Genomic DNA, 57,514 nt, shown 5'->3' on the forward strand with positions numbered 1-57,514 from the left:
GCTGCAACCCGGCGACAAAAGCTATGGCGAGGCCGATCTGAAAGCCATCGCCGACAAGGTGACCGCCGCCGCCGCCAAGCTCGGCGCGACATTGCGGGGATAGGGCCATGGTGCAGCTCGTCACGATCACTTCGGGCGAGCTGACCGCCCGCATAAACCCGCTTGGCGCGGAGCTTTGGTCGCTGACCGATGCGGCGGGGCGCGAATACATGACCGACGCCGATCCGGCCTTTTGGACCGGTCACGCGCCGATCCTGTTCCCGGTCATCGGCATGCTGCGCGAAGGGCGCTACCGGCTGGACGGTGAGACGTATGCGCTGTCCAAGCATGGGTTCGCCCGCCAGTCTGTGTTCGACTTGGTGGACAGCGGCACAAACTTTGCCCGCTTCCGCCTGATCGACACGGCGGAAACGCGCGAGGTCTATCCATTTCGCTTCAACCTGGACATCACGTTTCGGCTGGACGCCTCGACATTGCAGGTCATGGCCGAGGTGACGAACGCAGGCGATGCGGCGATGCCGTTCAGCTTTGGCTATCACCCGGCTTTTGCCTGGCCGCTTCCCGGCGGCGCGGCGAAGGCGGACCATCGCGTGGTTTTCGAACACGCCGAGCCCCAGCCCATCCGCCGCATCGATCCGCCCAGCGGCCTGCTGCTGCCCGAGACGTTCGACACGCCGGTCACCGGTGATACGCTTGTTCCCGATGCGGCTTTGTTCGAGGCCGATGCGCTGATCTGGGATCACATCGCCAGTCGCGCGGTTCGCTATGGCGCGCCGGGTGGGGCTTGGCTGACCGTCCGCTTTCCGGACACGCCGATGCTGGGGATTTGGCAGAAGCCCGGCGCGGCGTATCTGTGCATCGAACCGTGGCAGGGCATCGCCGATCCGGTCGGCTTCGCGGGCGATTTCCGGGACAAACCCGGTGTGGTCTCGCTGGAGCCAAGCGAGGCAAAGCGCTTTCGCATGGACGTGCAGGTCGACCCCGCCCCATGAACAGGCCTCCGCTCGTATCTCGACTTCGCTCGATGCGAACGGGTATGGCGTGTGCCAGCACGTATAATCGCAGGAGCCAGCCATGAAGACCGTCCTTGTCACCGGTGCCACTTCGGGCATTGGCGAGGCCTGCGCGCGCGCCTTTGCCGGGGCAGGCTGGCGGGTGATCGGCACCGGGCGCCGGGTGGAGCGGCTTGAGGCGCTGAAGGGCGTGCTGGGCGATGCCTTCCATCCTTGCGCCTATGACGTTCGCGATGAAGAGGCCCGCGACGCCGCGCTGGCCGCTCTGCCGCAGGAGTTCCGCGCGATCGACTGCCTGGTGAACAATGCCGGACTGGCGCTCGGCACCCAGAAGGCGCAGGAGGCCGATCTCAATGCCTGGCGCACGATGATCGACACCAATGTCACCGCGCTGGCTTCGTTGACGCACAAGCTGTTGCCCGGCCTGATCGAGCGCAAGGGCGCGGTGATCATGATCTCATCCGTCGCCGCGACGTATCCCTATGCGGGCGGCAACGTCTATGGCGGCACCAAGGCGTTCGTCCGCCAGTTCGCGCTGGGCCTGCGCTCCGACCTGGCGGGCACCGGCGTTCGCGTCTGCTCGATCGAGCCGGGCATGGTCGAGACGGAGTTCACGCTTGTGCGGACCGGCAGCCAGGAAGCCTCGGACAAGATGTATGGCGGCGCCCATCCCATGACGGGGGAGGATATCGCGCAAACCGTGCTGTGGGTCGCCAGCCTTCCGCCCCATCTCAATATCAATTCGCTGGAATTGATGCCGGTCAGCCAGTCTTTCGCCGGATTCCACGTGGCGCGGGAAGGCTAAGGCCCATTCTCACGACCGGAGGCGCGCGGAGACAAGCCGCTCCGGTTGCAGCGGCCTTCAAGCGCCCCTAAAGGCGCAAGCCATGAGTTCCCATGCATCGCGGCGCACTTTCGCCATCATTTCCCACCCGGACGCGGGCAAGACCACGCTAACCGAGAAGCTGCTGCTGCAAGGCGGCGCTATCCACTTGGCCGGACAGGTCAAGGCGCGGGGCGCGGCGCGGCGGGCCCGGTCGGACTGGATGAAGATCGAGCAGCAGCGCGGCATCTCCGTGACCAGCTCTGTCATGACGTTCGAGCGGGAGGGCATCACCTTCAACCTGCTCGATACCCCGGGCCACGAGGACTTCTCGGAAGACACCTATCGCACGCTGACCGCGGTCGATTCCGCGATCATGGTGATCGATGCGGCCAAGGGCATTGAGCCACAGACGCGCAAGCTGTTCGAGGTGTGCCGCCTGCGCTCGGTGCCGATCATCACCTTCATCAACAAGGTGGACCGAGAGGGCCGCGCCTGCTTCGACCTGATGGACGAAGTGGCCGACATGCTGGCGCTGGACGTCTGCCCGATGTCCTGGCCGGTGGGCATGGGCGGCGTGTTCCAGGGCATCTACGATATCGAAACCGGCCGCGTCAGCCGTCCCGAAGGCCCCAGCAAGGAATTCCTGGGCCATGTGGACGAAAACGTCACGCTGCCTGAGGACGTCGCCGACGAGATGGAGCTGGCGCGCGGCGGCTATCCTGAATTCGATGTTGAAGCCTATCGCGGCGGTGACCTGACGCCGGTCTATTTCGGCTCCGCGCTCAAGAACTTCGGCGTTGCCGAGCTGATCGATGCGATTGCCCGCTATGCCCCGCCGCCGCGTCCGCAGCCCAGCGAACAGGGCACGATCCTTCCCGAAAAGGACGAGGTGACGGGCTTCATCTTCAAGGTGCAGGCCAACATGGACCCGATGCACCGTGACCGGATCGCCTTCATGCGGCTGGTCTCAGGCACGTTCAAGCGCGGCATGAAGCTGACGCCATCCGGCCTTGGCAAGCCGATCGCGGTCCACTCGCCCATCCTGTTTTTCGCGCAGGATCGTGAAATCGCCGACAGCGCCGAACCGGGCGATATCATCGGCATTCCCAACCACGGCACCTTGCGGGTGGGTGATACCCTGTCCGAGCGTAACGACGTGCGCTTCACCGGCTTGCCCAACTTCGCGCCGGAAATCCTGCGGCGCGTTCAGCTGAAGGACCCGACCAAGACCAAGCAGCTGCGCAAGGCGCTGGACGACTTGTCGGAAGAGGGCGTGATCCAGGTGTTCTACCCGGAAATCGGCTCGCAGTGGATCGTGGGCGTGGTGGGGCAGCTGCAGCTGGAGGTGCTGATCTCGCGCCTGGAAGCGGAATACAAGGTGGAGGCGATGCTGGAGCCTGCGCCGTTCGATACCGCTCGCTGGCTGAAAGGCACGGATGCCGCGCTCAAGAACTTCTCGGATTTCAACAAGATGAACCTCGCGCGCGATCGCGATGGCGATCCGGTGTTCATGGCCCGCTCGGCCTGGGACGTAAGCTATCAGCAGGAGCGCAATCCCGACCTGGCATTCAGCGCGACCAAGGAGCGATAGGGCTCACTACCTCAACGCCCTCCCGTTCGTGTTTCGACTTCGCTCGACACGAACGGGGTTAGGCTGGTGCATCCAGCGCGGGCGAAGTCTCCCACGGCTGCGGTTCCGCCGGTGCACCCCCCTGCATCTCACCCCCTTGCATCTCACCAAGGCATTGGGATCGCGCCGCATCCCGGTCCGACACCAGGCGATTGCTGATGGACAGCGGCAAGGCGCAGCCCCGCTCCGGCTCGACCGGGTAATTGCGCTCGCAACCGGCGCGGGTGCTGAAAAGGTTGTCGGCGCAATCTTCGAAGGCGGCGATCTGGCGCGCATGTTGTGCGCGGCAGGCGGCGGTCCAGCGGGCCTGGTATGTCGTTGCGGCGGTGGCGACACAGGTCTGGTAGCGCTGCCGGGCCGCTTCTCGTGCCTGCAATTCGGCACGGCGCGCCTGCTCGATCTGGAGCGACCGGTCGACCGCGCGTTCCTGTCGGTCGGCGCTGCTGCTGACGGTTTCGTGGATCGCCTGCGCCGGCAGGAAGATGCCGAAGTAATAGCCCACGCCCGCCCCGGCCAGCAGCGCTCCGGCCGCCAGGCTCAGCTTCAGGACGGTATCGGCGCGGGTCGCCATGCCGCTCAATCCTGCTCGCGCGCCACTTCGCGCCAGCCGATGTCGCGGCGGCAGAAGCCTGAAGGAAAGTCGATCGCGTCGACCGCCTCGTAAGCCCGCGCCTGCGCCTCGGCCACGGTTCGGCCGGTGCCGGTGACGTTCAGCACGCGCCCGCCGTTGGCCGTCAGCACGCCATCGATGCCCAGCGTGGTGCCCGCGTGGAACACTTTGGCGCCGTTGGCCTGCGCGGCGGGAATACCGTCGATCCGGCCCCCTTTCTCGGGTGTCTCGGGATAACCGTTGGCGGCCATCACCACGGTCAGGGCCACGTCCTTGGCGAAGCGCGGCGGCTGGATCGCGCCCAGCCGATTCTGCGCGCAGGCTAGCAGCAGTTCGACCAGATCGCTTTCCAGCCGCATCATCAGCACCTGGCATTCGGGATCGCCGAAGCGGCAGTTGTATTCGATCAGCTTGGGGCCCTCACGCGTCAGCATCAGCCCGGCGTAGAGCACGCCGGAATAGGCCGAACCCTCGTTCGCCATCGCCCTGACCGTGGGCGTGAGGATGCGGGCCATCGCCTCGCCCTGCAACGCCGGCGTGAGAACCGGGGCGGGGCTGTAGGCGCCCATGCCGCCCGTATTGGGGCCGGTGTCCCCTTCGCCCAAGCGCTTGTGGTCCTGCGCGGAGCCGAACGGGACGATGGTGCTGCCATCGGTCAGCGCGAAGAAGCTGGCTTCCTCACCCTCAAGGAACTCTTCGATCACCGCTTCCGCGCCGGCCTCGCCAAAGCGACCGGAGAAGATCTCCCGCACCGCCTCTTGTGCTTCGGCCATCGTCATGGCGACGGTGACGCCTTTTCCTGCCGCCAGGCCATCGGCCTTGATCACCACGGGCGCGCCGAAGCCGTCCAGTGCCGAAAGGCCGTCCGCCTGGTTGGTGACGCGCACATAGGCGGCGGTGGGGATGCCGGCCCGCTCGCACAGATCCTTGGTGAAGCCCTTGGAGCCCTCAAGACGTGCCGCCCCCCGGCTGGGCCCGAACACGGACAGCCCCGCCCCGCGCAGCGAATCGGCCAGGCCATCCACCAGCGGCGCCTCGGGGCCGATCACGACAAGCCCGATTGCCTGCGCCTCGCAAAAGGCGATGACGGCGGCGTGATCGGTCACGTCGAGGGCGACGCAATCGGCGTGTTCGGCTATGCCCGGATTGCCCGGCGCGGCATGGAGCGCGCCACACAGCGGGGATTGCGCCAGCTTCCAGGCCAGCGCATGTTCACGGCCCCCCGAGCCTAGCAGAAGGATGTTCATGGCGCTGCCTTTCGATGACGAGGACGATGCGATCGACCGGAAAGCGCCGCTCCTAGCCAAGGCCACGCCGGGGGACAACGCCGAGCCACTGTCGATCAGCGAACTTTCCGCACGGTTGAAGCGGACGGTGGAGGATCGCTTCGGTTTCGTGCGCCTGCGCGGCGAGCTTTCGGGCGTGAAGCGCGCGGCGTCGGGCCACCTCTACTGCTGCCTCAAGGATGACAAGGCGGTGATCGACGGGGTGATGTGGAAAGGCGGTGCCCAGCGGCTCGCCTTCCGGCCCGAGGACGGGGTGGAGGTGATCGCCACCGGCAAGCTGACGACGTACCCCGGTCGCTCCAAGTACCAGATCGTCGTCGAATCGATGGAGATCGCAGGCGAGGGCGCGTTGCTGGCGTTGCTGGAGAAACTGCGCGCGCGGCTTGCCGCCGAAGGACTGTTCTCGGTCGAGCGCAAGAAGCCGCTGCCGTTCCTGCCTCGGACCATCGGCGTGGTGACATCGCCCACCGGCGCGGTGATTCGCGATATCCTGCATCGGCTGGCGGATCGTTTTCCCAGCCGCGTGCTGGTCTGGCCGGTGCTGGTGCAAGGGCAGGGCGCGGCGGAGCAAGTGGCGGCGGCAGTGCGCGGTTTCTCCGCCATGCCCGCAGTCGGCGCGGTGCCGCGTCCAGACCTTGTGATCGTGGCGCGCGGGGGCGGCTCGATCGAGGATTTGTGGTCTTTCAACGAAGAGATCGTCGTGCGCGCAGTGGCGGAATGCACGATCCCTATCATCTCGGCGGTGGGGCACGAGACGGACACCACCTTGTGCGATCACGCCGCCGACCGCCGCGCACCCACGCCCACCGCTGCGGCCGAGATGGCGGTGCCGGTGCGCGCCGAACTGGCGGCGACGCTGGCGGACCTCGCCTCGCGCAAGCGGCACTGCGCTTTGCGTCCCGTCAGCCTTGGCCGCGAGCGGCTGGAGGCGCGAGTGCGTCATCTGCCCAAGCCCGAGGCGCTGCTGGCTGCCAAGGCGCAGCGGTTGGACGAGGCCGGCGAGCGACTGCGTCGCGCGCTGCGCGAGCGAGCAGGCCAGGCCGGGGCGCGGTTGGAGGCCCAGGGCGCGCGCCTGTCGCTCCCGCTGCTGCGCCACCGGGTGGAGCGGGCGGAGGAGCGGTTGGTCCGCACGGGCCTGACGCCCCTGCTGCTGCAGCGCCGATTCGAGGCAGCGGCACGCCATTTCGCCCCGGTGGCGCGGGTGTTGCCGCAACTCGACCCCGACAAGCCGCTGCAGCGCGGTTTTGCGCGCGTCACGGATGTCTCCGGCCAAACCCTCACCAGCAAGGCCTTGGCCGAGCGCGAGACCTCGCTCGTCCTCAAGTTCCGCGACGGTGCGCTTACCGTCACGCCGGGCGACGCGCCGATCGATCCACCGCGACCGTCATCGCCGGCCCCGCCTTCCCGCCGCACCGTGCGGTCAAAGGAGGCGCAGCAGCAGCAAGGCGATTTGTTCTGAGGAAGGGCTTCTGCTAGTCGCTTGTCCATGCTGATGTCTGCCGCCGATCGCCCCGCCACCCTGCGTTATGGTCCCAACGGTTTTCGCGTGCTGAGCCCGGGCAATCATGTCCTGTGCGCGGTCACCGCCGAGAAGATCCCGCTGGACGTGTTGCGCTATTGGAGCGTGGAACGGCAGGAGGCCTACGCTTCGCCCGAAATCGCGACACGCCGGATGCTCGGGCAGGGATGAACGCCTTGCGCTTGCGTGCTGCTGCGGCCCTGACCGTGATGATGCTGGCCGCCTGCAGCAGCGGTCCGCCCGTCGCGCCATCGCCAAACAGCCCTGGCGGCGCCGAGCCGGCCACTTTGCCCGGAGACGGCGGGCCGACTTTCGTGCCGGGCCGTCCTTCCACCTTCGCCTTTGCCGGTGAGCTGACGCAGGGCGGCTGGGCCAAGGGCACGGTGCCCGCCGGAACTTACAGCCTGTCGCTGGATGGCAAGCCGGTGCCGTTCGCGGCGGACGGAACGTTCTTCGTCGCCTTCGATCGCGATGCCGCCCCGACCGCCACGTTGACCGCCGGGCTGCGCTCTGGCGAGCAGGTGGTGCGCAAGCTGGCGATCGCCCCGCGCGCCTGGCGGATTGAGCGTATCAACGTCGCCCGGCGTGAGGCGGGCCCGACCGAGGCCTACCTGGCTTTGCGCAAGCCCGAACTCGCCCAGATCGACGCCGCTCGCGCTCGCCAGACCGATGCCATGGGCTGGCGGCAGGACTTCATCCTGCCGGTCCGGGCGCGCATTTCCGGGCAGTTCGGCTCTCAGAGGATCTATCGCGGTGAACCGGCCGCCTATCATTCCGGCCTAGATCTGGCGGGCGGCGCGGGTACGGCCTTTGTCGCCCCGGCGGACGGCGTGGTGATCCTAGCCGCGACCAAGCCCTTCACGCTGGAGGGCAATTTGCTGATGATCGACCATGGCATGGGGCTGAACAGCGCCTTCCTGCATTGCTCTCAGATTCTGGTGCGCCAGGGGGAGCATGTGAAGCAGGGGCAGGTGATCGGTCGCATCGGCGCCACGGGTCGCGCGACGGGTCCGCACCTGCATTGGTCGCTCAAATGGAACGACGCGCGCATCGATCCGATTCTGCTGACCGGGCCGGCGAGGTAGGCGATTTGCTACCTCGATAGGGTTTATCCCTCCGCCACGGCTGCGGACGGGCTTGCACCCGGTGGCGACGGCCTTATCAGACCCTTTGTGCGGCGCACCATCGCTCTACTGATCCTGCTGCTTGGCGTGGCTTTGACGACGTGGGCCCGCTCCGAGCGCGTTCTGGTCGTGCCCAACGATACGCTGCATTTCACCGCCCTGAAATTGCCCCCGCCCGACAAGTTGCAAGCTCACCTCGGCCCCTTCCGCCTGGCGGGGGCGTGGGAGATGAAACTGGGGGACTATCGCTTCGGCGGGTATTCGGCCTTGCTCGCGTTGCCCGACGGGCGGTTGCTGGCGATCTCGGATTTCGGCCGCTTCCTCACTTTCATGCCGCCCGGCGGTGACCAGCGCTACACGCCCAAGCACGGCGATCTGCTGAAGGATCCGCGCAACGACAAGCGCGGCGTCGATAGCGAATCGGCAACCCGAGACCCGCGCACGGGGCAGATCTGGCTGGGGCTGGAATACCGCAACGCCTTCGTCCGCCTGGGTCCGAACTGGCGAGAGACCGGCCGCGCCGCGCCCTCCAGCATGGCGCATTGGGGCCTGAATTCCGGACCGGAGGCCATGCTGCGCCTGGCAGATGGCCGCTTCGTGGCGCTCTCCGAAGGGGCGCGCAACTGGTTCTGGCCCAGCCGGCATGATGGCGTGGTGTTCCCCGGCGACCCGGTGCGCCGCCCCGAGGCCGGGCAGCGCTTCACCTTCCAGGGCCCCACCGCGTTCGATCCCGTGGACATGAGCCAGTTGCCCGACGGGCGTGTCCTGGTGCTGATGCGCACGCTGATCTGGCCTCTGCCCGAGCGCTTCGCCGGCCGCCTTGCCATCGGCGATCCCCGGCACATCCGCGAAGGTGCCACATGGCGCGTCACGGAAGTGGCGCGGTTGGCCTCGACACTGCCGGTCGACAATTTCGAAGGCCTGGCCGTCGTGCCGCAGAAAAACGGCACGCTGATCGTCTGGCTGATCTCTGACGACAACCAGACGCGGCTGCAACGCACCCTGTTGTGGAAGCTGGTCGTCGATCCGAAGGACTTGCCGGGCTGAGGCCTAACCCCTTTCGGTTCGTTTCGATCGAAGTCGAGCTAGAGTTGCGCGAGATCAGCGTGTCTCGACTTCGCTCGACACGAACGGAGAGTGTCGCATCCTAATTCAGTCGGATAAACGCAAAAAGGCGCGCGGATCGCTCCGCACGCCTGTTGCTTCGCCGATCAGCGCCCCGCCGTGGCGGGGCAGCCGGATCAGGCGGCCTGCTTCTTCTTAAGCTCGCGCTTCACCTTGAGGGCGCGCGTGCTCAGCTTCTCGTCACCAGCCTTGAGCAGCCAGTTGTCGAGGCCGCCGTTGTGCTCAACCGAGCGCAGGCCATGCGTCGAGACGCGGAACTTGAAGCTGCGCTCCAGACCGTCCGACATCAGCGTGACGTTCTGCAGGTTAGGCAGGTAGACGCGCTTGGTCTTGTTGTTGGCGTGGCTGACGTTGCAGCCGACCTGGCGGCTCTTACCAGTCAGTTCGCAAATACGGGACATGTGTCTTCTCGCTCGAAAAAAATCGGTGCCGTGTAAAACGGGAAGGCGCGCCCTTAGCGATTCACATCGGCGGGGTCAAGTTGTGCACAGGCCTTCAAGGCGCTAGCGCATCGCCATGACCGCCAGTTGGCCCCTTCCCGAACCCATGGCTTTGGCGCTGGAACAGGCCCGCCAGGCGGCCGCAGCGGGCGAAGTGCCGATAGGCGCGGTGATCGTCAAGCAGGGCCGGGTGATCGCCACGGGCCGCAATGCGCCACGCGGGCGGCACGATCCCACCTCTCATGCCGAGATCGAAGCGATTCGCGCAGCCGCGCTGGCTCTGGGCAACGAGCGGCTGGATGGCTGCGAGCTTTGGGTGACGTTGGAGCCTTGCGCGATGTGTGCGGGCGCGATCGTCCATGCGCGCATTTCGCGGCTGTACTATGCGGCGGCCGATCCCAAGGGCGGCGCGGTGGAGCATGGCGCGCGGATATTCGATCACCCGCAATGCCTGCACCGCCCAGAAGTCTATTCGGGCATGGGGGAGGCGCAGGCGGCGGACATGCTGCGCCGGTTCTTCCAGGAGCGGCGCTAGAGCGTACCGACATTCAGCCCTGACGGCCTGCAAATGGCGGTTCCGCGCGCTTCCGGTGCTCACGGACCAAAAGTCCGCTGTGCTCCGGATCACGCGAAACTACCATTTTCGGCACGTCATCTTCTGAATGTCGATACGCCCTAGAGCCCGCGCCAGATTTTCAGCTTGGCGCCGTCAGCCGGGCCGAAATGTCCGCGGTCGCAGCGCTCGGGCAGGAAGCGGCGCGAGTAGCACAGCTGTACTTCGCGCAGCCAACCCGTGCGGCTGACCTTCACGCCAACTTGCTCTGGCTTCCACGCGGGATTGAGGCGCACGAATTCCTGCCGCAAATCTCCCGCCGTCAGGTCCTGTTTGCGCGAAAGGCGATCGGCGTCGAACCACCGGATAGAGCGCCACAGCGCATTGGCTGCGCGATAATACTGCGCGGGCGTCTTGGCCATGCAGCTGCCGTGCTTGGTCCATTCATGCGCCAGCAGGCGGGTGGAGGGCGTCATGCATAGATGGGGCCGGACATCCGCGGGTGTAGGCGCCAAGCGGGTGGCGCACCACTGTGGATAGGGGCCGCGCGATTCGGGCCAAAGGCCGTGCAGCACGAAGCCGAAGCGGCCGTCCCGCCCGGAACATTGCATGGAGGCGGTATCGCGGCTGGTCTTGCAGTAATCGGGAGACCAACTGGCAGACAGCGTATAGCCGCTGATGGGGGAAGGGCGCGGCGGCGCGTCGGCCTCGATCCGGGGGATCGGCTCGATTCGCGCAGGCGGCGCACATTGATAGGCTTGTGCGAAGGCCGGTACCGGCAGCAGTGCCGCTATGGCGAGCAGGGCCTTCATAGCGGCGTGAAATCCAGTCCGATATCGGCGGCGGGCGCGCTCTGGGTGAGACGGCCTACAGAAACGAAGGTGACGCCGGTGGCGGCGATCGGGCCGATGGTCTGCAGGTTGACGCCGCCAGACGCTTCGGTGGGCACGCGCCCAGCGACCAGAGCGACGGCCTGACGCAGCGTGTCTGGGCCCATGTTGTCGAGCAGCAGATGATCGGCTCCGGCGGCCAGCGCGGGTTCGATCTGGTCGAGGTTATCGACCTCGCAGATCACCTGGGCCACGCCCGCCGCCTTGGCGCGCGCTACGGCAGGCCCGACGCCGCCGGCGACGAGGACGTGGTTGTCCTTGATCATCGCCGCGTCCCACAGGCCCATGCGGTGATTCCTGGCCCCGCCCTGGCGCGTGGCGTACTTTTCCAGGTGGCGAAGGCCGGGGATGGTCTTGCGGGTATCCAGCAGCGTCGCATGGCCGCCCATCGCATCCACATACGTGCGGGTCATCGTGGCGATGCCGGACAAGTGCTGCACGGTGTTGAGCGCCGAACGCTCAGCGGTCAGCATGGCGCGGGCCTGCCCGCTCAGCCGCATCAGCTTGGTTCCCGGTTGCACTTGTGCGCCTTCCTCCACCAGCACCTCTACCGCCATCGCGGGATCGAGGCGGCGGAAGAACGCGGAGGCGATCGGCAGACCGGCGACGGTGATCGCATCGCGCGAGTCCATCACGCCGGAAAACCGCGCGTCGGCGTCTATCACACTCTCGGACGTGACGTCCCGCCCGCCGCCGGGTAGGCCGACGCCGAGGTCTTCATCGAGAGTGGCGGAAACGAAGGCGTCGAGGTCGAAGCCGGGGAGGGTGAAGGCTGTCATCGCCGCCGTCTTTCGCGCGGGTGGAGGGGGTTGTCGAGGGGCGATGTGCGCCAGCCCTCGTCATTCCCGCAAGTGGCGATGAGGGTTTTGCGGGGGCAGGAATGCTCATTCCCCGCTTCGCTCGAGATGAACGAGATTGAGAGGACTTGGCTTGTCCCCGTCGGCCCAGCGCGGGCAGGCCGCCTGAGCGCGTTTAGTGGACGAAGCGCGCGATCACGTCGCGGTAGCTGCGGCTGACTTTCACTTGTGCGCCCGAATCCAGCACCAGGAAGCACTCGCCATTGGTGTGCGGCTTCACCTGGCGGACCTGGTTGAGATTGACGATGGTGGAGCGATGCACGCGCTGGAACACGCGGGGATCCAGGCGGCGCTCAAGATCCTTCATCGTTTCGCGCAAGATCAGCGAATTGTCGGCGGTGCGGATGCACATATAGTCGCCAGCAGCTTCGATATGTTCGATCGAATCGACATCGATGCGGAAGATCTGCCCGCGATCCTTGATGTTGATCAGCTTTTCGTAGCGGTCCGAGCTAGGATCGGTTTCCTCGGGAATCGCATCGATCGCGTCCGGGGCGACTTCGGCGAGCACCGTCTTTAATTTTTCCGCTTCTTCAGCCGAGCGCTTCTCGGCCAGGCGGGTGCGGACGCGGGCGAGAGTGTCCGCCAGCTTGTCATCCTCGACCGGCTTCATCAGGTAATTCACCGCGTTCGCCTCGAAGGCGCGGACGGCGTGTTCCTGGTAAGCGGTGACGAAGACAAACAGCGGAGGCTCGATCTCCATCACGCCTTTCACCACGGAAAAGCCATCGAAACCAGGCATCTGGATGTCGAGGAAGACCAGGTCGGGCTTTTCCGTCTTGATCTTGCGGATAGCCTCGCGCCCGTTGGAGCAGGTATCGATGATCTCGACGTCGGTGTACTTTTCCAGGCGCAGCTGGAGCCCCTGGATCGCGAGCTTCTCGTCGTCGACGAGGATGGTACGAATGGTCATGCAGTGAAATCTCCGGCGCTGGAACGCGCGGTCCCCATCAAGGTTTCAGCTTGAACGAAGGATGACCCGCTCCGGCAGGGTGCTTGGGCGCAGTGTATCAGCGTGCGGTGGCGGTGGCGAGTTGCGGAGCCGTCGTGCCGGTGCTGGCCGACGCAGCCCGCTCGAACGGCAGTTCGATCACGACAGCAAAGCCACCCTCGGGCGGATCCATCGTTTCGAAACGGTGTTCTTCGCCATAAGCCTGGAACAGCCGGTCCCGGATGTTCGACAGCCCAACGCCGGTCGAAACCGGCTCCCCACCATCATATGTCATGCCCGACAGCCTGTTGTCGGTGGTGGAGGTTTGCAAGCCCGGGCCCGTATCCGAGACGACGATGCGAAGCGTCGAGCCGATGAGTTGCGTGGAGATGGTGATCTCCGCCCCGCTTTCCTGCTGGCTGACGGCATACTTGATCGCGTTTTCGACCAGGGGCTGCAGCAGCAGCGAAGGCAGCAGGCCCTCCTGCGTTTCCGGCGCGATATCGAACGTGGTGCGCAGCCGCTCTTCGAAGCGCATCAGTTCGATGCCCAGGTACAGCTTAAGCGTCTCCACCTCCTGCTCCACCGTGACGCGGGCGGAAGGCTTGTTGATCAGGGTGTAGCGCAGGAACGAGGATAGGCGGCTGAGCATCGCGTTCGCCGGCTCGGTCTGCTTGAGCAGCACCAGCGTCGAGATCGAATTGAGCGTATTGAACAGAAAGTGCGGGTTCAACTGATAGCGCAGCATGGCCAGCTGCGCCTGCGTGGCCTGGTTTTCCAGCCGCAGCAGCTGGTCGTTCTGCTCTTCCACGGTGAGGTAGAAGTTGATGGCGTAGTACAGCGCGGACCAGGCCCCCAGCAGCGTGGCGTCATAATAGAAGTACCCGATGAACAACTGGGCGAAGCTTGCCTGCGCCTCTGCACGGTAGAGCCAGATCACCCAGGCATCGACGAAGGCGTAGAGCCCCACCGCGATCGGGATCGCCAGTACGGTGACGCCCCAGGTGACGATCGGGCGCTGCGGGATAAGCGCGCGGAAGATCACGGCCAGCACCAGCGAGATCGAAAACCCCGTCATCGTGCCGATCAGCACGATCACCAGGAAGGTCAGCGGTTGATCGTTGGCGATCGCGGACATCGCGCGCAGCAGCATCGCGCCCGCCCAGCCCACCGCTTGCAAGCGCCAGAAAGCCTGGTTCTTGTTGGCGAAAAACGGGATCGGCTTGATGGGTAGGACGGCCATTGTACCGATTCGTAGCGCAAAAGCGCGGTCGCGGGAATCCTTTGGGTTCAGCGCCGGGACAAGAGGGCAGCGGCGTTAGCTTGGCCGCGCGGCCTTGACCGCCTCTGCCAGCTTGTCGAAGCCGACCGCGCCGGAGATCAGCTGATCGCCCGCCACCCAGCTGGGCGTGCCGCCAAAGCCCAGCTTCTGCGCCAGTGCCAGGTTGCGTTGCAGCTCCTGCGCCACGGGCGCGCTGGCGGCCACCTTCCGGGCCCGGGCAAGGTCCAGTCCGGAAGCGCGTGCCGCTGCGTCGATCGCGGCAGAATCAAGCTGGCCGGCGGCGAACATCGCCTGATGGAATTGCGCGTATCTGCCCTGCTCGGCTGCGGCGAGCGCCATCTTGGCGGCAGGCGCGCTTTGCGGGCTGATGATCGGCAGTTCGCGCACCACCACGCGCAAGTCCGGGTTAGCCTTCACCAGCGCATCCAGATCGCCCAGAGACTTGCGGCAGAAGCCGCAGGCATAGTCGGTGAATTCCACCAGGGTGACAGAGCCGCGCGGATTGCCCAGCACCGCGCCGGGAAAGGGCTGGTTCACTGGCGCCCGCACCGCGGCCAATTGCCCGCGGTTCTGATTGCGCTGCAGATTCTCCATCGCCTCGGGCAGGATTTCGGGATGTTCGAGGATGTAGGAGCGCACGATTCGCTCCACCGCCGCCTTGTCCGAAGCGGGGGCCAGTTGGCGATGGGCGAACCAGCCGCCGACCCCGGCCACCGCCATCAGCGCGATGATTAAGGCGATACGCCCGCTGCCCGAGGGCGAATCCTTTCGTGTGGTCATCGCGGCGGACTACTTGCCTTTGCGGCTACGCTCAATCTCGGCGCGGGCCTGGAACTCGATATCCTGCGCGCGCAGCCAGTCGGGCGAGTTCTCGGGCAGGCCCATTTCAGCCGCCCGCGCGCTGGCCAGCGCTTCGGCCATGCGCCCGTTCAGCACCTGCTGCTCGGCGCTGGCGAGCCGGGCGCGCGGAATGTCGCCCTGGTTGGCGTAGATGACACCCAGCTGGTACCAGGCGAACGGGTTCTCCCGATCGCGCGCCACCGCCGCTTTCAGCACCTGCTGCGCCTCGGCGAAGTTTTTCCGGTCCTCCGTGGCGATCAGGGCGTGGCCGAACAGCGTGGCGATCAGCGGCTGATTGCCGGTCAGCTCCACCGCGCGGCGCAGCGAGGCGAGCGCTTCGGCAGGCTTGCCGGCCTCCAGCAGGATCTGGCCTTTCAGTTCCAGGAAATAGGGATCATTGGGCGCGGTCATCAGCAGGGCATCCGCCTCTGCCGTGGCTCGATCGAGCTGCGAATCTTTGTGATAGGCATAGGCCCGGGCATAGTGGGCGGGCACCGAACTGTCGGTCAGCGGATAGGCGCGCAGCGTGTCCTTGGGCTCGGCCAGGAAGCCGTAGAGCTTGGCCTTCACGCGGGTGAAACGCTCTTCGATCCGGGGGTCGCTGGGCTTGTTCCACGCCGGATCGGCCTGATAGGTATCGGTCAGCGTGGCGATGCGATCCGCCGTCATCGGGTGCGAGCTGTAGAACTCGTCTCCTGCCGCCGGGCGGTAGCCGTGGCGGAACTCCAGGCTCTGCAGCTTCTGGAAGAATTCGATCGAGCCCTTGCCGGTGATCCCGGCCTTGGACAGATAGCTGGCGCCGGCGGCATCGGCGCTGGCCTCTTGAGAGCGGTTGTAGGCCAGGAACTTGCCCATCGCCGCCTGCTGGCCCGCCATCAGCACGCCCATCGCCGCTTCGCCCCCGCCGGCCGCCGCCGCCGCCGCGCCCAGCAGCAGCGAAAGCAGGCTGATGTTGGTCGCCGCCTTGCCGCCCACGTTCAGCACGGCGTGGCCGCCGGTGACGTGCCCCAGTTCGTGCGCGATCACGCCTTGCACCTGATTGGCCGAGTTCGCCTCGTTGATCAGGCCCGAGTTGACGTAGACCGCCTGCCCGCCCGCGACGAAGGCGTTCACATCGGGATCGTTGACCAGCACGATATCGACGTTCTTGGGATCCAGCCCGGTCGCCGCGATGATCGGGCGCGACATGTCGCGGAACAGGGCCTCCGTCTCGGCATCGCGCAGGATCGATTGCGCCGCTGCCGGAACGGACAGCAGCAGCGACAGGAAGGCGAGGAGATAGGCGGGAAGCCGGGAGAAATGCATGGGCCGGAACGCAAGCATGGCCGCCGTGAACCGGCGCTGAAGCGGGGATATCGTCACCGCCCGATCATGCCCGTCCCGAACGCAGCCGTCGAGCGTCCGATCAGGCAGGCGCTTCAGTGGGCGAGAAGACGCCGCGCGGCGCGGGCGATGACGCGGGGCTCTTCCGAAACTTCACCGATGATCGACATGCCACGGTCCGAATCGCGCCGAGCGAGCAGCAGGGTGAACTCGGTGCCATCGGTGGAGATCGCCGACAGCGGAATGCTGGGTGCGCAGCGCAGCCGTTCGTAAAGCGCGCGGTGGTTTTCCGCCTGATCGCCGGTGTCTTCGCCGCCCTCATCGGTCCAGCGCCGCGTATGGGCACGTACGGCCGGATAAGCCCGAGGATCGAGGTGGGAAGCGATCTCGTCCTGCAATGCGGCGGCGCTGCTTGTCTCCAGCACTTCCTTCCAGTTGATCACGCACAGCACGCGATCGATCGTAATGTCGTCGGTCGAGAAGGGCAGGAGAATGCCGCGATAGAGGATGGTGGCGCCCTGGCCGTTGACGAATTCCGCCTCGAACCCGACCGGGGCTTCGCTGCACAGGACCTGGCCATGATGGCCGGCCAGGCGCGACAGCAGGGAATGCTCCGGTGCGTCGCTCAAGGTAGCGGGGATTTCACCGTTGCAGTCGGCTGCCAGGGCCGCGCCGCAATGGAGAACGCCGGGATCGGCCGCCTTGTCGGCAATATCAAGCAGCGCGGCGTAGGGCGCGAATTCGGGCAGGGCATCGGGCTTGAGGTCGCCCGTCGCGGGAAAGCGCCGATCCGCCAGCAGCGAGGCCCAGAAGTTGTAGGCGCGAACTTGCAGCCGCCGCTCCGCCTGGCCGATCGCGACCGGCGGCAATTCATCCGCCGCGTCATCTTCGTCCAGCGATTCGTCGCCGTTCCGATCCGTCCACTGGCCCCGCAAGCTATCCATGCCGTTATCCTACGTCCTGATCGGACAACGCGTTCTGCAGGGACATGGTGAACAATCGGTAAAGGTGCGCATTTGCGCGCGGTCAGGTTTTGACGACGCCCTCTCCGGGCTTGGGCAAAGGCGCTGTCACCCGCAACACCAGGAACGAGACGATCAGGAAGACCGAGCCCGAGTGCAGCGTGAAGGGCAGGCCCCGCCAATCGGCCAGCGCACCCCAGGCCCACGAGCCGATCGCCATGCCGCCGAAGGTGACGGCCTGATAGATCGACAGGCACCGGCCCAGGATCGCATCGGGAGAGCGCATCTGCACCGCCGTGTTCAGGCTAGTCAGGATCATCACCCAACCCACCCCTGCGCCAAACGCCGCGGGCAGCGCGAGCCAAACCTCATGCACCTCGGCCAGCAGCGACATCACGCAGACGAACAGCAGGGAGCCGACCGCCAGGATCCCCTCCAGGTGCAGCTTGCGGCGCAAGGGGCCTACAAAGGGCGCAGCCGCGATCGAGCCGATGCCGAACAGGCCCAGCAGCAGCCCGAATTGCGTCTCGTTACCATGCAACTGGTCGCTCACGATCGTGGGCAGCAGCGCCTGATACGCGGAAAGGCCGATGCCCAGCGCCAGGCCGCGCGTCAGGATGCGGCGCAGCGGCTGCGATCCAATGCAATAGCTCAGCCCCGCGCGCACCGCCGGAATGATCGGCCGCCGATCGATCTGGCGCGGTGCGGGCCGCCACCACAGCAGCACGCCGATAAGGCCGATATAGCTCACCGCGTTGATCAGGAACGCGAAGGGCGGCCCCCAGATCGACAGCAGCACACCGCCGACCGCCGGGCCGACGCTGCGGGCGATATTGAACGAGATCGAATTGAGCGCGATCGCCTGCGGCAATTGCGAAGGGTCCACCTGCTGGCGAACCGAGGCTTGCCATGCGGGTGAATTCAGCGCTGTGCCGATACCCACGGAGAGCGTGAACGCCAGCAGCAGCACCGGGTTGATCCACCCGGCATAGGTCATCGCTGCCAGCGCGCTGGATACTACCAGCATGCCGATCTGCGCCGCCAGCATCACTTGCCGCCGATCGTAATTGTCTGCGATCGCACCGGCAAACACGCCCAGCAGCAGGATCGGCACGGTAGCCGAGGACTGCACCAGCGCAACCAGCTGATGCGACGTGGTCAGTTCCGTCATCATCCAGGCCGCCGCGATCGACTGCATCGTCGCGCCGACGTTGGAGAACAAGTTGGCGATCCAGATGGCCCGGAACACGGGGTAGCGGAAGGGAGAAAAGGTGCCGGTGCCAGGGCGCGGATGCCCGCTGGGTTCCAAGACCTTGCTGGTCAGAGAGGGGTCCGCATCCGCCACCAGACCGGAGTAGGGTGCGCGTCCTCTCTCGACAAGATCAGAACATGTAACGCATTTTTATCGAGAGACGCTCACCCACGCTGCCCACCGGGAAGGCGGCGCTGGAGAATTTGGGCGGCCCCATCACCACCGGCGCGTCCTGTGAAAAGCCGAATCCTTCGCGCGGGATCATGAGCCGTTTGTCCAGCTTGCCGTTCGAATTCTCATCGTGGATCACGGCGATCGCGTAGCGGCCGGTCAGCACGCGGCCAAAGTCCAGGGTGGGAGACGTGGCAGGCACGATCAGGCGCCGCGCCTCAGGGTCGTTCTGGCAATTGGGAAACGTGTCCGGCCGGGCGGTGAGGCAGGCCATCAGCTGGCCGTTGTGGGAACGCAGGCCGGTGATGACGGCGCTGACATCGGGCGTGGGCAGGCTGGCCCCGGTCAGTGCCGGCAGCGCCGCCGCGACGATCAGGGTGCCGACAGTCCGCGATCGGTCGCGCACAAGTGATCCCAGAACCGGAAGTATAGGCCGTAGTTGCATTTATACTGCTCGTGATGGCGCTGATGATGGCTGGCGGTTATCAGCCAGGCTCCCAACGGTGAATGAACAAGCCAACGCGGGAACATTTCCCACCCCATGTGGTTGGTTATGCCCATTATCGTCATGACGAGCAAGACCGCGCCCAGCACGGCGACGTGGATCGGCACCAGGAAGACCAGCGCCGGCACCACGATCGCGCCGGTCAGCGCCTCCAGCGGATGAAAGCTCATCGCCGCCCAGGCCGTTGGCGGGCGACTGGCGTGATGCACCGCATGGGCCGCCGCGAATACCTTGGGCCGGTGCATCCAGCGATGCGTCCAGTAGAACCACGTGTCGTGCAGGAACAGATAGACCAGCAGGGAGGCGGGCAGCCACCATAGCGGATAGGCGTCGACGTCGGTGTAGATTCGCGTCCAGCCACGCTGTTGCCAGCCCCAGGCAACGATGCCCGCCGGGATGCCGTAGATTGCGGCCGATAGCAGCGACCAACGCAATTCCCGCCCGATCTGCGGCCCCATGCCATGGTAAAGGCCGGGACGCACGCGAGAGGTGATCCAGGCGAACAGCCCGCTGGTGATCACGTAGCGTCCCCCCACGATCACCGTCATGGCGATCGCGGAGAGTGCCGCTGCGAGGATCGCGGAGATGAGGCTATCCGACATGGCCGGCCTTATGCCTGCGCGTGGCTTGTGGAGCCAGGGCGATTTGGCCCCGGCTGCCGCGTTGGACCGTCACGAACCTCAGCTGGCGCGACGAACGCCGTTCTTGTGCGCGCCAACGGTCTTGGGACCGCGAGGGCGGAAGCTGCGCTTCTGGCCGTCACCCTGCGGACGATCGCCCTGGGGACGATCACCACCTGCGGTGCGAGGCCGATCGTCGCGGCCACCGGCGGGACGCTCACCTTGCGGACGATCACGGCGCGGCGCACCCTGGCGATCGCCGGAGCGACCACCACCCGAGCGACCACCCTGGCCACCACGAGCATGGGGATTGCGCTGCTCGGACTCCGTCGTCTTGCGCGAAGGCGCGGGCAGACGCGCGGCCTGGCGCTGGAAGTCCTCAGGCAGCGGCAGCGGCATCAGCTTGACGCGGGTCAGCTTCTCGATGTCGCGCAGGTAGGGCTTCTCGTCCGGCGCGACGTAGCTGATGGCGATGCCATCCGCGCCGTTGCGCGCGGTGCGGCCGATGCGGTGGACATACTGCTCGGCCACGTTGGGCAGCTCGAAGTTGTAGACGTGGCTGACGCCCGACACATCGATACCGCGCGCGGCGATGTCGGTTGCGACCAGCACCCGCACGGTGCCCTGACGGAAGCCGCCGAGCGCCGCCGTGCGCTGCGCCTGGCTCTTGTTGCCGTGGATCGCGGCCGCTGGAATGCCCGCGGTCATCAGGTGGCGCACGATGCGGTCGGCACCGTGCTTGGTGCGGCTGAACACCAGCGCACGGTCGATCTTGCTCTGGCCGTCCTCGTCCTTCGCCAGGCCATCGCGCAGGTTGATGGTCAGCAGCGCCTGCTTTTCCGCCTGGTTGATGTGGATGCCGAACTGCTCGACGCGCTCCGCCGTGGTCGACTGCGGGGCGACTTCCACCTTCACCGGGTTGTTGATGAACTGGCGGCCGAGGTCAGCGATCGCCTGTGGCATGGTGGCAGAGAAGAACAGGCTCTGGCGGTCCTTGGGCAGCATCGCCGCCACGCGCTTCAGGGCGTGGATGAAGCCCAGGTCCATCATCTGGTCGGCTTCGTCGAGCACGAAGATCTCGACATGACGCAGCGTAAGCGCGCGCTGGTCGATCAGGTCGAGCAGGCGACCGGGCGTGGCGACGAGGACATCGGTGCCCCGCTCCAGCGCGCGGGCCTGCTTGCCCACGGGAACGCCGCCGAACACGCATTGCACGTTGAGCGCCAGATACTTGGCATAGCCGCGCATGTTCTCGGCGATCTGCGCCGCCAGCTCACGCGTGGGGCTGAGGATCAGCATGCGGCAGCCGGCGTTCTGGCGCGGCTTGGCATCTGCCGCTAGGCGGTGGAGCGACGGCAGCGAGAACGCGGCGGTCTTGCCGGTGCCGGTCTGGGCGATGCCCAGCAGGTCGCGGCCTTCCATCAGGGCCGGGATCGCCTGGCGCTGAATCGGCGTCGGGTCCGCATAGCCCTTGGTTTCGAGCGCACGGAGAATAGGCTCGGCCAGGCCGAGGTCGGAAAAATAGGACATGAAATACTTTCGCGATATCGCAAGGCACGCACAGGAATGGCGCGCATCGCAAGGGTTCGTTGATGCGACCCTGCGTGAAAAGGAAGCTGGCTAAGGCAACCGCTCATCCGAAGCGGATCGTCGGCCTGTTTGCGCCGGGATCTCACGCTGCTCGCGGATTGCGGGCCGGCCATGAAAGGCCTGCGCGCCGATTGCTCGCCGGGCACATAGGGGATGTTGCCCAACAAGGCAAGAAAATTACCAATGGAGCACATCGTCCCCCAACGCCGCCCAACCAGAGCTTGACGCGCCCCGCCCCTGCATGGCAATCGCCACCCACGTCGTGCCAAGCGCGCGCGGGTATAGCTTAGTGGTAAAGCACCAGCCTTCCAAGCTGGCTATGCGGGTTCGATTCCCGCTACCCGCTCCACCGCCATGTCTCAGGGGATCCGAAAACGGCTCATAAACGGCTGTTTTCTGCGGGTTTCAGCTGGTATACTGTCCGGGCAGTTCCGGACATGTTCCACGCGATCTCAGTACGTATATGGAACATTCGATGGACCTGCGGTGCTCTTCAAGCTGCAAAAGGTCCATCAATTATGGCACGACCTGGAGGTAAATCGGGGCTCACCGCCGTATCTGTCGCTCGCGCCAAGCCGAAGGAGAGGCCCTACAAACTCTCCGATAGGGATGGCCTGTATCTTTTGGTGAAGCCGAGTGGAGCGCGCTACTGGCGGATGAACTATCGCTTTCATCAGCAGCAGCGAACGATCACGTTTGGACGCTACCCCGAACTGCTGCTCGCAGATGCACGACAGAGATTGCTCGACGCACGGCGTTTACTCGCTGACGGCATCGACCCTGTTGATCAGGCCAAGCTGAACAAAATTGCTGATGCCGTTGCCGCGTCGAACAGCTTCAAAGATGTGTCCGATGACTGGCTCGAGAAGGTCAGACTGGAAGAGCGTACACCGGCTTCCATCCAGAAGTACAAGTGGCAGTTGGGGCTCGTCATGCCATCGCTCGGTAGGCGGCCGATCTCTCAGATCACGCCATACGAGTTACTGATCGCTCTCAAAAAAATCGAACAGACCAAGAAATTCTACACGGCCACCAGCGTGCGGGCGACATGCAGCCAGGTCTTCCGCTTTGCGATCGCTACCGCCCGCGCCGAACGAGATATCTGTGCCGATCTGCGCGGAGCTCTCGTGACGCCCAAAGTCAAGCATCGCGCCGCCATTACGACGCCTGCCGAAGTTGGTGCCTTGCTGCGCTGCATCGACGAGTACGAGGGCGGTGAGCTGACGAAGATCGCCCTACGTTTTCTGCCGCACGTCTTCGTGCGACCCGGCGAGTTGCGCCACGCCGAGTGGAAGGAGTTCGATCTGGCCCGAGCTGTCTGGACCATTCCCGAGCACAAGATGAAGATGCGCCGTCCTCATGCCATTCCACTGTCGCGACAGGCCATAGCGCTTATCAGGCAGATCGAGCACGACGCGGACTACAGCCCTTATCTGTTCCCGTCGCTTCGGGCTCGCAAGCGCCCAATGTCCGACAACACGATCAACGCGTCCCTACGCCGCATGGGCTACGGCAAGGAGGACATGACAGCTCATGGCTTTCGCGCGATGGCGGCCACGCTTCTGAACGAGATGGGATTGTGGAATGCGGATGCGATCGAGCGTCAGCTAGCCCATGTGGAGGCAAATGCGGTGCGCAGGGCCTATACGCGCGGCCAGTACTGGGAGGAGCGGGTGCGTATGATGCAGCACTGGTCTGACTACCTCGACCAGCTTCGCGAAGGTGCCAAAGTGCTCCGACCGGAGTTCAAGCAAACGCAACTGGGTCGAAGCACGGCGTCATCGGTCGTTAGCGGCGCTTCGACAGCATGGAATGGAGATGACGCGAGCCTTCGTGTGGACTGGCGCGAGAGCGGAAATACGCGGCATGAGCCATTTCGCTGCAGCGTCGCGAACGACCGCTAGCACCAGCTGTACCGCCGCTGACGAGCTTAGCAAGGACAGCGCGATGCAGTCGAGATGCGAATTACGGCTACCTCTTTTTCGTTAAAGCGCGCTCCCGCTCATGATCGACAATCTGGTTCCATCGCTCCGGATTGGCCTTGGCCATCATGTTGGCACCTGCAGCCCACATGTCGGAGCCAAGCATCCGTGCGGCAATCCGCTCAGGCACGTTCCAGCTGACCGGGAGCGATCGCGCGACAGCGCCTGGCAACATTGACCAAAGCACCATGCCGGCAAACGCGAAGGCGATCCGATTGTGCCGAAGCTCGCGGTCCTGCTCGCTTGCGGCTCGGCCGCGTGCAATCAGCGCATCGATCCGCTTGCCCGCAGCTTCCATGGCGCCTTGAGCTTGATTCAGCATCTGCTGATCCCTGGCACGGCTGCCGATCGCCGCGTCGGCGATCGCGCGCTCGAGGGCTTCAGGCTTCAGCTTGATCAAAGGTCGCTCTGAAATGCTGCGAGCCCAGACACCGACATCCTCCAGCCGTTTGCTGATCGCTTCGAGGCTCGGCCCGTAGTCCGGCTGCGCCGTGCGCTCGTCGGTAAGCCGCTCGACAGCACGGCGCAGCAGACTGATCTCGGCGCGCAGCTCGCCAAAGGCGTGTGCGGCAAGGCTGGTGTCGGCGGGTCGGACGTTTTCGTGTTCCATCTGGCAACTTCTATCTGCCAAGCCCGCGTCCACGCGAGAGGCCGAGCCAGTCCTGGACAGTATGGGACAACGATGCTCCTGCGCGAGCCTCGATCCCGAGGCCTGGAAGCCGTTTTCTGACCAGCGACTCGGCCTGAGCGTCTCGCCCCATGCTCTTCGCCATGCCAGTCATCTGCTTCTCGATCGCGGCTACTCCTCTCTGATCGCCGGCTTGGCGCATGGAGCGGTGCGCTTTTGCCAGCTTCTGCCAATCTTCCAAGAAGCGGTCTGCACGCCGTTCGGGACTTACCTTCAGCTCGGCCTCGAGCACCATGGCACGAATCGCAGCGTCGGTTCGGCCAGCGGCTGCCGCGGAGATGAGTTCGCGATCGCGGGCGAATGCGGCGCGAAGATCACGGGCAGCATCTGGCCGAGCTACATCGAGTCCGGCTGCTGCCTTGTCGTAGGCCAGGCGATGGTGCGGGAGTTCGGTATAGCCATCCTTGCGCATGCGCATGATATCGGCCGTTGCCCTCGCGAAGCGTTGAACCGCAGTGTTCAAGCTGATTGGAGCGGGCAGGCGCGGCGTTGGCGATGTCGGCAGGTCCAAAGCGTCGAACACGCCACGCGTCGGGGGCGTGCTCAGCGGCCGCAGATCGAGACCTGCAAACGGATCTCGCACGGGTGCAGGCGCTGCCTTCCTTCGTTCGGCTGACCGTAGTTGGGGCTGATGCGAAGCAGCCTGCGTGTAATCCGCCACCATGTCCTTGCAGCGCTCGCGTCCCAGCGTGCGCACAAGGCGGTCGCGGTCGGCAAAGTCGTCGGCGCCGTAGTGCAGGTCGACCTGATCACGATGACGCGAGAGCGCTACGTAAGCACCATGCCGATCGAGCCCTGGCGTGGCGAGCACATGGACCTTGTCGACGGTCATGCCTTGCGCCTTGTGGATCGTCGCGGCGTAGCCGTGGTCAATCTGATTGTACTCCTTGAGGTCGAAGGCGACGGCGCGGCCATCGTCGAGCATCACCGCCATGCTGATCGGACTGACGGAGCGGATGGTGCCGAGCGAGCCGTTCTTCACACCCAGGCTGCGCTCGTTCTTCAGGAACATGACGCGGTCGCCCTCAGCAAAGTCACGGCTGCCACGTTCGACGCCGAGCGTCACCTCCTTGCCCAGCTGATCGGCGGCACGCAGCCGCGCTCTTGCCGCCTGGTTCAGCGCTTGCACTTCGTCGTTGGTATGGGTGAGGATGATGTGGCTTGCATTGGGATTTGCCTGCCGGTCCGTGTCCCAGCGCGCGATCAGATTGGTGCGTGCAGCGTCTCGGGTGTCTGCCGCATGGACATGCCCCGCCTGCTCATACGCAGCCAGCGCCTCGCCGGTGCGTCCTGTCGCCAGGTGCCGTGTTGCATCGCGCTGCCAGTCCTCACGCTGACGGCGCACTTGGGTGATCTCGATGGCGCCATGGCGCTCGGCGATCGAGCGGAAGGCTGCGCCCGCCTCGATCGCCTGCAACTGCTCGGGATCCCCGACCAGCACGACCTTGGCCTGGCGCTTCTCGGCTTCGGCCAGCATACGCTCCATCTGGCGAGTACCGATCATCCCGGCCTCGTCGATGACGAGCACGGAACGGTTGGTCAGCAGCTCACGCTGCTGGCTCCACTGTTGCTCCATGCTGGCGATGGTGCGACTGGCGATCCCAGAACCGCTTTCGAGGTTCTCGGCAGCGATGCCAGACAATGCGAGCCCCCGCACGTCGTAGCCGGCCTGCTCCCAGGCCTCGCGCGCCACGCCCAGCATCGCGCTCTTACCGGTGCCGGCGTAGCCGACGACGCTGGTGAGACCGCGGCTGCTGGTCGCATGCTCCAAGGCACCGCGCTGCTCGGGCGAGAGTACCATATCTCTGGATTGAGCGCGCGCCAGCGCGCGCTCGATGTGGCGCTCGTCGACGCCATGGTTGCGTGTGGCATCGAGCCGTATGGTCGCACTCTCCAGCCGCCGCTCGGTTTCGATCATGCCGCGCGAGGTGAAGCGGTCCTCGCCTCTGCCATCCTTGCCCAGCGAGACCAGCTCGGGTGAGGCTCGGACAGCTGCCAGAACCTGATCGAACTGGTCCTTGCCCTCGCTGTGCCGATGCACAAACCTGGCAAGATCACGGGTGGTGAAAGTCGCTTGCTGCTGGGTGATCGCATCCAGTGCGATCGTAGGCTTGGCGAGGATCCGCGCGCCGTTCTCGCGTGCGATCGCATGATGCTCGTCGAGCCGCTCGCTCTCCAGCCCTTGCCCCGCCATCCGGGACGCAGCCGGACCGATCTTGTGCTGCGGCTCGAGTTCGATGCCCTGCGCTTCCAAGGATCGGTGATCGACCCGGGCATCGATGTCGAGCTCGGCCAGGCGCGCGTTGACGTGTTCGGCCCAGGCTTCCCTCCAGTGGGTGAGCAGCTCGATCTTGTTCCACTCGCGCACTTTGGGGCCGAAGCCCTCGTCGGTGACTTGCCGCAGTCCCAGCATCACATGCGCGTGGGGTTTGGGGAGCCCATCCTCGCCGATATCCCAGTGCACGTTGAGATCGGCGACCATGCCGCGGTCTACGAATTCTCGAGCCACGAAGTCACGCGCCAGGCGAATGCCGTCCGCCTGGTCCAACTCGCGCGGAAGCGCGAACTCGATCTCGCGCGCCAGCTGGGCATCCTTGCGCACTTCGACGGCTTCGACATCATTCCACAGCACTTCCCGATCCTGCCAGCGCTCAGGCGCGCCGTCGGGCAGCATGACTTCGGAGTGCACGACGCCGGCTTTGTTGGAGAAGTCGTGCGCACGGTCGAGGCGCTGGTCGTGCAGCCGCGAGGCCGAGCGATAGGCGGCCGCGGCCACGGCGGACGAGCCGGAAGCGCGGGAGATGACTTTGGCCGAGAAGTGGTAGATCGCCATGGCGACATACCATTTACATCCAAACGAGCACGTCGGCACGACGTATAAGCGCGCCCTCGAAAGATTTCATCAATCTCGGGAATGCGAAATCTCAGGAGATTTCACCGCATTGCTGCTGATCGAGAGCGCCGATAACTGGTGCGTCCGCCACCGCTACAAGGAGCCGGACAGATGCGCAAACCCCGTGATTACGATTCGGAGCTGAAGGCACTCGAGCAGAAAGCGCGGCAACTCAAATCGCGGCGGCAGAGCCAGCTCGGCGAGCTGGTCATCGCGACAGGTGCCGACAGCCTCGTAGCTGAAGAACTCGCAGGCGCGCTTCTTGCGGCCGCCGCGACCAGCGACCTTGCGACGAAGGAGGCATGGCGCAAGCGGGGCGCTGTCTTCTTTTCAGGCGAGCGGGAGAGCGCTGGCAACCGCGCTACCAGCAAGCCGCCAAGCGATCGGCAAACTGTCAGCAACGCGCCTTCGCCTGGCAGCGAGCCAGGCGCGGCATGACACCCGCGAGTGGCAGGTGAAGCGCCGAGAGCGGACCCGCCATCTGATCGAGCTTGGTGGGCTGGTAGTGAAGGCTGGTGTGGTCAAGCTTGTCGACGATGATCGCGCCGTGATCATCGGCATGCTGACCGAAGCCGCGGCAAGGTTGCGCAGCGAGGATCGCGAGGCTGTGCTGACGCTATGGCGGCGACGCGGCAAACGCGCCTTTGGATCTGATGATTGACCGCACAAGGGCATCATCGTCAGGCTCAGGGGCGAAGTATCAGCGGGTCGAAGGATGACAGATGGACGCATACACCCTGCACGAGCACTATCAGCGGCGCATGGACGTGATCGCTGACCGTTTCTACAAGGCATGTGGCGTTGCGACAGTGGTCTGCTTCAGCTTTACCTGGGCGATCTTCAGCGCCGACAAGACCTTGATGCGCGACCCCCTCGCGATTGGCTTTCTGACGCTGTGCGGCATGTTCATCGTGCTCGCCCTCATCCGCCCGCGCGCGGTCCAGGCAGCTCGGCGTGTGCAGCAACTCTACGAGGACGATTGCCGCACCAGGTTTGGCGAGGATGCGCCGATGGTGCAATTGACCGGCATCTTTCCCTGATCGTTGCTCAACCAGCCTCTCGCGCAGTCGCTTCCAGCTGCGCGATCCGCTCAGTGCAGATCGCGTGCACGACCCGGCCGAGTTCCTCGACCTGTTCGCCAAGCCACATGAGCTCCTCAGAGGTGATCTTGTAGTGCTTCGAGTAGCGCGCCTTCACGTAGGCGTCCTTCAACTTTTCAAACATCGCACGCTGCTGTCTCGTTTCGCGTGGCCATGCATAGACCAGGCGCATGTCGAGCCGCTCGGCCTGCGTGCGCAAGAACGCCAGATTGTGGTTGTGCGGCGTGTAGAAGGTGCTGACCAAAAGAACGCAGTGGTAGAGCCGCTCCGCTGCTTGATGGAGTTGGAAAGCCGCGTTGTTGTGCCGCCCCTTTGAGAGGTTGAAAACGTAGTTGTCGAGGAACTCCGCTGCACTCGGAAACCACTCTTCGAAGTACTCCTTCGCCATCGCGAGCGCCTGCTGCGGTGTCTTCGGCTTCGGCTCCGGCAGCGGCCTGTCGTCCACCTCCTGCAGCACAATCCCATCACGTGCGATGTCGAGGAAGAAGAAGCGCCCATGCGCGAGCCCGTCGCCGACTTCCTGCCAGGAGTGCACCACGAAGTTGACGGGTGTGCGCAGGCGGCCGGCTAGCTTCTCTTCAATTAGGCGCTGCTCGGCCGCGGTCCAATAGGCGGCGCGGTCGGTCAGCTCCTTCTGGTTGACGATGATCAGCAGGTCGAAGTCGGAGACGTAGCCCTTCGCCGTATGCGGCTCATCGACCCAGCCGCCGCGCGCGTGGCTGCCATAGAGGATCACCTTGAGGATCCGCCCGCGCTTGCGCCGCGCAGTCGCGTTCTCGTGCGCGGCTCCGAATTCCTCGAAGATGATGTGCACCACGCGTTCCAGCTCACGCTGCTTGGCGGGTGGTAGATGATCGAGATCGCTGCGCATAACACTGCTACCCTGTCGCGACAGCCGAGCGATGGCAAGCCATCGCTTTACGGGTGTGGCTGGTCACCATGGCCACAAGCGCCACCACCAGGGCTCAGGCTTGCGGATGCTCTTGGCGAAGATGAAGAGCGCAGATGCGAACGCGTGCTGCACCTCGCTCTCGGTCAGGCCATAGCGTTTAGCCAGCTGCGCGTAAGTCACACCCTCTTCAAAGCGCATGGCCAGGAACACCTCACGCTGCAGATTGGTCATGCGCCGCAGGCTGCGGCGTGCCTTCCTCACGAAGGCACGCGAGGGACGCTGCTCGCTCATGCTTGCGCCTCCCCACAGCTCAGGAGAAAGTCCGCTGCCTTGCTGGCGGCACTCGCCGCCCGAAAGATCGCCTTCTCGTCGGCATGCAGCACCTGCAGCCAGGCACCCACATAGTCCGCATGCCGCACTGTCGGCACGATGCCGAGCGAGGCACAGGCAAACGCGCTCGCCATCTCGGCGACAAGCTCTTCCCTGGCATAAGCAGCTGTTCCAAACTTGCCCGACTGATCGCGTCCCAATCGGCTCGTGTGCCCGGTCCAGTGCCCCAGCTCATGCAGCGCCGTGCGGTACCAGTTGATTGGCTCGTGAAAGGCAGCTTGCGGTGGCACTGCCACATAGTCCTGCGCCGGTGCATAGTAGGCCTCGCCACCACCGATCCGGACGTCGGCACCACTGGCACGGATGATCGCGTCGACGGCCTCAACCGCAACGATCGGATCCGCCGAGACCTGCAGGCTTTTCAGCGCCTCTGGCAGCCCTTCGCATTGATCCAGGTTGAAGACGGTGAACCGCTTGAGGAATGCAACCATCCTAGCCTCGCGATCTTCGCTCTGCGCCTTGTCGGCCTCGTCCCTGGGTGTGAAGCGATCGGCATAGCAGATGACCGTGCCCTTCTCGCCGCGCCGCACATGTCCGCCTGCCTGTTCGGCCTGCCGGTAGGTCAGCCAGCGCTGGGAGGTGAAGCCCTGCTCTACGCCCGCCGCCCACAGGATCAGCACGTTGATCCCCGAGTACCCGCGCCCCGACACGGCATTGCTCGGCATCGAACAAACACAGCGGCTTGCATCCCACGGCTGCACCCATGGCAACCTGCCTGCTTCCAGCTCCGCGACGATCCGCTGCGTAACCTCGGCGTAGAGGCTCTGACGATAATCCTTCATGTCCTTCACTCCTCAACCGCCATTGACCGGCGCCAGGGTGGCGGGGGGCGGCAGGAGCGGACCAACAGCCCCGCCGACTGAGGCGGGGTGCACCTGACAAGGCCGCAACGAAGTGGAGGACCCGCGAAGAGCACAAGCGAACGCGGGTTGCGCCTCGGCGAGGCGGGGCTAACGGGTAGCGACGCCCCCCGCCACCTTGATGCCGCCAAAGGCCTGCGCCGCCGCGCGAATAGCGCGGCGGCTACTGACGAGCTGCACGGCAGCTCACACCGGCCTGTGAAAAGCAGGCCGGACACGCGTCAGGCGATCGTGACGGCCATGCCGACGAGACGCCGATCAGGCGACTCGGCCGGAGCGAAGCGCAGGTAGAGCGCGGTCAGTGCGACGCACTGAGACGCCAAAACATGCCTTCTACTTATCTGGCAAAAGCACTCTCTAATGTCGCGAGGGTGCTGTTGAGTGACGCTGGGACCAGGACGGCTAACCGCTTCTTGACGGGCGCTGGAACGGCCTCAAGTCTCTCGTTTCAGGGGCACAGGAGAACTAATTTCATCTCAGGAGAAACGCCCCATGGCCGCTACATCAACCGACCGCATCCTCCGCCTCAACGCGGTCCTCGATCGCACCGGGCTCTCGCGTGCGACGCTCTACCGCAAGATCCAGGCCGGCACGTTCCCCCGCCAAGTCCACATTGCCACGCGATGCACAGGCTGGCGCGAGTCTGCCGTCAACGAGTGGATGCAGAACCCGATGTTCTATGAGGTCCGGAATGATGGAGTTGTCTCCCGAGGCGCGGTTGATCGGAAGTGCTTCTAGCCAGAGCAGTGCCTGTCTTGGCCAGAGCGCTACCACGACTGGCCTCATCTTGAACGCATTCGCGAACCGATAAGTGCACAAAGCATTAGCAGCCCTCGGCCGGCGAAGCTCAACCCCTATGAGGAGCAAGATTGTAACGGACGGTAAGCTCGAGGAAGTCGCCGCATCCTTGCACTGGCGCGGGCCCATGAACCGCGCCGGGTTTGGGCGTACCGATCTGTGCCATGTCTTTGCTGGTTTTCACGGGTTCGGATGCCGCAATGCGGCCACGATCGTGGTCGATGAGGGGGCTATCCGCGCCGTTCCGTCTTCGCCTTCGCCTTCGGATGTGCCGACTTGGATGCGATCAAAGATCTGGTAATCACCGGCCGCTAGAGTGGCCGAGGCTCAATGCTCTCTTCATCTCGGTGCTGCTCGCCATGCCGGCGCCATCGGCAGCACAAACGCTGACGGGCGTGGCGCGTTCGGTCGACGGCGATAGCCTGACCTTGAGCGGACAAGGCGTCCGCCTCTTCGGCATAGATGCTCCGGAGTACCGGCAGACTCGCGAAGTCAATATCAGCGCATGGACCTGCGGTGCAGATGCTGCATCAGCCCTCCGATCGGCGATCGACGGCAAGTTGCTGACATGCATTGCGCGCTATCGTGACGTCTATGGGCGTTCGGTGGTGCGCTGCCTTGTTGGCGGGAGGCCCTCGCTAACCCGGTGAGATCGCGTACGCACTACGACGCCTGCACACATCCGGGGCGGCCGGCCTGTATGCAGTTGGAGCAAGAGCAGCTCCGGCATCATATCTGTCCATGTGTAATCGTGCCCGCATGGCTGGTGAGCCAGGAACCCTTTGGGGTTCAGCCGCTCAACTCTTCACGTAGCGCCCGCGCGATAACCGCTTCGATCCGCGCGAGCTCAGGCCCGGTAGCCGCAACTTCGTCGTGCGGTAGCAGGATGGCCGCCGCGCTTGGGACGTGATGATCTGGGACGTGCTTGGCGGCCAGGCCAAATGGAAGATGACCAACGTGCGGCAGCTCGAGCTGCCGCAATGGCGCAAGCTTGCCGAGCGGCCTAAAGGCCGCTGCCTTGTGCCGCTGACCGAGTTTTGCAAGTTCACGCCAGACAAGCGCGATCTCGGCATGGCAAGCCACCGCTCAAAGGCGAGATGTGGTTCGAGGTGATAGATCAGCCAGTGTTCGCAGTCGGTGGGTTCTGGCAGCGAACCCGCGAAGGCAACGGGTTCACGATGGTCACGTGCGAACCCAACGCTCTGGTCGAGCCAATTCATCCCAAAGTCGAGGTCATGTTGTGTATGACACGGCACGGGGATATGCGGTGCTGCTATCAGGCTGGATCTTAGCGGGTATGTCTCATTGAAACTTCAGGTCGCCGACCCAAAAGACAGCACTGCCGTCACAGTGCTGGCTTCATTCTCCTTTGTCCTGCTGCTTGTTCTCGTACTCGCAACACCCTTTATGGACATGAGCGGTGCCTTGAGCCCTGGGCAGAAGGTCTTCAGGATCTACGTATACGGAGTTGTAGGGCTGCTGCAGGCCGCCCTTATCGTAGCGAGAGGATGGGAACGATCGCTGCGTGCGTTTCGAACACCTATGCTTCCGCTCCTGCTGTGGTGCGCCTTAAGCCTAGCCTGGACTCAGCATGTTGAGCTTACTGGCAAACGTCTGATCCTGCTCAGCTTGGTCTACTTGGGCATTTTCAGCGGTGTTTGCGACCTAGGAACCCGACGTTCCTCCAAGATTCTACGCATCGCCGTCGTGGGCGCCCTAATCCTGAACTTTGCCGTAGTCCTTTGGGCTCCCGCATTGGGCACACAGATGTTTGAGGGCCAAAGCCTCTGGCGCGGGTTCATGGCCCATAAAAACATCGCAGGTGTACTCTGCGCCGTTACTATCATCCTTTTCGCTTTCGATAGCCGCAAAGTTCCTGCTGTGGGGCGCTATGCTGTTATCTTGGGGGCACTGATCTTCTTCTTCCAGGCATGGTCGAAGACAGCATGGTTGGCATTGCCAACAGCCTTAGCTGCCGGAGGTGCGATCCTATTGTTTTCTAAACGCTATTTACCTCCGAGTGGGCCTTCGTCCAGATCTCAGGTGATGGGAACCAGGATCGTGTACGGTCTGTTGCTTCTGGGGTTAGCCCTGCTCACCGTTCAGCGAGACTTCTTCTTATCGCTCACCAACAACACCATGGCCCTCACCGGACGCGGTGCGATCTGGCGACCAATGATCCAGTTTTATCTGGACCATCCCCTTCTGGGTTCGGGCTATGGTGCATATTGGGATGCGTCGGCAAACCTTCTTGATCCCGAGGCACCTGGCGCCGGCATGTGGAAGAACATTGATCAAGGCCACAACGGCTATCTCGACCTTCTCGTCCAACTCGGGTTACCGGGCTTGGCGCTGGCGCTTTATGCGGCACTCGTGTGGCCCATGGCCCAGATTGGCAGCATGATCGGGCGGCAGCCGCAGCGAGCCGCTTTAATCCTTGCTCTGCTTGTCTTCTTTCTGCTGGAAAACTTCTCGGAAAGCAGCCTATTTGCAGACGATGCACTCGGCAATGCTTTCCTTCTCATAGCCTTGGCACAGCTCCACCGTTATGGGCTTCGCTACGAGCAAAACGGAAGAACTAAGACATCGGGCACCAAAGAAGGCGACGAGTTCCAAAACTTGGCAGAGATGCGGATGGGCCGCCAGAAACGGCGGCAAGCTGCGGCAGAAAGCTTGTCGGAAGAAAGCTGACGCAAACAACCATCGCTGCTGAACGTCTTTTTGAAGTCTCCATAAAGCACTATGGCATGAGCCTTCGTTGCGACGACAAGAGCGATCTCCGGTAGATGGAGCGTCAACGCCCGAGTGTTGCAGAACTGTAAATTGACGCTAAAAAAGCGGCTCTGACTCAAATCCGTGCAGATGGCTCATGCTGCTAGGCGGCGTGGACAAATTCGTTAGAGATGGCGGATACCAAAGAGGCGCAAGACATGCTCACCATTCTCCGTGAGGTCGATGGCGGTATCGGCCATAGATGACGGATCAGCATCCTCTGTACCAAACGCGTCGCGTAATCGTTGTGGCCACTCGCTCTTGGGAATGGGCGTAAAGGGGCCTCTGCCCGTTGAAAGTTTGAACCGCGCCGGGTCTGCCGGAGGCGTTGGGTTGTGAGTCACGCTGCCATATCAATGTTGTTGGCGGCAGCATAATATCGTTTTTCGGCTTCGGCAGGCGGGATGTTGCCGATAGGCTCCAGCAGACGGCGATGGTTGAACCAGTCGACCCATTCGAGGGTCGCGTATTCCACTGCTTCGAAGGAACGCCATGGTCCACGGCGGTGGATCACCTCGGCCTTGTAAAGGCCGTTGATCGTCTCGGCCAAAGCGTTGTCGTAGCTGTCCCCGACGCAGCCGACCGATGGTTCGATCCCGGCTTCGGCGAGACGCTCGGTGTACTTGATGGATACGTATTGGGGGCCCCGATCGCTATGATGGATGAGGCCGCCCCGATGGGTCGGCCGGCGATCGTGAAGCGCCTGTTCCAAAGCATCGAGAACAAAGCTGGCGTGCGCCGTCCTGCTGGCCCGCCAGCCTACGATCCGCCGAGCATAGGTATCGATGACGAAGGCGACGTAGACAAACCCCGCCCAGGTCGCGACGTAGGTGACCCGAAGGGCGGCGAAGCCAAGTCCGACACCCACAGTCTGTTCGGCGCTGGCGCGTAAAACTGGCGGTTCACGTGGTCCAGCGGGCACGGCGCCGCTTTGTCGCTGATCGTGGTGCGCACTGGCTTGCCACGGATCACTCCTGCCAAGCCCATCTCGCGCATCAGTCGAGCGACCGTACAACGGGCGATCGGAAACCCCTCCCGCATCATCTGCCGCCACACCTTGCGCACGCCGTAGACCGCGAAGTTCTCGGCGAATACGCGCGCGATCTCCGGCTTGAGGGCCACATCCTGCCGAGCCCGCGCTGACAGGCGTGTGGGATCCTGACGCTGCGCGACACGCTCGTGGTAAGTGGATGGGGCGATCGGCAGGACGCGGCAGATCGGCTCGACCCCATAGGCATTGCGGTGATCGTCAATGAACGCGATCATCGCCGGAACGGGCGGTCGAGCTCCGCCTGCGCAAAATATGCCGACGCCTTGCGGAGAATCTCGTTGGCCTGCCGCAGCTCGCGGACCTCGCGCTCCAGCGCCTTCACCTTATCGGCAACCTCAGTCGGGACACCGGCACGCTTGCCACTGTTGACCTCAGCTTTCTTCACCCACTCATGCAGCGTCGGCGGCGAGCAGCCGATCTTCTCGGCTATCGAAACAACCGTTGCCCAGCGCGACGGATAATCCCGCTCGTGATCCAGCACCATCCGGATCGCTCGATCGCGCACCTCCGGCGCAAACTTGTTCGTGGTCTTGCTCATATCGGCTCCATCTACTCAAGAGTTGGAGCCTCCGGCAAACCCGGCGCGGTTCACATCCCCATCGGCTACGTCTATCGTAGACCCTGTGGCAATTACAGCAATCGCAGCGCTTGCGGCAGGCCCCTCAATCGTCGAGCTAGACGACGAGCGCCGACCTACCGAAGTCCTTCTGCAAGCCGGTATAGGTTGATGGTGCTCACCATCCGCTAAACAGCCGAGACGCACACTACGAGAAGAGCAAACCACACAACTCATGACGTTTATTCACATATTGACCTTCCGACGACCTAAGGTTCTAATCACGTCGTCTGCAACATCGGCGCCAACTCTCCGCGCCGAAAACTTCCGGCTTACTGTGCATGTCACCACCAGAATCAACCAAAGGCTAGGAATAAATCCGCCAGAAACCTCAAAGAAGCCAAACGTTATCATCCCTGTACACATAGCACCACATACAAGTGACAGTTCATCATTGTCCCTACTGGCTTTTCCAAAAGCCCCAAACAACGTTGACAATAGCCACGCAGCGTAAAGAGTCAGTCCGAAATAACCTAGTTCTACTAGCATCGTGATATAAGCGCTGTGAGCAGATCGAATATATGGGAGGTCGAGGAAGTCACGTAAATTCTGAACGAATACCTCGTTAGCCGCAGATGATGTCCATCCCCAGCCTAATGCCGGTCGTTGCTCGACATAGTTCATGTAAAATGACCAAATTCTCGTTCTACCTGTAAAAGTCAAATCTCGGCCAAGCGACAAAACAAGATCTACCGCTACAAAATATATCAGTAATATGACTACAAAGAAAATCGCGAAAAACAAAGTTTGCCGAGCCACACGCCCGCGAAATACTGCTTTCGACGCCTTCACCATTGCAACTCCAGTCAGGCCCGCTAAGGCTGAACCCATTGAGTTTGCGGAGTCCGAAAAGAAGCAGCAAACCATTGACACGAGAAACACAATAGACCACCAGCTGATGAACTTGTTTGCATAAAGTATTCTTGTGCCAAAAAATATCATTGCTATTGAGGCCGCCTCGCCGAAGCCGTTTTTGTGGCTGTATAGTCCGCGCCAGCTTCCGAGATGAGCACCTTCGCTTCTTCCGTATGGAGAAACGATCGCCAATATAACCGAAGCGATGATGATAGATGAGATCACAAATGAGGCTACCTTCATGATATCCTCAGATCGCATGGCCCTCCCGAAGTACATACACGACAAGAGCGTGAGAATCATAGCTCGCGCCATCCCGAACGTGTTGAAAGGTGTCACCGACCAAAAATATGAAATAGCTCCTAATCCAACCAGAGCCCATAGCATCAGCCAATTAGATGCGGTGTGTACTATCTTTACAGGGCCTAGACGAAATATTCCTACCAAACCAAGTAGCTGGGCAAAGATCTGAAACTGAAAGATAAGCGGGGCGTCAATTTCTAATTGGGTCTGCACATCGTAGGGATATATCCAAGCACGAGATCCGTATAAGAGCACAAGAGCAAACAATATCTTGTCGATCAGTAGAGTCCGCTGATCATTCGCTTGATTTACACCCGTACGCACACTACTTCTCCTAGCCAATCTGGCTAAATCTCGAATGTCTTTAAGCCGATCTCAAAGATCTACCTGAATTTAACTTAACACAACGGATGGCGCGCGTTATGATTCCAATGTAATTGTATCGTTGCGAGCACCGCCTCGCATAGAAGAGTGCTTCGGGATGATGCGGTCTAACAGTTGGCGAACCTTGTGGGTTTTTTGTTCCGTGCCAAGCGAGAAGACGAAGGCGAGAGGGATCATGAGGATCACCGGTGTTAACAGGAAAAGCCAATGAACAGCGGACACTGGCTTGATCGGGCCATGCATGTTCCACATCGCTGCCACCGCCACACCATAGAAGGTCAGGATTGGCGCATGGATACAATAGAGTGAAAAGGAAAAGCCAGCGAGGCTCTCATGAATTGAGCCTCCGATCGGAGCTCGCAATCTATGACATTCTTTCATCGCGCTGAGCAGAAGTGCGAAGAGAACTCCGAGGACAATATCGAAAGTCAACTCGCTATATGGATAATCTTCCCAGAAGGTGCGTCTTACCGCCAGTCTGGTGCCAAGAAGGAATAAGGCCAAGGCCACCCCGATCACGCCCGGGGAACGGACAGGCGGATTGGGGATCACCGCAGCAGCAACCCCAAGCAGCCAGATCAGCATGTATGGTGCAAGCCAAGAACCTGTAAACTGCCAATACGTCAGGGACAGTAAGATAAGAATGCCCGATAACGCGAGAGCGGCGCTCTGCCAAATGCTACCTCGAGTAAATAAAATTGGAAAGAGTAGGGGCCAAACCATGTAATACCAAAATTCGTTGAATATCGACCATAGCGGCCCATTAGCCGCAAAGGTCTGGCACGCAACAGTATGAAAGAACACCATGGTGCAAACAAAGGATACTAAATCTGACTGGTCCTCTAAATTAGTTGGGTATACGCCCTCTGCTTGAGGCGCAAAAAAATGAAAAGCCGCGCCATTCATCGCAAAACTGAGTATCAAGGCCGGCAGAAGCACAGTCCACAATCGTGCGAGTCTCTTTACGACGTACATACGGATATCGACGGTGCCATTTTTGCGGTACTCTTTAACCAATGCGCCGCCGACCAGAAATCCGCTTAGAACGAAAAAAATCATCACTGCCTGATGCGAAAACCCAGTCATGAACGAGGCAGCATAATAAAATGCTGATCTCTTTCCCGTCGCTTCAGAAAGCGGAACGAGAAACCGGTTCATAGTGTGGGTGTATAAGACTAGCATCGCCGCGCACCAGCGGAATAAATCCAACCACTGATGGAAGGCGACTGCGGACTTCGTTGTGCTACTGTTCATCGCCATGCCTATGGTTTTGTTTCGGCCGTGTCTTAGTTGTCGAATGCTACATAACCGTATAGCGTGTATATACACAATCTCGGGCAGGCTGCACTACAGCGGCACGCGTGAAATCGCATTCAGTTAGTGCTACGCGGATTTGCATCATTAGGAAATAGGGCCCTGAGGGCCTCGGCATCCCATTTTTTAGCTTTGGTATCGTACAAGGCGAAGTTTTGCTGGAACTGCCAGATGGCCCAGCCAAAGCCATGGCGCTCAGCGGTTCTGGCAACAGCACCAATATATGCGATCCGCTCGGCTCGAGGGGCCTGCTCATAGGCACCAAACTCGCCCAAGAAGATCGGGCGGTGGTGAGCAATCCCCCACTCCTTAACTATCTCAAAGTCACTCTCTAGAACACGCAGATCACCCGACCTACCCCAACTAACACCAGTCTTATTAGAATACAGGGGATTCCATGGCGTACCTTGATGTGTAAAGGCAAGCGGGACATAATAGTGAAAGGTCACTATTATCTGTCGGTCTGCGTCGGGCAGAGTGAGATTGTCCAGACAGCGAAAGTCGTTGCTGCAGGCCGGTCCTATGATGATTGCACGGCGAGGATTGCTGGCCCGTATCAACCTCAAAGATCTGGCCGCGTGTTTATTCCACATTTCCGGAGACCAAGGCCCGCCCGGCTCATTCATTATCTCAAATAAGACGGTTGGCGGCATTCCGGCGAAACGTGGCGCAAATTGCGTCCAGAAGGCAGCTAGCTTGTCCGCGCACGGATCATTGTCAGCCCGGCAGTCCACATGGTCGTGCTCGTCAAGTATGACCGCCAACCCCTCGGAGATGGCGGCATTAGTGACGTCGTTGACTCGTTCGATCCATGCCGGGCTTAGCCGGTTATTTACGTCCATGTAGGGAAACGCGCGTAGATTAATGCGCACTGCGGTAAAGCCAGCAGCTCTTATCTCTCTAAACTGTGACAGACGAAACCGGCTGTGCGGTTGCCCATCCCATAATGGGTCATAACCCAATAGGTTAATGGCTCTTTTTAGCAGTGGCGTTACTGCATCAACATCAGGAAAATGCGCCTGAGTAGCGGGTGTTTGCGCCGCCGCGGGAGCGCTTGGCCGCCCGGTAGAATGGGTTGTCACCAGCATAAGCGCCGTCGCCAGGCTAAGCTTTATGACAATTGAGCCAAATTCCGAAAGGGGAATTTTCACGTCGTCGCCGGCATAGCGTCATATCCTTCTTAGTTATGCTGCGTCGCAAAATACGCATGCCATGGCAAGGGCATGCTAGCGTCGGACCGGTCACCTTCTAAGCATAAAACGGTGCCGCTATGCAGCAATGCAATGGCGATCCATCTCGAAAACGTCTAGGCGAACCTGATATGCTGAACATAGGGGCGTTCATTGGTACGGGGCTTCAGATCAATTCAGTATTTGCGCGCGCTGGCGGCGCTGATGGTGGTCTTGCACCATGCGCTTACTCCTGCCCGCGGGCTTAACTTGCCCGAGTTGCGGCTTGATTTCCTCTCGGCTGGCGTGGATCTTTTCTTCGTCATTTCTGGATTTATTATTTATACAAGCCAAGCCGGAAAGGATGATCAGCCTTCATCATTTGCTTGGCGTCGATTTCTGCGCGTTGTGCCGCTTTATTGGATAGCTACAATTGCACTTATCGTGCTTCATTTCGTAGCGGGATTAGCGTCGGACATGAATCTGACGGCCTACCATATTGTAGCATCGTTCCTTTTAATTCCACATTTCTCGCCATCTCACCCAGGCCATATCTGGCCGCTTTTGATTCCTGGATGGTCGCTCTTCTACGAGATATATTTTTATTTTTTGTTCTCGCTCGCAATGAAGGTAGATAAGCGAAGAGCTCCAATTATTACTGCATCTGTACTTATTTTTCTCGTGATCGCGGGCGTCATAATCCAACCCAAGAATGCAATTGCGATCACCTTCACGAACCCGAGACTGCTTGAATTCTTCTTTGGCTTGGGCTTGGGGTATCTCGCCCGCAAGGCATGGGTCCCAGAATGTTTTGCCGTGCTTCTCCCAATTGGCCTCGTCTTGCTATGCGCGTCTGAGCCTCTGTCACTGCCACGCATTGTCAGCTGGGGAGGGGCGTCTCTGCTTATTGTAGCGGGTGCGGTAGCGATGGAGAAGAGAACTCCAGCAACCCGGCTAATGCTATTGGGGGATTCAAGCTATTCACTTTATCTGTCACATCTCATCGTGCTGTCTATCGCCCGAGAGCTGTGGAGGCGAATTGTGCCCGCGATGAACTCCAATCTGTCTACTCTTATCTTTATTTTCGTCTGCATGTCACTTTCAGTCGGCGCTGGCCTGTTAGTCTACTTCTACGTGGAGCGCCCACTGCTACGTCTATCTAGGTCACGGATTGTTCCATCCGCTCGCGTGGTTAGCTCGTAGACTTACATTTTGCCAGGAGGTAATTAGTGAAACGGGTAGTGGTGTTCACAGAAAGGGCCCTTGCCCTCTCGGAAACCTTCATTGCCGATCATTGCCGGTCATTGCGGCGCTATTCGCCAACCTTAGTGGCTCTTGATGCGGTGTCAGAGCTACCTCCGCTGCCCTGTCCAACCAAACTCGTCTTTGGGTCGATGGGTTCTACCCCCATTACACGACTACTGTTCCGGCTCGGCTACGCGCAGCAGATGGACGCAATCCTTCGAAAGGTGCGGCCAGACGTGATCCATGCGCATTACCTCACCAATGCAGCCTTCCTGCTACCCTATGCACGACGTCATCGTATCCCCCTGGTGGTGACGGTGCATGGCTACGACGCGACCCGCCGCCTCAAACTGTTCAGCAGTTACGACCGCATATTGGCTATGCGCCGCCGTGCGATCAGCCGCCATGCCGCTGCCATTTTACCCGTCTCGAATTACCTCTGTGATATCGTTCGGCAGCACGGACTTACCGGCAGCAATGTCTGCACGCATTATCTAGGAATACCGCTTCCTGATACTCCGCTCGTTGATGTCAATGCGAATCCACAGCGGATTGTCTTCGCTGGGCGCTTGGTGGAGAAGAAGGGAATAGACCGTGTTATCGAAGCATTCGGCTTGATACGGGACCGTTTTCCTATGGCCGAGTTACACGTTGTTGGGGGCGGTCCGTTGACGCCAATGGTAGAGGCAGCTCGCGATCGTATTGGCGGGATAGTGGCTTATGGTGCGCAGCCGCATGCCTCTCTTGTAGAAATTATGCGTAGCGGGCAGATCTTTACCATGCCTAGTCGGGAAGCGGCGAACGGTGACTCAGAAGGGCTAGGGCTCACTTTGATCGAGGCCCAAGCTGCTGGCCTGCCCGTGGTTACCTCAAAACAGACGGGCACGCGCGAGACCTGCGTCGACGGCCAGACCGGCCTACTAGTCGAGCCTAACGATGTGCGAGGGCTCGCCGAAGCGTTTGCAACCCTATTGGCCGACAGTGGGCGCCGAGCGTTAATGGGGCGAGCGGCTCGGCTTTGGGTAGAGCAGCGGTTTGATATTACCCGCCAGACTGCAGCGCTCGAGATCCTCTACGATAAGCTGGTGGGCTGAAACGCTTGGCTTGAGGGCTAACCTTGCGGAGCAGGTTGTCCGGCTGTGACTTGAAAAGCCGTAAGATGAACCACTCTCTTCGCTCCAGCATAATTTCGTTACGACTCTCGCCACCCTTGGGTCAGAGCCTCGTCAATTGTATGGTCGAAATCATCACGTCTCTGCTTCGCCCATGCCGCTGCAGCCTCAACATGCGATCCCTGGGGTAGCCGAGCTAACTCGACTAATTTGTTCGCCATTTGCGCAGCGTCAACAGCGATCGAGACATGGCTCGGCACGTCACCTATACCACGGAGGCCAAGTGGCGTCGTCACTACGGGCCGGCCAATCGATATGCCCTCGATGGTTTTCAATTGAATGCCAGCGCCCATCACCGTCGGGATGCAAATCGCGCGTCCGCTACGCAGAAACGCTGCTGCATCTGGGACGAAACCCGCGTAAGTGACGTTGGCCGTCCGGTTCGGCACCTGCTCCGTGCCCTTTCCGCCTATTACAACGCTGATGTCGTTAGGCAGCAACGGAGCAACCTCGCGCATGAACCATTCAAGCCCACGCCGATTAACATCCCATAGCCAAGATCCGAGGATTACCACATCCTTATCTGCCATCGGCATCACTGCCGTTGCAAAAAAGGACTGGCCAGGCAGCGGGATGACGCGAATGGCGGCGTCAGCTCGGCGCCCCCCTAGCGCACCCATGCTCTCCTGCTCTTCGATGGTGAGCACCCATATCTGGTCCAACGACCAAATCATCTCGCGCTCCATCTCCCGCATTATTCGAGCATCACGCCCAAATATGAGCCTCTTGAGCCATCCGTTGCTCCGCGCCGCCGCCTGCACCGCCAATATCTCGTGCTCGACATTATGCGCAACACCGATCTTTCGTTCAGGTAGAAACGGGGCCTTGGCAATCCAACCCAATTGAAGATGGTCAATTATAACCGCGTCATAGTTGGTCTGAGCGCATAGGTGGCGCGCCGCGTATAGCATTTCACGAGATCGAAACTTGGCGCTAACGTATGGAAGGCCATGGATCAGCGATTGCGCTAGCCAAAGCCATTTGCGAGGGCCAGCGAGTTCCGTCTCAATTACCCAGTCGCAAGCAGAATGGAAGTCTGAGTGTTCCGGGGCGGGATCACCAAGTCTAGTATAGCCCAGCACATCGACCTTATGTCCCCGCCGGTTCATCCCATCGATAAGGTTGCTCGTGGCAATCTCACCCCCGTTGCTCAGTCGATGCGGCAAGGTTGTGGTGATCATCAATATGTTCATGGAGTTCACTTGAGGCAGCCCTTGAATTTGGCTGACATTGCGGCGAGCAACGCCTTGCTTGGCCCCTGCAATGCTTGGCGCAGCATAGGATCGATAAAACGATGCAATAGGGCGGAAAGGAGGAGGGCGGTGGCTAGAAAGATAACCGTAGGATAGGTGCCTGGCGGCACGTCAAGTCGGTCTAGGAGGGCTGTAGCGATTATTCGCATTGGTGCGTGAATGACATAGATGGGAAACGAGATTGCACCCAGCCATTCCGCCGCAGCCGCGAAGTGACCTCCAATCCGTGCTCGGGCACCCGCCAGGATCAACATTGGAAATAACAAGCCAACGACACCCAGCTGTACAAACGGTAGCAACGGCTCAGAAGGACGGCTGATTAATATCGCAGCGAGGAGCGCAACCGGCCATACCCATGAGACACGCCAGCGCCAGAGTGCGCGTAGACGGTATAGCATCACCCCTCCGAAGAAGCCAAAGCCCACACGCGGCAGACCTCCGGCTAAGTCATTTCCCATCGCGCCCAGATCCATCGTGCCGAAACAAATGACGACCAGTGTAAGTGTAAAGAAAGATAAAGCCGTTATTAAGATAAGTACTACGCCGCTGAGCCGGATCCAAAATAGTCCGAAGAGGGCATTTGCAATTATCTCAAAAAACAGAGACCACGATGGGAAGTTTATAATAAAGGCATGCCCGTCCATTCCTCTAGAAGGAATGGGCAGGAAGAAGATATTAAAAAGTAGCGAAACTAGTAAACGAAAAAATGGTACATAGGGCTTTCCTATCGTGGCTGCTCCAGCAATCGCTAGTAAACCAAATATTAGACCGACCGCGTAAAGCGGATACATCCGCACTAGCCGCTGCCGGATGAATTCGCTGGCAGAAAGCCCGCAAGAGAGGCGGTCGTCATATGCATGAGCGAGCACGAAGCCGCTCAGCAGGAAGAATAGGTCAACAGCCAGATATCCGAGGCCTGGCTTCCATTCCTCGCCGGCAATCCGATAAATGTGGAGGAACACTACCGCCAACGCTGCGACACCTCGCATCCCATCCAAGACAATAAACCGTTCGCTAGCCGGTGGCGAACTGCTCCTGGTATTGATCACAGGCATTGTTATGCGGCCGCCAAGCCAACAGGCGAATCTCGCCGCTCACGCCACGCGAGATAGAGAACTGCGGTCCAGTTGCTTGCTGCTGCAAAGCCAATGCCAGCATAGGCCGCGAGCAGGAGTTCGCTGCCCTCATGGAAAAGGGCAAACATACCAGCCTGAATTGCGATCGAAATCATCATCAAGCTCGTTCGCAGCCTCTGGTGATCAGACCCGGTCAATATGTCTGCCGCAACATAATTGAAGCCGACAAGAAGCAGCGAAGGGGTAAGCCAGCGCAAATAACCGGCTGAGGCGTTAAACTGATTGCCCAGCGCCGCCGGCACAAACATCGCCGCAATCCACAGCACCGCTGCGCACATTGCACCGACCGCGCTTATCAATAGCAGTACCTTGCCCCCATAACGCAGAGAGCTCCTGACCCCCTCATGCCCTCGTGCGAAGAAGTTGGGATAAGTGCTCCGCAAAATAGCCTGAATGGGAAGGATGCCGACCTGAACAAAACGTTGCGCCGCACCAAAGATGGCAAGCAGCGATGGTTCGACCGACCATCCAAGCACTACTCTGTCAATATTCTGCTGCCCTGCGCGTGCGATCTGGTTCCCGGCGAACCAAATGCCTTCGCCAAAAGCTGTGCTATCAAAGCCTCCACTTGGCCGGGGGAAGCGATGCCAAGCGACTGCAATGCAGACGAGCGCACCCAAGAGTATCCCAACGGAGCCGGCAAGGGCCAGTGAGCTAACGGAGTGCAGGTCTAGTAAATAGTACGCAACTCCAACACCCAAGGCCCGCGGAAAAGCTTGAAGAATGCGAAACTCGTTTGCCCAGCGGATCCTGCGCGTGGCAATTGCAAAATTCTCCGCACCAGTGAAAAGCCGCATTCCGATGAGTTCGCATGCCCCAACGCCCAATACGATCTGCCAACCTATAGTGTGTCTCACCAGAAGCATCGTAGCGCCCGTATACAGCGTGAGCGCGAAGGGAAGTGTCAGCGCTGTGGTTCGATAAAAATGAGCCGCCGCCTCAGGAAATGATGAGGATGCGCGGGAAACACGTTTTATCAATACCTCGCCCGCGCCCAATGCCACGAACTCCAGGCAGATCGGCGCCCAAGCCATCATAGCAATATATATGCCATATTGCTCAGCACCCAACACCCGGGCATAGAACGCAAAAAGAAAGAACTGCACCGCCGGGACCGCGAGCATAGAGGCTAGCGATCCACAATATGTAAATATATGTCGAAGTTTCGGTTCTTTAAAGAGCGCCAAATTCATCATTTGTTCGCTTTAGCGACTAGATCTCTGAACAATGATTCGTACTGGTCAGTTGAGCGCACTACAGTGAAATCGCATGCTCGATCATATTGCGCCTGCGGTTCAAACGGCTGTTCCAGCACCGTCAGTACGGCTTGGGTTAACGCCTCGACGTCGCCGACCGGCGCAAGCAAGCCAAATCTACCGTTCCCCAAGATTTCACTTGGTCCATCAGGACAGTCAGTAGACACCACGCTGCACCGTGCCGCGAGCGCCTGTACCAAGATGTTGCCAAATCCCTCCCATAGAGAGGTCATCAGGAAGGTGTCAGCGCCTCGCAACCAAGGTCCTACGTCAGACACAAAGCCGGGAAATAGTACTCTTTCGGCTATACCTAATTCTGCAGCCTGCTGTTGAAGTGCCTCGGACTCCTCACCATCACCCAGCAATATTGCGCGCACTGGGCGCTCTGCTGCAACTTGAGCGATTACCTTCAAAAAAGTGGAGAAATCTTTCTGCGGCCGAAAACGACCTGCTCCGACAATCAAAGGAGTAGAATTGTCATCAAGCCAACGGTGAGGGGGCGCTGCCTCAAACAATGGCGCTCGCTCATCAAAAGCAGGATTAAATATAACTTTTATTTTGTTCCGATCGATGTGTGCGCTCTTCGCTAGAGCATCAGCCAAATCTGTCGAAACCGCAATAATCTCGTCGGCTAACGGATAGATATAACGTTGCAACCGGAACGCGGCCCTATATCGCCAAGTACGGGAATTTTTTGCTTCGAGAAAAGGGTTGCTTCTCTCGGAAATAACTATGGGGGTTCTTGATAAAGATAACGTTCTAGCAACTAATAAGGCAATGTTAGATGTGGGCATGCCTGTAAACATAGCATCGTAACGTTTCACGCGTAACAAGCGCGCAAGGGAAGGGATAAGCTTAAGTATGCTATCTTTGCGCAACCAGATTACGTTTATTCCCGGCCCCGGGTCATAACTATTTGGCTGTGGAGAACGGGCAAGAACAATGTCAACCTGATGCCCGCGCGATACCAATTCGCGAGCAAGGTTTACCATCATATGCTCTACGCCACCCAGTTCCAGCGACCAGAAAAAGAGCCCTATTCGCATTTTTCGATCGCTTTTCGTAAGTAGTTAACGTGACATAGCTACACTAACTTAGCGTATCAATCATCTTCTCACAAAGATCTCTCTTGAGGCCAAGAACATAAACCTTGGGATTACCTTTAGATACCTTGACCCAAGTCTCTTGGGCTCACTGCCGGCTCTATAAATCCATTCCATGCCAATCCGTCTCATCCAACTCGGGGCCCTCTTAATACGCCCCGAATGAAAATCAAAAGCCGCTCCTACGGCAAGAAGAGTGACTCCAGGCAAATGCTTTTTGTGATTAAGCATCCAAATCTCTTGCTTGGGGGCACCCAGGCCAACCCAAAGAACGTTGGGACGCGATTTGAGAATTCTATCCATAGCGACAGCGTCTTCTTCTGGGGTAAGCGGCCTCATAGGAGGCGACTCTGCGCCAACAATCTTTATTCCCGGAAAGAGCCTTTTGAACTCATCGGCCAATTTCTCCGCTACACCTGGCCCGGCACCATAAAAATAGTGGCGCAAGCCTGATTTTGGAGAGCGCCGGCACAAGGCAAGCATTGTATCAGGACCGCAAGTGCGGTTCGCCGGAACTCCCTTCAGCCATCTGCCGAGGAATGCGATTGGGTGACCATCGGGGCAGACAACATCTGCATCCGCGAGGGCTGCACACATTTGATCATTGTCGTGAGCTTTCACCAAGGCATGCGTATCTGGAAATGCAACTGAATGCGCTTCGCCATCATAACATGCCCAACTTTCAATTAGTTCACAGACCTGTTCGGAGCTTGTTATTGATACATCAACCCCAAACAAGTTGAATGTATCCGGTACGCTCCGCCGACGGCTATCGCCTTTCAAGACGCCTGATCTATCTTCTGGAGGAATATGCATATCAATATCCCGATATTGTAAGACGTTAGGCTACTTCCGGACTGATTGATCACCATGTTATAGGCAGGCGCGCCAATGTTGATGTATGCGCATCTTACTTAAGCTCCGGAACATAAAGCATAGATTAAAGTTTACCGACACAGAGCATAAAGTGAACTCATATCGGTCTTCACAATGTATCTTCTCTCTTATTGTCTATATTTTCGGAAAACCACTTGTACGTTTCCGCTACGCCCTCCATCAAACCGATGGAGGGCACCCAGCCGATTGACGTCAAGCGCCGAGAGTCCATAAGCTTGCGCATAGTGCCATCAGGCTTGGAGGAATCGAAAGCGATCTCCCCTGTGAAGCCCGTCACTTCCGCAATCAGAAGAGCCAAGTCGCGAATGGTCACATCTTCGCCATAACCCACATTGATGTGACTGAGCATGGACTCAGTGTTAGCCTGATAACGCTCGAGCGGCAGGTCCAGCACGAACAGCGAAGCTTCTGCCATGTCGTCGACATGCAGGAACTCGCGTCTAGGCGTGCCACTGCCCCAGATCACCACCTGCTCCACGCCATCCCGGACCGCCTCATGGAAACGTCGGATCAGCGCCGGCATGACATGCGAGTTCTCCGGATGGAAATTGTCCCCGGGACCATAGAGGTTCGTTGGCATGACGCTGCGATAGTCAGTGCCATATTGCCGATTGTAGCTCTCGCACAGCTTGATTCCCGCGATCTTCGCTACGGCATAAGGCTCATTTGTCGGCTCAAGCACGCCAGTTAGTAACGCATCCTCGCGCATGGGCTGGGCGACCGAACGCGGATAGATGCAGGAAGAGCCAAGGAATAGCAGCTTTTCCACGCCTGCGGTGAAAGCCTGGTGGATGACGTTGCACTCGATCATCAGGTTTTCGTAGATGAACTCCGCTGGATAGGTGTTGTTGGCGTGTATGCCGCCGACCTTCGCAGCCGCAAGGACAACAGCATCGACCTTCTCCTCCGCAAAGAAATCGCGGACAGCATTTTGACTCGTCAAATCCAAGTCGGCATGAGTGCGCGTCACCACGTCGGCTCCGCGCGCACTCAGCTTGCGGCTGATCGCTCCACCCACCATCCCGCGGTGGCCTGCTACGTAGACGCGCATCTCTCGTATTCCTCGATCAAGATTCCAGGGAAACCGGGATGTCATACCCATGCTGCTTAAGGAGAGCGTGGCGCTTGGCGACCTTGAGGTCGGCCGTCACCATCTCTTCACACATGGTTTGCACGCTAATCTCCGGCACCCAACCAAGCCGGTCCTTGGCCTTGGTGGGGTCACCCAGCAGCGTTTCCACCTCCGCGGGGCGGAAGTAGCGTGGGTCGATGCGGACGAGCACGTCGCCAACCTGCACGGCAGGGGCATCTTCCCCGGCGACGCTCTCAACGATACCAACCTCTTCCACGCCTTCGCCCTCAAAGCGCAGCGTGATGCCCAGGTGCTGCGCAGACCAAGTGATGAACTCGCGCACCGAATACTGCACGCCGGTGGCGATGACGAAGTCTTCCGCGTGATCCTGCTGCAGCATCATCCACTGCATGCGGACGTAATCCTTGGCGTGACCCCAGTCGCGCAAGGAATCGATGTTGCCCATGTAAAGGCACGGCTCGAGGCCCTGAGCGATGTTCGCCAAGCCACGAGTGACCTTACGAGTGACGAAGGTTTCGCCGCGGCGCGGGCTTTCATGATTGAAGAGCACACCGTTGCATGCATACATGTCATAGGCTTCGCGGTAGTTCACCGTGATCCAGTAGGCATACAACTTGGCCACCGCATAGGGCGAACGCGGATAGAACGGCGTCGTCTCGCGCTGGGGAATTTCCTGGACGAGGCCGTAAAGCTCCGAGGTGGATGCTTGGTAGAAGCGAGTTTTCTTCTCGAGCCCCAGGAAGCGAATGGCTTCGAGCAGACGCAGGGTGCCGATGCCATCGACATCCGCCGTATATTCGGGCGCCTCGAAGCTGACCGCAACATGGCTCTGCGCACCGAGGTTGTAGACCTCGTCCGGTTGAATTTCCTGAATAATGCGCGTCAGGTTCGATGTGTCCGACAAGTCGCCATAGTGCAACTTCAGGTCGGGCGCAGGCGTATGCGGATCCTGGTATATATGATCGATGCGTTGCGTGTTGAACAGCGAGGCACGGCGCTTAATGCCGTGAACCTCATAACCCTTTTCCAGCAGGAATTCTGCGAGATAGGATCCGTCCTGCCCGGTGACGCCAGTGATGAGTGCTACTTTCTTACCGCTCAATTCACGTCCCCTTCAATCTAATCTACACTCATCGCGATCAATCAGACCCGAAAAGATCGCGCGTGAAAACCTTGTCTTTGACGTCTTCGATCGCATCGGCCATCCGATTGGCGATAATCACGTCGCACTCGTCTTTAAAAGATGCGAGATCCCGACTCACGCGAGAGCCGAAAAACTCGTCATCCTTCATCGCAGGCTCGTAGATCACGACTTCGATACCTTTAGCCTTGATCCGCTTCATAATGCCCTGGATCGATGATTGGCGAAAGTTGTCCGATCCCGCCTTCATGACCAATCGATAGACGCCAACCTTGCCCGGACCTTGAGCAATAATCTGATCTGCGAGAAAGTCCTTGCGGGTACGATTTGCATCCACGATCGCACGAATCAAATTCTGCGGCACCTCGGAGTAATTGGCGAGAAGCTGCTTGGTATCCTTGGGCAGGCAATAGCCTCCGTAGCCGAAACTAGGATTGTTGTAGTGGGGGCCGACTCGCGGATCCAGACCAACACCGACGATGATCTGCCGCGAGTCCATCTTGTGGGCGATGGCGTAGCTATCGAGTTCGTTGAAGAACGCGACGCGCATGGCGAGGTACGTGTTAGCGAAAAGCTTGATCGCCTCGGCCTCGTTCGGGTCGGTAAACAGGATCTCGACATTATTCTTCTCGGCGCCTTCAAACAGTAGTTGCGCAAAGATCCTGGCGCGCTTCGATCGCTCGCCGACGATAATACGCGATGGATGAAGATTGTCGTAGAGCGCACGGCCTTCCCGCAGGAACTCGGGACTGAAGATAACTTGGTCCGTATCGAGACGCTTGCGAACGTCCTCAACGAAGCCGACCGGGATCGTTGACTTGACCACAATCGTCGCTGCTGAATTGGCTAGCTTAGCAGTCTGGATGACCGCCTCGACCGAGGACGTGTCGAACTTGTTGGTATCTGCGTCATAGTTCGTCGGTGTGGCGACGATGACGTAATCCGCATCGGCAAGCGCTTCCTGCGCGTCTAACGTCGCAGTCAGGTTGAGCGACCGCGTAGCGAGGAAATCCTCCAGCTCAAGATCGACGATCGGCGATTTGCGCGCCCTTAGCATAGCAACACGCTCTACTGAAATATCGACAGCGACGACCTCGTTGTGCTGAGCCAGGAGAACGGCGTTGGAAAGGCCGACATAGCCTAAGCCGAAAACCGCGATCTTCATTCCATCGTCCCCACTTGCTGCTGCCCGGCGAACCGCATGCATCAATGACCGCCCGCATGAGTGATACAGCCGACCGACGAATTCCCCGTCAACCCATGCTGCAACTGCACACTAGGGGTCTATACGAGGTTCTTTCCGCCCCGAATAGGACCTTGTGTATCGTTCCTATGCGGTAGGACCGCAGTCGCCGGTGACGATTGATAAAGGGCATCATTCAAGGAGACACGAGGTCGGCAAGACGGCTGCAGCAGTGGACGCTGCACAACTTCGTGCAACCGCCCTATAAGCACCGGAGTGCTTGCCAGCGGGTGGGATTACGATGCGATCGCCGCACTCATCAACGATCTGCGCACGTCCCTTACGTTCTCCCCCGGACGCCACGTTCCGACCCTGGCCGGGGCGCTGCGGCGAACGCAGGATCGGGATATTCCATGCACTCTGGCCGTTAGCAAGCTTGCCCAGGTCGTGTTTCCGGCCACCGACGTCCATGTGTGGCATGACCTTTCCCGGCAGGCGGTTCTTTGCAGGAGAAGCACTCAGTCGAATGCACGGTCATGCAGGAAGCCAGCAGCCATTCCTGCGATTACGACTATGCTGCCTATCGCGCAGAGTGCCGGCGCATCCTTAGGCGGGGAGTGGCACGATACGACTTCGTCGAAGCTGTCAGTCTGGTCACGACCCTTTTGCGTGCCCTCCCCGGACCGCTAGCCGATTGCGCCATCCCTGACGCCTTCTTCCAACGATACCGACTTGAGAAGCTACTGTTTCACCAAGGCTGCCACAGCTAGTACGGGCGGGTAGCGCGCAGCGAGGCACTCGAACGTGGGGTAGAGACCAAACCCATCCGCCCCGCGCTCTACCAACGGCTACGAAGCTACGTCCGGCTTCGCGAGTCCGAGATGTCGGCATGACAACGCCCAGTCCGCCGGTGACACCCCTTCCCTCAATCTAATTGCCGTGGAGAATTATCTGAACAGGTCCTCCATCGACCGCCCGCGGAAGGCATCGCGCCAGCGGCGGCTGCGGTGCTCGGCGTCGTGGCGATGTGTCAGCGCTGATAAGGGCGGCGAGGTTGCGCGGGCGATTGTCGCCGTATTTGGTTCAGGTGTGTGGTGGCGAGCACCACAGCGCGGCGCGCAACGGGGCTAGCGGATCGATGCCGGCAAGCCCCGGCTTGGAAAGAAGAGACACGGAAAGGACGCTGAGAGCGCAAGCAGAAAAATTTATCGCGAATCGCCCGCGAGCAATTTATCTCGAATTAAAGAATCGAACCCGTTCTCTTTTAGCTTGACAGGGGCACCAAGAATGGATCAACCGCCGAATCACGGTTGTTAAACAATTATTTTACAACAAGTTAGCGCTATATTTTGACTCCCGCTACCCGCTCCAACCTTCTAGACCTGACGCATCCCTGACCTTCGCTCAAAGCCGCGTCTGGCGTTACCATCGCTTAACTGCGTTAACCGCCCTTCAACAGCGATAGCACGTTCTGTTGGTTCTGGTTGGTTTGGGCCAGCATGGCGGCAGAGGCCTGGCTGAGGATCTGGGCCTTGGCGAGTGCGGTGGTCTCGGCCGAGTAATCGGTATCCTCTATACGGGATCGCGCGTCGGTCAGGTTGGTGGTCTGCGACGTCAGGTTGCTGATCGCCGATTCAAGATGGGCTTGGCCTGCGCCCAGTTCGGATCGTGCCTGGATGACGGTCTGCAGCAGGGCATCGACGTTCTTCAGAGTCTCCGCCGCGTTGGCGCGGCCGCTTTGGGCCGAGGCGGTGTCGTATACCGCGGCGGCAAGACCGGTGGCCACGTCCAGCGACGGGTTCTTGACGCCCGCCGCGCGAACTGAGGCCTGGGTGGCGGCCGTGGCGTCGGCTGCCCCGTTGGCATAAAACAGGTTGTCCGGCACGGTTGCAGGCTCGGCCGGATAGCTGACCTGAAAGCCTTTCACCGCGCCGAGATAGGCGCTGGCGCTGTTGTGCGCGTTTTGCCCCAACTGTTGGTAATTCGCCGCCGTCGGATCGGCGGCGGCATAGTTCGCCGCGTGCTGATCGGCCGTGTTCTTGAGGTTTTGGATATTGTTCAGCGAGGTGACCTGTCCCGCGCTGAGCGGCACGACGTTGCGGTTCACGCCTTCCAGATAGTTCGCTGCGCTGTCGTACGCGGCCTGCTTGACGATGCCGTAGCTGGGCGCTGCGATGCCGGTCGAGGTGAAGGCCGCCGTCATCGCGTCCGACGCGCCTTTGCGATACGCCATCGATGCCGGAACTGAGGAGCGATCGGTGTTTACGTCCACCTTCAACCCGTCGAACGCGTCGGTGTTGAGGCGTGCGCCGTCGATGTGTGGGCGGTTGAGCACGATCACGTCGGAGGAATTGGCGCCGACCTGGATCGCGAAGCCGGGCGATGGCGCAGGGCCGGTGGCGAAGAGCTTCACGCCGTTGAACTCGGACGTGGCGGTCATCTCGCCGATCTGGCCTGTCAGTTGCGCCACTTCGACCTGGATCAGCTTCTGGTCGCTTGCGCCATAGGTGCCGTTGGCCGCCTGCACCGTGATCTCGCGGATGCGCTGGAGCATATTGGTGGCCTCGCCCAGAACGCTCTCAGCGGTCTGCGCCATCGAGACGCCGTCGTTGGCGTTGCGAATGCCCTGGCCCATGCCCCGGATCTGCGCCGTCATCGATGTGGCGATCGCCAGGCCGGCGGCGTTGTCCCTGGCGCTGTTGATCTGCTTGCCGGTGGACAGGCGCTCCATCGCGGTACCGACCATCTTGTTTGCCGCATAGCTGGCGTTGGCCGCGCGCATCGCGCTGAGGTTCGTACCGATCGTCGTCATCTTTGCCCCAATCCCGCTGGCTGATCCGGCTTGTGGTTAAGCAAAGGTACTGATCAGTGGTTATCGAAAGGTTAACCACGATGGGCGAGCCGGTTCGCCGGGTCTTGCGCCAGGGGGCATTTCGTCGTTCGAATAGCGGAGGCCGGAATCAGAAAAGGCGACCTTGCGGCCGCCCTTTCCTCCTCTCCAACTGGTCGCAGCCGGCCTGTTCTTGCCGGGTGCGCCGGCCGGAAATAGGCCTGTCGCGCTTACTTGCCGGACGCGGCGAGCGAGACGCGGTCCTGCTGCATGTAAGGAATGGGGTTCACTGCCACGCCGTTGACGCGGACTTCGTAATGGAGGTGCGGGCCGGTGGAACGGCCGGTGGTGCCGACATAGCCCAGAACGTCGCCCTTGTGGATGTGCTGCCCTTCGGCAACCGCCAGGCGGGACATGTGGCCATAGCGGGTTTCCAGGTCGTTGCCATGCTCAAGCTGTACATAAAGACCGTAACCGCCGAACCACGATGCCTTGCCGACGACGCCATCGGCGGTGGCGTAGATCGGGGTGCCGACCGGCGCGGAAAGATCAACGCCCTTGTGAGCGCGCATGCCACCCAGAACCGGATGCACGCGCATGCCGAAGTTGCTGGTCATGGTCAGGCCGTTCAGCGGAGTGCGTGAAGGGATGGAGACGGGGCCGGCGATTCCGGCGGCGGCGCGGGCCGCGGCGGAAAGCGGCGAGCGACCGGTCGAAGCGGCCAGTGCGGCGTGGCCGGTTTCCTCAAAATTCTGCCAGGAGCTGAACAGCTTCTTGAACTGTTCGTCCTCACCGCCGCTCACGCTCTTTTCAGCGCCCTGTGCAGCGCGAAGCGGAGTAGCGATATCGGTGTTTGCGGCGTTGGCGAAAGCCGATTGACCGGAAATGAAAAGCGAAGCTGCAGCCAGGACGCCCGAAACGGCGCGAAACCCAACGATAGAATGCGTCACGACCAACTCGCATCACCTTTTTTCCGCCATGACCGCATTACTTTGGCCCGGCGTGTTTTACTTGCCCGCACAGCGCGACCGCTTGCGGTTTCATCTTGGAGATGGTCGGATACCCCCCGCCGCCTCACGAGGATCGGTATTGCCCGAAGACGTTAATGGAACAAGACCGGTGTACCAATCGCGCGGTAAACCGGCTGATCCCCGCGCCGAGTCGTTGAACGGTTTCTTCAGTCCGCTTTTGAAATGACGTTGAACCAATGATTTCCATAGGGAATCGGCGGGTTGGCCGCTCGCTTCGGCCCGCGCGACAAAGTGCTTTACGCCTGCGGCGACATGCCGAACCTCGTCGTCAAGGATTCGCTGAAGGATTTTCGCGCCCGTTTCGTCCCCGCTCGCCGCCACCCGCTCCAGCATCGCGGGGGTCACGTCGAGCCCGCGCGCTTCCAGCACCATGGGCACGATGGCCAGCCGCGCAGCCACGTCATGGCGGGTTTCGTAAGCGGCGTCCCATAAGCCGCTGTGGGCAGGCAGGCAGCCGTAATGCCCGCCCATGCCGCGCAAGTGCCGCTCGATCATCGCGAAGTGCATCGCCTCTTCCGCCGCGATCTGCAGGAAGTCCGCCACGAATGCTTCGCCTAACTGCGCGCCGAAGCGGCCCGCCATGTCGAGTGCCAGGTCTATCGCCACGAACTCGATATGCGCCACCGCGTGCCATAGCGCGAGCCGGCCGCGCACCGACCCGGCCTTGCCGCGCCGTGGCATACGGTTGGGCGCCAGCAGTTCCGGCGCATCGGGCCGCCCCGGCGCGTCCGGCATCGGCGTGTCGAACCGGAAGGCCAACCGGCCAAGCCGCCAGTCGCGCGTGACCTTGCGTGCCGCCATGACCTTGGCCCGGGGCTGGCGCGTCAGCAGCGCGGCGTTGATGGCTTGGGAGAGGGAGGGCAAAGTTGCCATGGACAGGATGTCGGCTTGTTTCGTGTCGTGCGAATCCGAGACGAGAGCGGTGGCCGCTACCGTATCTCGACTTCGCGCGATACGAACGGGTCTGGCGTGATCGCGATCCGCCTCGTGGGCAGTCAAAGCTCTCGGGCCGCCTCAAGCACCGCTTGCGCGTGGCCCTTCACTTTCACCTTGTCCCACACTTTGGCGATCTTGCCCGCCGCGTCGAGCAGGTACGTCGTGCGCACCATGCCCATGTAGGTGCGGCCGTAATTCTGCTTCTCGGTCCAGATGCCCAGCGCATCGGAGAGGCCGCTTTCGGCGGCGTCACTGGCGAGCGGCACTGCAAGATCATGCTTGGCGATGAACTTGGCGTGCTTGGCGGGCGGGTCCTTGCTCACGCCGAGCAGGGCGACGCCGGCCTTTTCGAACTCCGGCTTGAGCTGGGTGAAATCGATGTTCTCTGTGGTGCAGCCCGGCGTATCGTCCTTGGGATAGAAGAACACGACAAGCGGCTTGCCGGCAAAATCGGATGGCTTCACCGTGCCGCCATCCGGCGTTTCCATCGCGATGTCGGGGAAGGCATCGCCCACGTTCGGCTTGTCGCTCATCTAAGCAATCTCCAGTTCTTCGCCAAAGGCGTCTGCCCAGGCCGCGCGCACCACCGCGCGTGCGGCGGCCAGGCTTGCCAGCAATACGTCCCAATCACCGCAAGCGCAGCTGCGCGCAAGGGCCTGGCGCGCGGCGATCGGCGGCACGTGCGAATCGGGGGCCAGCAGCCGGGCGGCCACCAGGAAGCGAGTCAGCACCGCCTGTGCTTCTGCCAGCGCGGGAGGGACCAGCGCAGCGGCCGCCAGCGCGGCGACGGCGGAGCCCAGCTCCGGCTCCAGCCCCACGCCTTCGCGCAGTTGCAGATAGTGGACCAGGAACTCCAGGTCGACCAGACCGCCCCGCGCCAGCTTTATATCCAGCGGCCCTTGCGGCGGCTTGTGGCGCGCCATGGTCGCGCGCATCTCCAGCACGTCGGCCTTCAGCTTGGCGGGGTCGCGCGGTTTGGTGAGGACTTCGCGCACGGTTTCGCACACCGCGCCTTGCCCTTGCGGCGAGCCGTAGATCGGCCGGGCGCGGGCCAGCGCCATGTGCTCCCAGGTCCAGGCCTGCTCACGCTGATATCGCGCGAAGCTCTCGATACTGGCGGCGGGGGGGCCTTGCTCGCCGGAGGGACGCAGCCGCGTGTCGATCTCGAACAGCGCGCCTTCCGCCGTGGGTGCGGAGAGGGCGGCGATCACCCGCTGGCTGAGGCGGTTGAAGTACAGCGTCGCGCCGATCGGCCGCCGCCCGTCAGATTCGCGATCGAAATTCCCGGTGAACAGGAACACGATGTCGAGGTCCGACGCGTGAGTCAGCACCCCGCCACCGAACCGGCCCAGCGCCACGATCAGCAGTTCGCCACCCGGCACCGACCCGTGATTGTGGCGGAACTCGGCCGTGGCGGCATCGGTCAGTACGCGGCAGGCGGCCTGCGCCACCCGCGCCATCGCCGCGCCGATCGCGATCGGATCGCGCGTGCCCTCGATCAGTTGCACGCCCAGCGCAAAGCGCCACTCCCCCACTTTGCGCCGCACGGTATCCAGCACCTGCTCGTAGTCGGCACCCGCTTCGAAGCGGGATAGCTCCTGAACAAGTTCGGGCACTTCGCCCGGCAGGTCGAGCGCGCTGGCGTCGATCAGGGGGTCCAGCAGATCGGCCCGGCGGGCCAGAGCATCGGCCAGAGGCGGGGCCAGGCCCAGGATATGCGCCAGCCGCACCGTCAGGCCGGGGCGCGCTTCCAAAAGGCGGAACAAGTTGATGGCGCTGGGCAGATTGTCCAGCAGCCGCTCCCACCGGGCGAGCGCTTGCT

Annotated in this window: 51 protein-coding genes, 1 tRNA gene, 4 pseudogenes and 1 other annotated feature (2 of these 57 cut by a window edge); of the genes and pseudogenes, 19 read left to right on the forward strand and 37 right to left on the reverse strand. The window is 61.3% G+C overall.

The features are described 5' to 3' along the window. The 4 genes from pheT to GGR39_RS02505 all read left to right on the forward strand — a co-directional run. Positions 1-103, forward strand: the end of a protein-coding gene (gene pheT / locus GGR39_RS02490) for a phenylalanine--tRNA ligase subunit beta (protein ID WP_183615718.1). It extends 2,306 nt beyond the left edge of the window; the window shows 103 of its 2,409 coding nt (coding positions 2,307-2,409); its start codon lies off the left edge, out of view; the stop codon is at positions 101-103. A gap of 4 nt (positions 104-107) precedes the next feature. Then, a complete protein-coding gene (locus tag GGR39_RS02495) occupies positions 108-992 on the forward strand; it encodes an aldose 1-epimerase family protein (RefSeq protein ID WP_183615719.1) in 885 nt (294 codons plus the stop codon). 82 nt (positions 993-1,074) lie between these two features. After that, a complete protein-coding gene (locus GGR39_RS02500; protein WP_183615720.1) occupies positions 1,075-1,818 on the forward strand; it encodes an SDR family NAD(P)-dependent oxidoreductase in 744 nt (247 codons plus the stop codon). Positions 1,819-1,900: 82 nt separating this feature from the next. Further along, complete coding sequence (locus GGR39_RS02505; protein ID WP_183615721.1) at positions 1,901-3,430, forward strand: peptide chain release factor 3; 1,530 nt, start codon at positions 1,901-1,903, stop codon at positions 3,428-3,430. Positions 3,431-3,488: 58 nt separating this feature from the next. Here the strand turns inward: GGR39_RS02505 and GGR39_RS02510 are convergent, their stop codons facing one another. Together GGR39_RS02510 and purD are read right to left on the reverse strand one after the other, a co-directional pair. After that, the gene (locus GGR39_RS02510; RefSeq protein WP_183615722.1) at positions 3,489-4,040 is read right to left on the reverse strand and encodes a hypothetical protein; all 552 of its coding nucleotides are present in this window, start codon (positions 4,038-4,040) and stop codon (positions 3,489-3,491) included. 5 nt (positions 4,041-4,045) lie between these two features. Next, positions 4,046-5,326: a phosphoribosylamine--glycine ligase gene (gene purD / locus GGR39_RS02515; protein WP_183615723.1), complete on the reverse strand. Its 1,281-nt coding sequence runs from the start codon at positions 5,324-5,326 to the stop codon at positions 4,046-4,048. Here purD and xseA point away from each other — a divergent pair. The 4 genes from xseA (at position 5,325) to GGR39_RS02535 (ending at position 9,055) form a co-directional block, all read left to right on the forward strand. Continuing rightward, positions 5,325-6,824 carry an exodeoxyribonuclease VII large subunit gene (xseA, locus tag GGR39_RS02520; RefSeq protein ID WP_183615724.1) on the forward strand — a complete coding sequence of 500 codons (1,500 nt, stop codon included), beginning with the start codon at positions 5,325-5,327 and terminating at the stop codon, positions 6,822-6,824. The two genes, purD and xseA, sit on opposite strands and share 2 nt — an antisense overlap. Positions 6,825-6,851: 27 nt before the next feature. Continuing rightward, entirely contained in the window at positions 6,852-7,055 is a 204-nt protein-coding gene (locus GGR39_RS02525) for a DUF2093 domain-containing protein (protein WP_058735564.1), read from the forward strand. Then, a complete protein-coding gene (locus GGR39_RS02530; RefSeq protein WP_183615725.1) occupies positions 7,052-7,969 on the forward strand; it encodes a M23 family metallopeptidase in 918 nt (305 codons plus the stop codon). The genes GGR39_RS02525 and GGR39_RS02530 overlap by 4 nt, the downstream gene beginning before the upstream one ends. A gap of 87 nt (positions 7,970-8,056) precedes the next feature. Further along, on the forward strand, positions 8,057-9,055 hold the full coding sequence (locus tag GGR39_RS02535; RefSeq protein WP_183615726.1) for an esterase-like activity of phytase family protein: 999 nt from the start codon (positions 8,057-8,059) through the stop codon (positions 9,053-9,055). A gap of 194 nt (positions 9,056-9,249) precedes the next feature. On the opposite strand, the gene rpmB is transcribed toward GGR39_RS02535, so the two are convergent. Continuing rightward, complete coding sequence (rpmB, locus tag GGR39_RS02540) at positions 9,250-9,534, reverse strand: 50S ribosomal protein L28 (RefSeq protein WP_183615727.1); 285 nt, start codon at positions 9,532-9,534, stop codon at positions 9,250-9,252. A 115-nt stretch (positions 9,535-9,649) separates the two neighbouring features. Here rpmB and GGR39_RS02545 point away from each other — a divergent pair, with 115 nt between their 5' ends. Beyond that, entirely contained in the window at positions 9,650-10,108 is a 459-nt protein-coding gene (locus GGR39_RS02545) for a nucleoside deaminase (RefSeq protein ID WP_246388192.1), read from the forward strand. Between the two features lie 140 nt (positions 10,109-10,248). On the opposite strand, the gene GGR39_RS02550 is transcribed toward GGR39_RS02545, so the two are convergent. The 11 genes from GGR39_RS02550 to GGR39_RS02600 all read right to left on the reverse strand — a co-directional run bounded on the left by GGR39_RS02550 (position 10,249) and on the right by GGR39_RS02600 (position 21,289). Then, complete coding sequence (locus tag GGR39_RS02550; RefSeq protein ID WP_183615729.1) at positions 10,249-10,938, reverse strand: ribonuclease T2 family protein; 690 nt, start codon at positions 10,936-10,938, stop codon at positions 10,249-10,251. Continuing rightward, on the reverse strand, positions 10,935-11,795 hold the full coding sequence (nadC, locus tag GGR39_RS02555) for a carboxylating nicotinate-nucleotide diphosphorylase (RefSeq protein WP_183615730.1): 861 nt from the start codon (positions 11,793-11,795) through the stop codon (positions 10,935-10,937). The genes GGR39_RS02550 and nadC overlap by 4 nt, the downstream gene beginning before the upstream one ends. Positions 11,796-11,988: 193 nt before the next feature. Further along, complete coding sequence (locus tag GGR39_RS02560) at positions 11,989-12,786, reverse strand: LytR/AlgR family response regulator transcription factor (protein ID WP_058735557.1); 798 nt, start codon at positions 12,784-12,786, stop codon at positions 11,989-11,991. Positions 12,787-12,883: 97 nt separating this feature from the next. Next, positions 12,884-14,047, reverse strand: a complete 1,164-nt coding sequence (locus GGR39_RS02565) for a sensor histidine kinase (protein WP_183615731.1) — start codon at positions 14,045-14,047, stop codon at positions 12,884-12,886. A gap of 75 nt (positions 14,048-14,122) precedes the next feature. Then, on the reverse strand, positions 14,123-14,866 hold the full coding sequence (locus tag GGR39_RS02570; RefSeq protein WP_246388193.1) for a DsbA family protein: 744 nt from the start codon (positions 14,864-14,866) through the stop codon (positions 14,123-14,125). 9 nt (positions 14,867-14,875) lie between these two features. Then, complete coding sequence (locus tag GGR39_RS02575) at positions 14,876-16,249, reverse strand: M48 family metalloprotease (protein WP_425490577.1); 1,374 nt, start codon at positions 16,247-16,249, stop codon at positions 14,876-14,878. Between the two features lie 95 nt (positions 16,250-16,344). Then, positions 16,345-17,193, reverse strand: coding sequence for a PAS domain-containing protein (locus tag GGR39_RS02580; protein WP_183615733.1), 849 nt, complete (start codon positions 17,191-17,193; stop codon positions 16,345-16,347). Positions 17,194-17,275: 82 nt separating this feature from the next. After that, positions 17,276-18,556 carry an MFS transporter gene (locus GGR39_RS02585; RefSeq protein ID WP_193753217.1) on the reverse strand — a complete coding sequence of 427 codons (1,281 nt, stop codon included), beginning with the start codon at positions 18,554-18,556 and terminating at the stop codon, positions 17,276-17,278. A 37-nt stretch (positions 18,557-18,593) separates the two neighbouring features. Beyond that, entirely contained in the window at positions 18,594-19,040 is a 447-nt protein-coding gene (locus GGR39_RS02590) for a DUF2141 domain-containing protein (protein ID WP_242867010.1), read from the reverse strand. Further along, positions 19,007-19,741, reverse strand: coding sequence for a sterol desaturase family protein (locus GGR39_RS02595; RefSeq protein WP_183615734.1), 735 nt, complete (start codon positions 19,739-19,741; stop codon positions 19,007-19,009). Before GGR39_RS02595 ends, GGR39_RS02590 begins: the two co-directional genes overlap by 34 nt. Before the next feature lie 78 nt (positions 19,742-19,819). After that, entirely contained in the window at positions 19,820-21,289 is a 1,470-nt protein-coding gene (locus tag GGR39_RS02600) for a DEAD/DEAH box helicase (RefSeq protein ID WP_058735551.1), read from the reverse strand. 335 nt (positions 21,290-21,624) lie between these two features. On the opposite strand from GGR39_RS02600, the gene GGR39_RS02605 reads away from it, so the two are divergent. Beyond that, positions 21,625-21,698 (forward strand) — tRNA-Gly (locus tag GGR39_RS02605). A gap of 88 nt (positions 21,699-21,786) precedes the next feature. After that, the gene (locus GGR39_RS02610; RefSeq protein WP_343055755.1) at positions 21,787-23,253 is read left to right on the forward strand and encodes a tyrosine-type recombinase/integrase; all 1,467 of its coding nucleotides are present in this window, start codon (positions 21,787-21,789) and stop codon (positions 23,251-23,253) included. 67 nt (positions 23,254-23,320) lie between these two features. Here GGR39_RS02610 and GGR39_RS02615 read toward each other — a convergent pair whose 3' ends face one another. Together GGR39_RS02615 and traA are read right to left on the reverse strand one after the other, a co-directional pair. Then, on the reverse strand, positions 23,321-23,941 hold the full coding sequence (locus GGR39_RS02615) for a DUF6118 family protein (RefSeq protein ID WP_183615735.1): 621 nt from the start codon (positions 23,939-23,941) through the stop codon (positions 23,321-23,323). Positions 23,942-23,951: 10 nt separating this feature from the next. After that, on the reverse strand, positions 23,952-26,852 hold the full coding sequence (traA, locus tag GGR39_RS02620; protein ID WP_183615736.1) for a Ti-type conjugative transfer relaxase TraA: 2,901 nt from the start codon (positions 26,850-26,852) through the stop codon (positions 23,952-23,954). Positions 26,853-27,023: 171 nt separating this feature from the next. On the opposite strand from traA, the gene traD reads away from it, so the two are divergent. From traD to GGR39_RS02635, 3 genes are all read left to right on the forward strand, one after another. Next, on the forward strand, positions 27,024-27,350 hold the full coding sequence (gene traD / locus GGR39_RS02625) for a conjugal transfer protein TraD (protein WP_183615737.1): 327 nt from the start codon (positions 27,024-27,026) through the stop codon (positions 27,348-27,350). Positions 27,351-27,366: 16 nt separating this feature from the next. Continuing rightward, complete coding sequence (locus GGR39_RS17165) at positions 27,367-27,573, forward strand: conjugal transfer protein TraD (protein WP_183615738.1); 207 nt, start codon at positions 27,367-27,369, stop codon at positions 27,571-27,573. A gap of 61 nt (positions 27,574-27,634) precedes the next feature. Further along, positions 27,635-27,952: a hypothetical protein gene (locus GGR39_RS02635; RefSeq protein ID WP_183615739.1), complete on the forward strand. Its 318-nt coding sequence runs from the start codon at positions 27,635-27,637 to the stop codon at positions 27,950-27,952. 7 nt (positions 27,953-27,959) lie between these two features. On the opposite strand, the gene GGR39_RS02640 is transcribed toward GGR39_RS02635, so the two are convergent. From GGR39_RS02640 to GGR39_RS02650, 3 genes are all read right to left on the reverse strand, one after another. Continuing rightward, entirely contained in the window at positions 27,960-28,883 is a 924-nt protein-coding gene (locus GGR39_RS02640) for a nucleotidyltransferase and HEPN domain-containing protein (RefSeq protein WP_183615740.1), read from the reverse strand. A gap of 63 nt (positions 28,884-28,946) precedes the next feature. Continuing rightward, positions 28,947-29,195, reverse strand: coding sequence for a sigma factor-like helix-turn-helix DNA-binding protein (locus GGR39_RS02645; protein ID WP_183615741.1), 249 nt, complete (start codon positions 29,193-29,195; stop codon positions 28,947-28,949). Beyond that, positions 29,192-30,076: an ArdC family protein gene (locus GGR39_RS02650; protein ID WP_183615742.1), complete on the reverse strand. Its 885-nt coding sequence runs from the start codon at positions 30,074-30,076 to the stop codon at positions 29,192-29,194. Before GGR39_RS02650 ends, GGR39_RS02645 begins: the two co-directional genes overlap by 4 nt. Before the next feature lie 570 nt (positions 30,077-30,646). Between GGR39_RS02650 and GGR39_RS02655 the strand changes: the two genes are divergently transcribed. The 3 genes and pseudogenes from GGR39_RS02655 to GGR39_RS02670 all read left to right on the forward strand — a co-directional run bounded on the left by GGR39_RS02655 (position 30,647) and on the right by GGR39_RS02670 (position 33,643). Further along, positions 30,647-30,892, forward strand: a complete 246-nt coding sequence (locus GGR39_RS02655) for a helix-turn-helix transcriptional regulator (RefSeq protein ID WP_183615743.1) — start codon at positions 30,647-30,649, stop codon at positions 30,890-30,892. 801 nt (positions 30,893-31,693) lie between these two features. Continuing rightward, a pseudogene (locus GGR39_RS02665) lies at positions 31,694-32,193 on the forward strand (SOS response-associated peptidase family protein); the annotation flags it as partial. 64 nt (positions 32,194-32,257) lie between these two features. Further along, complete coding sequence (locus tag GGR39_RS02670; RefSeq protein WP_183615745.1) at positions 32,258-33,643, forward strand: O-antigen ligase family protein; 1,386 nt, start codon at positions 32,258-32,260, stop codon at positions 33,641-33,643. A 421-nt stretch (positions 33,644-34,064) separates the two neighbouring features. Here the strand turns inward: GGR39_RS02670 and GGR39_RS02675 are convergent. The 4 genes and pseudogenes from GGR39_RS02675 to GGR39_RS02690 form a co-directional block, all read right to left on the reverse strand. Then, positions 34,065-35,313, reverse strand: a pseudogene (locus GGR39_RS02675) (IS3 family transposase). Further along, positions 34,916-35,032, reverse strand: a sequence feature (AL1L pseudoknot). It overlaps the preceding pseudogene by 117 nt. 264 nt (positions 35,314-35,577) lie before the next feature. Continuing rightward, on the reverse strand, positions 35,578-36,873 hold the full coding sequence (locus GGR39_RS17460; RefSeq protein WP_183615746.1) for an O-antigen ligase family protein: 1,296 nt from the start codon (positions 36,871-36,873) through the stop codon (positions 35,578-35,580). Positions 36,874-36,969: 96 nt separating this feature from the next. Next, positions 36,970-38,187 (reverse strand): acyltransferase family protein, encoded by a 1,218-nt coding sequence (locus GGR39_RS02685; protein WP_221225899.1) that lies wholly within the window; start codon positions 38,185-38,187, stop codon positions 36,970-36,972. A gap of 119 nt (positions 38,188-38,306) precedes the next feature. Beyond that, complete coding sequence (locus GGR39_RS02690; protein WP_183615748.1) at positions 38,307-39,398, reverse strand: cellulase family glycosylhydrolase; 1,092 nt, start codon at positions 39,396-39,398, stop codon at positions 38,307-38,309. A gap of 192 nt (positions 39,399-39,590) precedes the next feature. On the opposite strand from GGR39_RS02690, the gene GGR39_RS02695 reads away from it, so the two are divergent. Next, the gene (locus GGR39_RS02695; protein WP_183615749.1) at positions 39,591-40,619 is read left to right on the forward strand and encodes an acyltransferase family protein; all 1,029 of its coding nucleotides are present in this window, start codon (positions 39,591-39,593) and stop codon (positions 40,617-40,619) included. 26 nt (positions 40,620-40,645) lie between these two features. After that, the gene (locus GGR39_RS02700; RefSeq protein WP_183615750.1) at positions 40,646-41,755 is read left to right on the forward strand and encodes a glycosyltransferase; all 1,110 of its coding nucleotides are present in this window, start codon (positions 40,646-40,648) and stop codon (positions 41,753-41,755) included. Positions 41,756-41,853: 98 nt separating this feature from the next. Here the strand turns inward: GGR39_RS02700 and GGR39_RS02705 are convergent, their stop codons facing one another. From GGR39_RS02705 to GGR39_RS02765, 14 genes and pseudogenes are all read right to left on the reverse strand, one after another. After that, entirely contained in the window at positions 41,854-43,026 is a 1,173-nt protein-coding gene (locus GGR39_RS02705) for a glycosyltransferase (RefSeq protein WP_183615751.1), read from the reverse strand. A gap of 5 nt (positions 43,027-43,031) precedes the next feature. Next, positions 43,032-44,141, reverse strand: a complete 1,110-nt coding sequence (locus tag GGR39_RS02710) for an acyltransferase family protein (protein ID WP_183615752.1) — start codon at positions 44,139-44,141, stop codon at positions 43,032-43,034. Between the two features lie 2 nt (positions 44,142-44,143). Then, complete coding sequence (locus GGR39_RS02715) at positions 44,144-45,415, reverse strand: lipopolysaccharide biosynthesis protein (protein WP_221225900.1); 1,272 nt, start codon at positions 45,413-45,415, stop codon at positions 44,144-44,146. After that, positions 45,415-46,524: a glycosyltransferase gene (locus tag GGR39_RS02720; protein WP_183615754.1), complete on the reverse strand. Its 1,110-nt coding sequence runs from the start codon at positions 46,522-46,524 to the stop codon at positions 45,415-45,417. Before GGR39_RS02720 ends, GGR39_RS02715 begins: the two co-directional genes overlap by 1 nt. Before the next feature lie 60 nt (positions 46,525-46,584). Next, positions 46,585-47,397: a WecB/TagA/CpsF family glycosyltransferase gene (locus GGR39_RS02725; RefSeq protein ID WP_183615755.1), complete on the reverse strand. Its 813-nt coding sequence runs from the start codon at positions 47,395-47,397 to the stop codon at positions 46,585-46,587. A 169-nt stretch (positions 47,398-47,566) separates the two neighbouring features. Beyond that, complete coding sequence (fcl, locus tag GGR39_RS02730; protein WP_221225901.1) at positions 47,567-48,529, reverse strand: GDP-L-fucose synthase; 963 nt, start codon at positions 48,527-48,529, stop codon at positions 47,567-47,569. Between the two features lie 16 nt (positions 48,530-48,545). Then, entirely contained in the window at positions 48,546-49,673 is a 1,128-nt protein-coding gene (gene gmd, locus GGR39_RS02735) for a GDP-mannose 4,6-dehydratase (protein WP_183615756.1), read from the reverse strand. A gap of 37 nt (positions 49,674-49,710) precedes the next feature. Further along, positions 49,711-50,877 carry a nucleotide sugar dehydrogenase gene (locus GGR39_RS02740; protein ID WP_183615757.1) on the reverse strand — a complete coding sequence of 389 codons (1,167 nt, stop codon included), beginning with the start codon at positions 50,875-50,877 and terminating at the stop codon, positions 49,711-49,713. 1,459 nt (positions 50,878-52,336) lie between these two features. Beyond that, positions 52,337-52,606: pseudogene (locus tag GGR39_RS17175) on the reverse strand (flagellin); the annotation flags it as partial. A gap of 624 nt (positions 52,607-53,230) precedes the next feature. After that, a pseudogene (locus GGR39_RS17055) lies at positions 53,231-53,707 on the reverse strand (flagellin N-terminal helical domain-containing protein); the annotation flags it as partial. Between the two features lie 248 nt (positions 53,708-53,955). Beyond that, entirely contained in the window at positions 53,956-54,675 is a 720-nt protein-coding gene (locus GGR39_RS02750) for a peptidoglycan DD-metalloendopeptidase family protein (protein ID WP_242867008.1), read from the reverse strand. Between the two features lie 90 nt (positions 54,676-54,765). Next, positions 54,766-55,629: a ferritin-like domain-containing protein gene (locus GGR39_RS02755; RefSeq protein WP_183615759.1), complete on the reverse strand. Its 864-nt coding sequence runs from the start codon at positions 55,627-55,629 to the stop codon at positions 54,766-54,768. A gap of 122 nt (positions 55,630-55,751) precedes the next feature. After that, a complete protein-coding gene (locus tag GGR39_RS02760) occupies positions 55,752-56,225 on the reverse strand; it encodes a peroxiredoxin (protein ID WP_183615760.1) in 474 nt (157 codons plus the stop codon). After that, positions 56,226-57,514 carry the final stretch of a bifunctional [glutamine synthetase] adenylyltransferase/[glutamine synthetase]-adenylyl-L-tyrosine phosphorylase gene (locus GGR39_RS02765; protein ID WP_183615761.1) on the reverse strand. It continues 1,441 nt past the right edge of the window, so 1,289 of the gene's 2,730 nt are visible here — the last part of the coding sequence; its start codon lies beyond the right edge, outside the window; the stop codon is at positions 56,226-56,228.

It is taken from the genome of Novosphingobium fluoreni (assembly GCF_014196615.1).
In the GTDB taxonomy this organism is placed as follows: domain Bacteria; phylum Pseudomonadota; class Alphaproteobacteria; order Sphingomonadales; family Sphingomonadaceae; genus Novosphingobium; species Novosphingobium fluoreni.

Bases quoted from the DNA above. Each gene is read 5' to 3' on its own strand.
- GGR39_RS02495 (WP_183615719.1), top strand. From the start codon at position 108: ATGGTGCAGCTCGTCACGATCACTTCGGGCGAGCTGACCGCCCGCATA.
- GGR39_RS02575 (WP_425490577.1), bottom strand. From the start codon at position 16,249: ATGCTTGCGTTCCGGCCCATGCATTTCTCCCGGCTTCCCGCCTATCTC.
- GGR39_RS02650 (WP_183615742.1), bottom strand. From the start codon at position 30,076: ATGAAGGATTATCGTCAGAGCCTCTACGCCGAGGTTACGCAGCGGATC.
- traD (WP_183615737.1), top strand. From the start codon at position 27,024: ATGCGCAAACCCCGTGATTACGATTCGGAGCTGAAGGCACTCGAGCAG.
- GGR39_RS02545 (WP_246388192.1), top strand. From the start codon at position 9,650: ATGACCGCCAGTTGGCCCCTTCCCGAACCCATGGCTTTGGCGCTGGAA.
- GGR39_RS02570 (WP_246388193.1), bottom strand. From the start codon at position 14,866: ATGACCACACGAAAGGATTCGCCCTCGGGCAGCGGGCGTATCGCCTTA.
- xseA (WP_183615724.1), top strand. From the start codon at position 5,325: ATGGCGCTGCCTTTCGATGACGAGGACGATGCGATCGACCGGAAAGCG.
- GGR39_RS02740 (WP_183615757.1), bottom strand. From the start codon at position 50,877: ATGAAGATCGCGGTTTTCGGCTTAGGCTATGTCGGCCTTTCCAACGCC.
- GGR39_RS02760 (WP_183615760.1), bottom strand. From the start codon at position 56,225: ATGAGCGACAAGCCGAACGTGGGCGATGCCTTCCCCGACATCGCGATG.
- rpmB (WP_183615727.1), bottom strand. From the start codon at position 9,534: ATGTCCCGTATTTGCGAACTGACTGGTAAGAGCCGCCAGGTCGGCTGC.
- traA (WP_183615736.1), bottom strand. From the start codon at position 26,852: ATGGCGATCTACCACTTCTCGGCCAAAGTCATCTCCCGCGCTTCCGGC.
- GGR39_RS02720 (WP_183615754.1), bottom strand. From the start codon at position 46,524: ATGCGAATAGGGCTCTTTTTCTGGTCGCTGGAACTGGGTGGCGTAGAG.
- GGR39_RS02610 (WP_343055755.1), top strand. From the start codon at position 21,787: ATGTTCCACGCGATCTCAGTACGTATATGGAACATTCGATGGACCTGC.
- fcl (WP_221225901.1), bottom strand. From the start codon at position 48,529: ATGCGCGTCTACGTAGCAGGCCACCGCGGGATGGTGGGTGGAGCGATC.
- GGR39_RS02645 (WP_183615741.1), bottom strand. From the start codon at position 29,195: ATGAGCGAGCAGCGTCCCTCGCGTGCCTTCGTGAGGAAGGCACGCCGC.
- GGR39_RS02600 (WP_058735551.1), bottom strand. From the start codon at position 21,289: ATGTCCTATTTTTCCGACCTCGGCCTGGCCGAGCCTATTCTCCGTGCG.
- GGR39_RS02525 (WP_058735564.1), top strand. From the start codon at position 6,852: ATGCTGATGTCTGCCGCCGATCGCCCCGCCACCCTGCGTTATGGTCCC.
- GGR39_RS02580 (WP_183615733.1), bottom strand. From the start codon at position 17,193: ATGGATAGCTTGCGGGGCCAGTGGACGGATCGGAACGGCGACGAATCG.
- GGR39_RS02685 (WP_221225899.1), bottom strand. From the start codon at position 38,187: ATGAACAGTAGCACAACGAAGTCCGCAGTCGCCTTCCATCAGTGGTTG.
- GGR39_RS02500 (WP_183615720.1), top strand. From the start codon at position 1,075: ATGAAGACCGTCCTTGTCACCGGTGCCACTTCGGGCATTGGCGAGGCC.
- GGR39_RS02615 (WP_183615735.1), bottom strand. From the start codon at position 23,941: ATGGAACACGAAAACGTCCGACCCGCCGACACCAGCCTTGCCGCACAC.
- GGR39_RS02530 (WP_183615725.1), top strand. From the start codon at position 7,052: ATGAACGCCTTGCGCTTGCGTGCTGCTGCGGCCCTGACCGTGATGATG.
- GGR39_RS02560 (WP_058735557.1), bottom strand. From the start codon at position 12,786: ATGACCATTCGTACCATCCTCGTCGACGACGAGAAGCTCGCGATCCAG.
- GGR39_RS02710 (WP_183615752.1), bottom strand. From the start codon at position 44,141: ATGCCTGTGATCAATACCAGGAGCAGTTCGCCACCGGCTAGCGAACGG.
- GGR39_RS02595 (WP_183615734.1), bottom strand. From the start codon at position 19,741: ATGTCGGATAGCCTCATCTCCGCGATCCTCGCAGCGGCACTCTCCGCG.
- GGR39_RS02565 (WP_183615731.1), bottom strand. From the start codon at position 14,047: ATGGCCGTCCTACCCATCAAGCCGATCCCGTTTTTCGCCAACAAGAAC.
- nadC (WP_183615730.1), bottom strand. From the start codon at position 11,795: ATGACAGCCTTCACCCTCCCCGGCTTCGACCTCGACGCCTTCGTTTCC.
- GGR39_RS02755 (WP_183615759.1), bottom strand. From the start codon at position 55,629: ATGGCAACTTTGCCCTCCCTCTCCCAAGCCATCAACGCCGCGCTGCTG.
- GGR39_RS02635 (WP_183615739.1), top strand. From the start codon at position 27,635: ATGGACGCATACACCCTGCACGAGCACTATCAGCGGCGCATGGACGTG.
- purD (WP_183615723.1), bottom strand. From the start codon at position 5,326: ATGAACATCCTTCTGCTAGGCTCGGGGGGCCGTGAACATGCGCTGGCC.
- GGR39_RS02705 (WP_183615751.1), bottom strand. From the start codon at position 43,026: ATGAACATATTGATGATCACCACAACCTTGCCGCATCGACTGAGCAAC.
- GGR39_RS02725 (WP_183615755.1), bottom strand. From the start codon at position 47,397: ATGCATATTCCTCCAGAAGATAGATCAGGCGTCTTGAAAGGCGATAGC.
- GGR39_RS02505 (WP_183615721.1), top strand. From the start codon at position 1,901: ATGAGTTCCCATGCATCGCGGCGCACTTTCGCCATCATTTCCCACCCG.
- GGR39_RS02715 (WP_221225900.1), bottom strand. From the start codon at position 45,415: ATGAATTTGGCGCTCTTTAAAGAACCGAAACTTCGACATATATTTACA.
- GGR39_RS02655 (WP_183615743.1), top strand. From the start codon at position 30,647: ATGGCCGCTACATCAACCGACCGCATCCTCCGCCTCAACGCGGTCCTC.
- GGR39_RS02510 (WP_183615722.1), bottom strand. From the start codon at position 4,040: ATGGCGACCCGCGCCGATACCGTCCTGAAGCTGAGCCTGGCGGCCGGA.
- GGR39_RS02550 (WP_183615729.1), bottom strand. From the start codon at position 10,938: ATGAAGGCCCTGCTCGCCATAGCGGCACTGCTGCCGGTACCGGCCTTC.
- GGR39_RS02640 (WP_183615740.1), bottom strand. From the start codon at position 28,883: ATGCGCAGCGATCTCGATCATCTACCACCCGCCAAGCAGCGTGAGCTG.